This window comes from Bradyrhizobium sp. CCGUVB23 (assembly GCF_024199885.1).
GTDB lineage: Bacteria > Pseudomonadota > Alphaproteobacteria > Rhizobiales > Xanthobacteraceae > Bradyrhizobium.
Window position 1 is genome coordinate 1,421,573 of the sequence record NZ_JANADQ010000001.1, and the last position, 57,179, is coordinate 1,478,751.

Sequence of the window (57,179 nt, forward strand, 5' to 3'; positions counted from 1 at the left end):
CAGGTCAAGTAATTCGTGGAGATGAACAACACGTCGAAGGCGCCTGAGACGCGCGATCTGCTGCTCGAACCGAGCCGGGTGCACCGCAAGCCCCCAGGGATCCACCGGAATATCCGCGACGCGGTGATACATCAGGATGATCGGATCGGCGCCAAAGATCCGCCGTCCAATCGATCGCTTGAGGCTTCGCAGCGGCTGGAGCGTCATTCGAGCGGCCTTCTTGCCGCGGCGGCAACAATCACGGGAAACGACTTATCGAGCACGTCAAGCTTGGCCTGTCGTACTTCAGAGACCGCCAATCCTTGCAGGAAGCATGTCGCCGAAAACACGTTCCCGAACGTCTCGAGCTCAACATCCTTTTCCTCAAAGAGAGAGCCCAGCAGTCGTCCTAGTGCGATCTCCGTCAACGACCAGAACCACGTATGCCTCCATGCTCCACGATCAACGGGGGTAATTCCCGGCACCGTCACAAGAAGCGTTCCGCCCGGCCTGAGAGCCCCGGCAAGCTCCGCCAACGCCACCCGCATGTCGAAGATCAGATGGAGAGTTTGCGTGAGGATAACACAATCAAAAGCCCGTTCAGGCAGTGTCCCTGGGACCGAGATATCCCCGAAGATCGTGGCCGCGGGGTTTGCCACGTCGACATGGAGAACATCGCTCTTGTCGACCTGCTTGCCGCCGAACCTGAGCGTATACGTATTGTCGCCGATTTCGAGAACTCTGCCGCGGATCCTGGCGGCATTGCGAGCCAGAAAACTCTCGACGTAATAGCGATCGATCGGCACCCCCCTGTCAAAGCCGAAATCAGCGCTGATCGGCTCGGTTCGTCCGAAGTCTCCGAAATCGATGGTGCCTGACGGCGGCGCCCAGAGACGACGCGACAGACGCTGGCCGATTGGCGCGGGCGCCTTCGCGATGAGACGCAGCAATCGTCGGCGGCCGAATCTTGCGACGCGACGAAGCGGAGACAAGCCGGTCATAGGTGATCATCCAATACCGGCTGCCCGGACCCGAGGCTCGGCCAGGTCAGGCACGCGAGTAAGCACCTTTTATCGCGCCTGATCACTGCCGTACCCTCCTCCCGTACCCCTCACAACGGTCTTGGCGGTTCCCTGTCCGGCTAACCAGTCCAGAAATTCCTTCGACGCCGCCAGGAAACCATTGTCCAGCAACTCATCGGTCGTCGACAGCATCCTCGCCGACTCGAGCTTCAGGCAGAGACCCGGCAGCTTTTGGAGCCCTGCCCAATAGCCCGAATACTCGTCACTCGTCAGATAGCCATAGCGCCCGCTTTTGACGGCTTCGGCGACCTTTGCGTAGAAGGAGTCCACGAACGGAAAGTGGAGAAGAACACAGGAAAAGTCCGCCAATCTGGCGTTCAACGCGTGGTGCCACGCGATGAACGGCTTGATCCTCCCATCCATTCGAAAGAGGGAGACCTTGCTGAGACCATTATTGGTTCCGAAGACCTTCTTCCTGATGCCGCCATGATGAGTCATGATCGCGGAGTTGCTGACCTTACCGAAGGCATATGGCGACTTATCGATGGCCGATATATCGTAGAATGGGTATTGCGCGCGCAGACCGACGCCCGGCCTGATCCTCGCTTCTGAAATCGGCCCGTCGCTGAACATGTCCAGCATCTGGGTGATCACAGCGTTGAAGCCTCTTCGATCGAGATAGCCGATCAAAGCCTGCAACGATACGTCAGCCGCGCCCGGAAAATCGAACTGTTCGTCGACGTCCACGCACAGACACCACCGATCGCGGCAGTACTTGTTCGCCAGATAGCGCTTCATGGTGTTTTCATAGGCGTGATAGGGCGCAGAACTCGCCAGCAGCGTGACGTCGGCTTGTCTGGAAAGTACTTCGATGGACCGATCGGTCGACCCGTTGTCGAGGATCACGAAATGCTTGATGCCCATCAAGCGATGATGAGCCAGAAAGGATTCGAGCCAAGGCTCGCCGTTCCGCATGACGCTGATGACAATGACATCATCAGACTCGGAATGCAGCTCAACAGGCCCGCTGAGATGCTTGACGCGGAACGGCAACAGAAATCCCCTCAGTCCGAACTGGACTGCGTTGATCTTGTTCACGCGTCCGGGAAGGGAGCGAAATCTATCCAGATACACCGCAGGACTGTTCCTTTATCTCTTTCGCGAAGTGCTCCTCCGCTCCGCAGACGCAGAGCATCCCGGATTGCGGCAAGCCCCAATCATCAAAGCGATGAACTTCGACCAGCCGAAGGGCGATCTCGCCACCTTAAAGCTGTCTGCACGATGAAATCGATCCTTGAGTTCGTCGGGCGCCAACCCAAGTCGCGCGCAGCCTTTTCGAACGACGCAACGAGCTTTGGCGGGTCGCCTTCACGGCGCGGTCCATACAGCACGGCCGGGGCTGTCCCTGCCATGCGTCCAACAGCCTCCAAGAGTTCGAGCACGCTCGTACCCACGCCGGTACCGAGATTGAAGACGTGGACTCCGCCCTGCCGGATCAGCATTTCGCCGGCCAGTAAATGTGCCTGCGCAAGATCTTTGACGTGGATGTAATCCCTGATCGCGCTGCCGTCGGGTGTTGGAAAGTCCGTTCCGAAGACCATGAACGGACGATCCGGACTACGAGCGGCCTCGATCATCAGTGGAATGGCATGCGTCTCGGGCTCATGACGTTCGCCGATCTCCCCGTCAGGATCACAGCCTGCCGCATTGAAGTACCTTAGGGAGACCGAAGCCATGCCGTAGGCCCTGCCATAGTGTTCGAGCATGCGCTCGATAATCATCTTCGTCCAGCCATACGGATTGATCGGTAGTTGCGGATGCCCCTCGTCGATCGGCACGTGTTGAGGCACGCCATAGCTTGCGCATGTACTGGAGAACAGAATGCGATCGCATCCTGCCGCGCGTATCGATTCGAGCAACGCGAGTGTACCGGCGGTGTTGTTCGCATAGTACAACGCGGGATCCGTCACCGATTCACCCACATAGGCCAGAGCCGCAAAGTGGGCAACGAGATCCGGCTTGTACATCTCCAGCGCACCGCGTACTCGCGCCCCATCCCGGATGTCGCATTCGATCAGCGGCCCCCATCGCACAGCGTCTCGCCACCCCCGCGACAGATTGTCGATGACGACGACGTTCCAGCCGGCCCTGGCGAACTCCTTACAGCAATGGGACCCGACGTAACCGGCGCCGCCCGTTACCAGAACGGTTCTTCTCATGCTGCACCATCGCGCTGTGTACGCAGCAGGTTATCGAAATAGGCAATCGTCTTGCCAAGGCCGTCGCGCAGCTGAACCGATGGCGACCAGCCGAGCGTATCGCGCGCCAAGCTGATGTCGGGCTGTCGCTGTCTTGGATCGTCGGTTGGAAGTGGCTTGAGCTCGATCGAGGACTTCGACCCAGTCAGCTCGATGATGGTCTCGGCAAGTTCCATCATGGTGAACTCGATAGGATTTCCGAGATTGATTGGCCCAGTAATCACATCGTCCGTGTCCATCAGTCGCACGAGGCCATCAACCAGATCGTCGACATAGCAGAACGAGCGGGTCTGCTCGCCATCGCCATAGATCGAAATTGGCTGGCCCGTAAGAGCCTGTACGATGAAATTCGAAACGACCCGGCCGTCATGGGGCTGCATCCGCGGACCGTAAGTGTTGAAGATACGCGCGACCTTGATGGAAAGATTGTGTTGCCGCCTATAATCGAAAAACAGCGTCTCGGCACAACGCTTACCCTCGTCGTAGCAGGAGCGCGGACCAATGGGATTCACTCTCCCCCAATAGCTCTCGTCCTGCGGATGCACCTCAGGATCTCCGTAGACTTCCGAGGTTGAGGCCTGCAGGATTTTCGCCTTTACTCTCTTGGCCAATCCCAGCATGTTGATCGATCCGTGCACGCTGGTCTTCGTGGTCTGCACCGGATCGTATTGATAGTGGATGGGACTAGCCGGACAGGCCAGATTGTATATCTCATCAACCTCGACATACAGCGGGAAGGTGATGTCGTGCCGCATCAGTTCAAAGCGCGGATGCTTCAGCAGCCCACTCACATTACTCTTGGAGCCCGTGTAGAAGTTGTCAACGCAGAGAACTTCGTGGTCTGCGCTAACCAATCTCTCGCACAAGTGGGAACCCAAAAATCCGGCGCCGCCCGTGACTAAAATTCTCTTTGTCTGAAGCGACAATGCCTTAACCCTCTGAAACTACGCGCAATTTACCTTGTAAACTTCCAAGTCTCGCAATCCAACGAGCTTACGGATAAAATTCTAGGCGATTTAGCCGACCAGTACAGTTTAATCGAGATTTAGCATTAAGAGTAGTTTGTGCGTTCTCCTCATCGCTCTGCCAATCACTTGGTTTCGGTAGTTGTGCCGGCGTTCAACGCCGCAAACACTATTCGTGAGACTGTTAGCAGCGCGTTGAATCAGACTTACCGCAATCTCGAAGTCATTATCGTCGATGATGGCTCCACCGACCAGACCAAGGGAGTTGCCGCGCATCTCGTCCAGGGCGATCCGAGGGTTCGCTACGTTTACAAGGACAATGGTGGAGTGGCGTCGGCTCGCAATCGCGGAATTGCCGAAGCACAGGGTGAGTTCGTCGCCACTCTGGATGCAGATGATCTCTGGTATCCGACGAAGCTCGAACGGCAACTTGAGCGCTTCGCACAGAGCGGCCCGGAAACTGCGCTGGTGTATACGTGGTGTTGCTGGATTGATGACCACGGCAACGTCACCGGCTCGGCCCCACCGACGCGGCTGGAAGGAAGCATCTTTGCGCAGATGTGCCTGGGTAACGTCGTTATCAGCGGCAGCAATGCGCTCGTCAGACGAGAAGCACTGACTGCCGCAGCAGGTTTCGACGAGTCGCTTCGTTCTCGCGGCGGACAAGGCTGCGAAGACTGGAAACTCTATCTCCAGATTGCAGAGCGATACGCCATAGCAATGGTACCCGAACATCTCGTTGGATATCGCATCTCGCCCGGCTCCATGTCCGACGACTTCAAACAAATGATGCAATCGAGGCGGCTGGTAGAAGCTGAATTCGTCGCTGCTCACCCGGCGCTGGCCCTTCAGTTTGCGCACGGCCGGACTATACTCGCACGTTCGCTCGCGCTGCGTGCGATCGATCGCGGCCAAATTCGCGACGCGATCGAATTGCTGACCAGTCAATCGCAAGGGCGGCTGACGACGGGCATTGCCACCCTGGCGTGGCTACTCGGAGGCTTGACGCGGCGTTCGCTAAGATGGATGCGACGGGACGATTCGCCAGCGAACAACAGATTTCTGCCCATGCGCAGAGGCTGCCAAGTAACCGACTAACTCGTTAGCAGCACTTTGAATATGGTTTGGCCTCGGCCCGGCGTGCGCTCCCAACCGCCTGGATGCGCCGGTCGCCGCCGTTACGGCTTTTCCGGCGCAAGCTCATCGGTCGGATAAAAGCGAGCCTGACGGGCCTCCGCCAAGAACCTACCCGTCGCGGACTTAGCCACTGCTGTCCATCGATACACATCGGGCCGGCAAGGGCCGAATGTTCGAATGCTTCCAGCAGGCACAATTCCGTTCGCCGGCATGAGCACTTCCTCCCCGCCCATTTCCCTAGCTCCTTGGGTTAATGTCAGCAACAACAGCTTGGCGTCGGCAGGAACATTATGAATTCGAATTTCTGGATTCGGAAAAAGCGTGACGCAACCTGTTGTGCCTTGCCAAGAAAAATCAATAGTCATCACCGGATCGGCCGCGGCAGGCCCAAAGATCGAGATCCAGGCAACGAGCCAACCGTAGTAGAGCTTGAATGGCATGTCGCCCCTCTGACGAACGAAGTCTAACGAGGTAGATGAGCGCTTCGGCATCGCCACACACCGAAGGACTTGGTTATTCAAGATTTATCGAGAGAATTCCTCTCCAGCAAGGCTTCGGCGAAGTGAGACTTCCGTCCGCCAGATCAACCTGCAGCGCTCAACTCGGTTACAGATTGCCACCTCGCGGAACCTTCTCGTCGTCTTGCCATGAACTTTCTTTGGCCGATGGTGGCGTTATCCCAAGAGCAACACTCGCCTGCGCCGCCATTCCAAATACTCGACGACTATGCCAATCCACCATGCGAAGGCGGAGCAGGTAGTCCTCGACTCGATACATGATCGACTTCAACTTCATTGCGGGCTTTTCAACCATCCACCAAGATAGAACCGCCAAGCCAAATGCTAGCGGGTAGGCCAAGATGAAATTGATCCACCATTCATGGGTCCAGGATTGAGTTGCAACCGCCTGCTGGATCGGAAATCCATACAAGTAAAGACCGTACGAGTAGTCTCCGCTCAGAAGGAGGCCGCGCTTTTTAGGATTTTGAGTACCCAGGTAAACGGTCAAATAGGTGACAGGTATAGGCAAAAACCAATCACCACGAGGTATCAGAAACAATAGTGAAGTTGCGGCAGCCGCTAGTATCGCTGCATAACCAGACAGAAATATCCTGTCTTTGAGCCTAAACGCACATACGCCAATCATGAAACAACCCACCAAAACGTACGGCGACACAAGGGTGGGGTCTTCCACGCCATATCGGATCGCTAGCGCTGCCAACACAAGTTGAGTGAGTAATACGATCCATCCCGTGAGCGATCTTCGCCCCATAACGCCGATGAGGCTAAGTGCGGCTAAGGATATATAGCACTTGAGCTCAGCTGGAATCGTCCATAGCTGTCCGTTTACGATTCGTGGGGCTGGATTATTAAGAAAGACGCCTGGAAGGTGGTAGTGAATATGCCCGACGATATTCCAGAAGTAGCTTCGAAATTCTGGATCGGAAAAATAGTCAACCAATGCAAAATCTGTGAAAGCTAGACCCAACACGAGCGCGGATAGAGTTACTTCAAATATCAAGGCCGGAAGAAGCCGCAAACCACGCAATCCGAGAAAACTGAATAGGGTCCTATTTCGCTCAAGGCTACCCGCCACCAAGAAGCCCGATAGGGAGAAAAACATGGGAACGATCAGACCGAATACAGCTCGCGCTGGCGAGTGAAAGAGGGCCTCAGCAGCGGCCTGCCCATAGGAAGTGTTTACAGTGTGTTGAGCGATAACGCCCGTCGCAAGCAACAAGCGCAGATAGTCAAATCCCGTTGGCCGATTTGACGCTTGCTTCATTTTTGCTTCAATTGAAATCATCAACGCATCTCTAAATTTGAAGTACCGGAATTTCCGGCGGTTCTTAATGAGGTGTAGTCAATAAGCGTTACCCAAGAAGCGAGTCTTGCGATCGCGCCGCCTCTTGAAGAGACCCATAGCGTTCGCTTTCAGATGGCGAAAGAAGCGTACCTCGGCGTTTCAGAGACCAGGAAGCGCCCGTGATCATCTATTTTGGGATGAGCTTGCGAACCATGCGCTTCCAAAGCGGCTTGGGCGGACGCCAAGCACCGACGCAATGGTGTATCGCATGAGTTTCTTCCCTGGAGAAAGGACCGGTTCGATGGGTGAGAACAACGGGTGGATAGAGATGAAAATCGTCCCTCAAATGCTGTTCTTCCACCCGATATTGAAAGCCGAAGCCATCGGCCGCGACCTGGGCCAAAATTCTGCTGACGATCGTGCGATCCTGCGTACCGTCTGACTTGATAAAGGAACGAGTATCGTAGCGTTCGACGCAAGCCTTGACCCAAGGGTGGTTTGGCTCAGCGCCCAGGATAGCGCCTTCAACCGCTATTTCGCTAATCTCGGGCCAGTGCTCGATCGACGAGAACGCGCGATGTCTGAGGAAGCCATCGAAGGGCTTGAAGACCTCGACGTCAGAGTCAAGATAGACTCCTCCTTCTAGCGCTAGCGCCTTAAGTCGGATGTAGTCCGATGCGAAGGCCCAAGCTCGAGCGGAAAGGGCCTCGCGCACAAATCTCGCATCGAAGGACGCTACTTTTTCCATGTTCCACCGGACGATCTCATAGTCCGGCATGTGGCGTCGCCAGCTCTCAATACAGCGTCTGTTGAGTTCTGGGAACTCATCATCGCTCAGCCAGATATAATGTATACGACGGGGAATGCGTTCGGAAGATGGCATCGATAATCAGACCTACGTTTGCGTATCCGCAACCGCCAAGAGGCGTTCGTCGCGTGGTGTCATGTTCTTTGATAGTCGTCTTCAATCCGGATGATATCGTCTTCTCCGAGATAGCTGCCAGTCTGCACCTCGATCAGTTCCAGCATGATTTTACCGGGGTTCTCCATCCGGTGCACCGCGCCCATCGGGATGTAGATCGACTCGTTCTCGTGCACCGTCTTGACGGTCTCGTTCACGGTGACCCGGGCCGCGCCGCGGACCACGATCCAGTGCTCGGCGCGATGGTGATGCTTCTGGAGCGACAACCGCCCGCCCGGCTTCACCACGATGCGCTTGACCTGGTGGCGTTCGCCGTTGTCGACCGACTGATAGCTGCCCCACGGGCGATTCACCTTGAGGTGCTCCTCGGTGACCTTCGGGGCCACCGCCTTCAGCCTCGTCACGAGGCGCTTGAGGCCATTGGCATCCTTCTGGCGCGAGACCAGCACGGCGTCGGCGGTCGCCACCACGACGAGATCGTCGACGCCTTCGAGCGCAACCAGCGCAGAATCGGTCGTGACGTTGCAATTGCGCGAGTCCTCGAACACGGCAGTGCCGTGCGCGGCATTGCCCTGCGCGTCCTTCTCCGAGAGCTCCCACACCGCAAGCCAGGAGCCGACATCGGACCAGCCGCACGACACGGGAACGACCGCGGCGCGCGCGGTCTTTTCCATCACCGCATAGTCGATCGAGATCGCCTTGGCTGAAGCGAACGCCTTCGGCTCGAGCGTGACGAAGCCCAGATCGCGGCCGGCGTTACTGACGGCCTCGGAAACCGCCTGCACGCTCGTCGCATCGACCTTGCGATATTCGTCGAGCAGCACGGTAGCCGGGAACATGAAGTTGCCGCTGTTCCAGAGATAGCCCGAATTGACGTAGTCGGCCGCCTTCACTGCGTCCGGCTTCTCGACGAATTTCGTGACCGCGCGCACCTCGCCCGCAACCACGTCGCCGGGGTTGATGTAGCCATATTCGGTCGCCGGCCGTTCCGGCTTGACGCCGAAGGTGACGATGCACCCTTCGCCCGCGGCAACCAGGCCCTGCCGGCACGCCGCGACGAAGGCCGCATTGTCGCGCACCACGTGATCGGCGGCGAGCGCCAGCACGATCGCCTTGTTGTCGCGGCTCTGCGCGAACGCGGCGCCGGCCGCAATCGCCGGGCCAGAGTCACGCCGCATCGGCTCCAAGAGCACATCGGCCTCGACGCCGATCTCGGCAAGCTGCTCCAGCACCATGAAGCGATAGGCCGCATTGGTGATGACGATCGGACGATCGAACAGCGCGCCGTCGGAGACGCGCAAGAGCGTGTCCTGGAACGTCGAGCGCGTACCGAACAGCGGCAAAAACTGTTTGGGGCGCACCTCGCGCGAAGCCGGCCACAGCCGCGTGCCGGCGCCGCCGCACATGATCAGCGGAATAATGCGTTTACCCGAACAAGCGGGATCGCACGAAGACAAATCAGCCACAAACCATTCTCCGTAACTCGACTGCACGGCCTAGATGACCAGCAAGTACTATTCCAACTACTCGAATAGCGTAAAACGCTCACAACGTTAACGGTTAAGGCACTGAAAGATGGACAACCCGCACAGATTGAGGCATGGGTTCGCCTCAATGACATGTGTTCGCCTCAATGACAGACGAATTTTGGGCGATCGACAGGTGCCAATTTGAAGATTCTAGTCCACGATTATGCTGGCCATCCCTTCCAGGTCGATCTGAGCCGCGAGCTCGCTTCGCGAGGGCACCAGGTTACTCACGCTTATTTTCATGGCGACCACGGCCCCAAGGGGCGCCTCCACCGCTCCTCCTCTGACCCGGTCGGCCTGTCCTTCGAGGGCGTGAGCCTGCCGCGCCCGTATGACAAAGCTTCCTTCGTAAAACGCCGGTTTGACGATGTCGCCTATGGCAAGGCCGTCGCACACCTGATTTTGTCGCTTAGGCCTGACCTTGTCATTTCTGGAAATACCCCCACCGAAGCCCAATCGACAATCGTCAAGGTATCCCGCAAGAGCGGTGCATCCTTCGTGTTCTGGGTTCAGGATTTCTACAGCATCGCCGTTTCAAAGTTGCTGCGAAAGAAGATGGGTGCCGTGGGAGCAGCGATCGGCGGCTACTACCGTTTCCTGGAACGGGGGCAGTTTGCCAGTTCTGACGCCATCGTTGTGATCACCGATTCTTTTGCTGACGTTGCAAAAAACTGGGTCAGCTGCGAGGACAAGATCTTTACGATCGAGAACTGGGGCGCGCTGAACGAGATCACGCCCCATCCGAAGCACAATGATTGGGCACAACGCCACGGTCTCGCTGATACTTTCAACTTCCTTTATTCCGGCACGCTTGCGCTGAAACACAATCCTCAATTGCTTGTCGATCTCGCCAAAGAAGTGAAAGGGCGCGCCAACGTCGTTGTTGTAAGCCAGGGTGTAGGCGTCACGGACCTTGAGCGCGCCAAGCAAGAGCATTCGATCGACAACCTCATTCTGTTGCCGCTACAGCCCTTCGCCGATCTGCCCAAGGTGCTTGCAACTTCGGATGTAACAGTGGCAACCATCGAGCCGGATGCAGGCATGTTTTCGGTTCCTTCCAAGGTGCAGTCATATTTCTGCGCCCAGCGTCCGGTATTGCTGGCGGCGCCAGCCGAAAATCTTGCCTCCCAGGTGGTCCGCAAGAACGGAGCTGGTCTTGTGGTCGATCCGACCGACAAGGCAGGTTTCTTGCGCTCCGCGCTTCAGCTCATGGAGGATGATGCCTTGCGCGCCGGGGCAGCGGAAAGTGGTAGGAAATTTGCTTTGAGCAATTACGACATTGCGCGGGTGACTGATCGTTTTGAAAAAGTATTTCAATATGCTATCCGCGCGAGAGATGCGAGAAAGGGAACTTCATGACTAAGACTGCCCTGGTTTGCGGCGCAGGTGGGTTTATTGGCGGGCACCTGGTGAAACGGCTTAAGCGCGAAGGCTTCTGGGTCCGTGGCGTCGACCTGAAATTTCCGCCATTTGCCGAGACTGAGGCCGACGATTTCGCCGTAGGCGATCTCCGCGACCAGTATTTCTGCCGCCAGATCACGGACCGCAGGTTCGACGAGGTGTATCAGCTTGCCGCCGACATGGGCGGAGCTGGCTATATTTTCACCGGCGATCATGATGCCGACGTGATGCACAATTCGGCGACCATTAATCTGAACATGCTCGATGCCTGCCAGAAGCGGAACGTGCGCGGCATGTTCTATTCGTCTTCGGCCTGCATGTATCCCGAACACAACCAGATGGATCCCAACAATCCGAACTGTGCCGAAGATTCCGCCTATCCGGCGAACCCGGACAGTGAGTATGGCTGGGAGAAGCTGTTCTCGGAGCGCCTCTACCTCGCCTACAACCGCAACTACGGCATGCGCAACCGCGTCGCGCGCTACCACAACATCTTCGGGCCCGAGGGCACCTGGGATGGCGGCAAGGAGAAGGCGCCGGCCGCGGTCTGCCGCAAGGTCGCGCAGGCAACGAATGGCGGTGAGATCGAGATCTGGGGCGATGGCACGCAGACCCGCTCTTTCCTGTACATCGAGGAGTGCCTGGAGGGCACGATCCGCCTGACCCGATCCGATTTCGAAGGCCCCGTCAACGTCGGGTCGGAAGAGATGGTCACCATCAATCACCTCGTCGACATCGTGGCCGACATCGCCGGCAAAAGGCTCCACAAGAACCATATCCCGGGCCCGCTCGGCGTGCGCGGCCGCAATTCGGACAACCGGCTGATCGGGCAGAAGCTCGGCTGGAAGCCTTCCGCAAGCCTGCGCTCAGGCCTCGAGAAGACCTACGAGTGGATCGAGCGGCAGGTCCACCGCAACACCAAGAAGGCGGCGGCCTAAGCTGATGCTGGACCGATCCGCTTGGCTTGGTCCAGCATCCTTTCATGCTGCCACAGAGGCGCCGGATCCTCAGTAGAAGGCAGCGCCCAAATAGTCGCCACCGGCAATAATGATCTGCGTCTTGTTGGACACAACGCCTCCAACCTGAAATGGGATTTTTCTTGCCGCCAAACTGGCCTGTATTGCGCTTGCCAGTAGCGTCTCGCCCTCCCGCTCAGCGTCGTCAACAACGATGATGAAGCCGGACGGATTGATCCAGTCGATGAGCTCGACGGCGGCAAGGCGGGAAAACCGGTTCTCCACGGTTGCGGCAGGAGGACCGTCGATCACGAGAAGCTCAACGCTGCTCTTCGTCAACGGCGAAAAATCATAACCGGTGGTCTGCATACCTTGGACTTGCTTCGGAACGAGGTGCGTCCTGACAACATCGTGAGAGACCAACTGAGAAACCCGATAGGCCCAACCCTGATCGTGCTCTAGCGTCCTCACGCGAGATTTCAGCACGCCCTTCCTGACCAGCAGATCAAACAGAATAGACGTCTGGCCCGCCCCAAGCTCAAGCACTTCCTTGATTGGATAATCGAGCGCCGCTCTCAAGAGAACGTACAAGAGTCCATAGTTTGCGGCAGAACCAACGGGATAGAACCTGACGCCATCCGCGCTGATGGATGAAAGATCGCGCTCAAAGATGTGCTGATAGACGGTTTCCATGCTGGACCCGCGGGCTCCCGCGTTGAGCCTGCGAATGATCTCTTTGAGACGCGCCCTCAGTGCCATTCGCCCCCCCAAAAACCTTGCACTGCGGCCCGCATATCCGCAACGATATCGCAATCAGCGACCGTAGTGGCAGCATAGACCGCTGCGTCGACCACGACAAGCAACGCAAGCGGCAGGATCTGACGAGTGATCGTTTATCTCGACGCTCTTGAGTTTGTTGCCGCGCAAATGCGTTCTACCAGCATTCTGCAGGACGAAAGAGTGAGCTGGACGGAACAGACGGCACGTTCGCGAGTTTTCATCGCGGCAGCGGGCTGACCCTAACGTCGAGAGAGCCGATGGCCGACGCGTCAAATTGCGAGACGTCGGCCCTCCGCGCTTCGGCCGGAGTCAACCAGGTTAACTGGACATGCCATCGCAAAAGACCGTTCTTGTCTATCGCAACGAACTCCTGCCCATTTCGGAAACCTTCATCAAGGAGCAGTTGCTAGCCCTCCGACAGTGGCGACCCGTGCTGGTCGGGCGCCGAATTCTCGAACAACTACCGTTAGATAATCTTGATGTCCGTATTGTCGGTCCACAGAAGTCGACCTTGCCGACCAAGTTGTCGTGGAAGTTCCGAAGAGCCCTCGGCCTCGTTCCGACCAGAGCTATCAACGAACTGAAAGCTGAGGATCCACTCCTCGTTCACGCGCATTTCGGGATGGACGCGCTCGACGCTTGGCCTATTGCACGCGCACTTAGGGTTCCAATGCTCGTGTCGCTCCATGGTTACGACATCAACACTCATCGCGAGTGGTGGGAAGCCGGTCATGGAGGAACCCGTATGCGCCTTTACCCGCGACGCGTCCTGAGCCTCGCCCAACAACCTGCGGTTAGCTTTGTTGCCGTTTCCAACGCGCTGCGGCGACGCGCGATCGAATACGGCATCCCTGCCAAGAAAATTGCCGTTAGCTACATTGGAATCAACACCCGTACGTTCCGCACGGGCACTGTCCCGATTTCGCAGCGGCCCTTAAGAGTCGTATTCGTAGGCCGTCTGGTCGAGAAGAAGGGCTGCGACATTCTCATCGAGGCAATGTCGCATGTCCAGCAGGTAGTAACGGCAGCGCAACTGACGGTGATTGGCGACGGCCCTCTGCGGCACGATCTGGAGAGCTTGGCTACTCGGAAAAATGTCCCGGCGACGTTCCGCGGGGCGCAATCGAGTGCCTACGTCAAGCGCGAGCTAGACGCATCGCGCGTGCTGTGTCTGCCGAGCATTACAGCAAGCAATGGCGATGCAGAAGGGTTCGGGCTCGTACTGCTTGAGGCCCAGGCATCGGGGGTTCCTGTCGTGACGTCGGCCCTCGGTGGAGCAACCGAAGGAATCAGTGAACGCATCACGGGATTTTCGTTCGCTGAACGAGATATCGAGGGACTGGCCCGCATCTTGATCAACGTTCTGACGAATGACGCGATGCTTCGTCAAATGGCCGATAACGGTCCGAGCTATGTCGCAACGCATTTTGATTTGGCCCGCTGCACTGACGAGCTCGAATTGTTGTATGATAAGATCTCTTCTGACGATCTCGGGGATCGAAGGAACTAATGTGACATACAGCCTCGAAACACTGCGAAGAACAATCGGCCGGTTGCCGGTTTTGGGCCCGATGGCAAGACAGCTATACCGCGCTATCGTCCCAAACAGGTTCTCATCTGCGGAATACTGGGAACAGCGCTACGCGCACGGCGGGAATTCTGGAGCGGGTTCGTACGGCCGACTTGCACAATTCAAGGCCGAGACGATCAATAAGTTTGTGAAAGGCCGCGAAATACGAACCATCATTGAGTTCGGCTCGGGTGATGGGGCTCAACTGGAGCTCGCCCGTTATCCAACTTATACGGGAGTCGATGTTTCTGCGAGCGCAATCGAACTGTGCAAGACGAAATTCAAGAACGATCCCACAAAGCAATTTTTGCTGGCCTCGAGTGGCGATGCCAGCAAGGCTCGCGCAGAATTGGCCATGTCCCTCGATGTGATCTACCATCTAATCGAGGATACGGTGTATGACGCATATATGAAAAGTCTGGTGTCAGCGGCCGAGAAGTACATCTGCATCTACAGCAGCAACTACGTCAGACTGGCTCCTGCCACGCATGTCCGCCACCGTGTCTTTACTGAATGGATCGCAGCCAACGCCCCGACATGGAAATTGATTCTGAAGGTAGACAATCCGTTCCCGAGAGACCCTGAAAATCCTGACCAAACGTCGTGGGCCGATTTCTATTTCTACGAGAGGCTGCAGAGCTAGAGAGCCGATAAGCCGCGCGCTGACTGATCAACGGCAAATGCGCCAATCAGTTCGGCCGCTGGGCAACCATGAAATAGCCTAGCGGAAATTGGCTTGAGGTTTTTTTGGCCAATTTTTCACCCAGTCGGGTGCCTGTGAACCACCAGGCGACGGCTTGCACACTTCGAGCAGCGGGGACCCCGCCAAGCGGCAGTCTCAAGATATTCTTGGAAGTAATATCGAACAGGATCTCCACCGCACCCCCAATCGGCTCCAGACAAAGAATTTGCATACCAGAATCCGCCATAAAATAGCGCAAGGCAAATTCGGTATATCGATAGAAGTCATGCGGGATCTCATGCAGTGGATAGTAGAACGGCACGTTCATGATCAGTTTGCCGCCTGGCGCCAATAGTCGAGATATCTCCCGACAGAGATTGAGTGGCGTCGGAATATGCTCAAGAACATCCGATAGAATAATGGTGTCGAACGATTGGTCAGGAAAGTCGATAGGTTTTGTGAGATCTGCTTCCTTGTCTAGGTGGGGTGTGTCGTGCAGGCTGTTGCCCCAGTCCACGCACGTCACTTCGTTGACCCGGCTCCTGTACGTTCCATAAAGTGGAACTTTGCCACAGCCTAGATCGAGCAATCGGCCAGAAGCGTGCAATGCCAAAGCCTCGAAATACCTTGTTGCGACAAGATTGGCTATGAGTCTCGAGCCAACACTAACTTCAGCAGGATTCCTAGAACTTAAGAGTTGCCCGCCTAGTAGAACGTATTTGGTCTCTTTCCAATTCTCGGCATTGCGCAATTCGTCACCTGCGTCGTTCAGAGATGCGCCCTCAGTCGATACGCTCTCCCCAGAATACTCAGGTTTTCTTGAGTACTGCGGCTCTCATATCCGCAACGATATCGCGAGCAGCTAGGATCATGGTGGCAGCATAGATCGCTGCGCCGACCACAACAAGCGATGCGAGCTGCGCGATTTGATGCCATGATCCTGGCAAAATGAAGTTCTCAATCGAGATGATCAGGGCCACCATCACAATCGCTGCCAGCAAAGGACGACACAGGCTTACCGCGACGTCAGAGAGTCGCAGATTGACCTGGATCACCGTGTAATGAAGGTAGATCAGTGACGTCAGAAGGTTGGCAAAGAAGTATGCCCTCGCAACACCTGCTCCACCCTGCGACAACCCCAATACGAAGCTTGTCACGAAGATGAGCGAACACACGAACCCAAGATTTCGCATCAGTCGCGTCTTTCCAGTTGCAATCAACACTGTACCGGTCGTCGACACGATGGACTGAAGGAGGCCCGTCGGCGCCAGCCAAGCAACGATATCCGATGCAGCCCGCCATTTCTCACCCAAGACGACGACGACGAACGACTCGCGGACGGACCAAAGCCCCAACATCAGAGGAGCAGTGACAACGAAAATAAATTGCAGCAATCTAAGATATTGCCGGCCGATCAACGCAGTATTTTGCTGGTGCCCGCTGAAGATCGGCAGGAAGGCTCGCGTGAGGACGAACGTCAGGTTTTGAAGCGGGAACAGCATGATCCGGTACGCAATGGTGTAGTACCCAAGCTGCACCGGTCCGAGATATCGACCGATCAGAATTCCATCGGCATTGCGCGAGAAATAGTTGATGACGTTAAAAGCAACGAGATTGCCGCTAAAACCAAGGACGTCGACAATCTCCACCTTGCTCCATTGCACACGTGGCCTCCACCTCGAAACCAGCCAGAACAGTACCGTGGAAAGCGTCGTTCCTATCAGCGTCTGAAACACAAGACTGATCGCGCCGACCCCTGACATGGCGGCGGCAATCGCCACAGCCGCCCCGCAAGTCGACGAAGAGACTTCGATGATCGCAACCATCTTGAAGCGGCTGCTCCGCTCGAGCAGCGCGAGATGTGGCGCGCCCGAAGCTCCTATCGGGAAAGCCAGGGACAAGATAACCAACAAAGGCTGCACAGCAGAGTCGTGAAATGCCGCCGCCACAAGAGGCGACGTCGCCGCAATAATGCCGCCTACTGCGCAGCCGAACATCATGTTGCACCAAAAGACGGTGCTCAGAAGCTTGTCGCTCAACTGCTCTCTCTGAATGATGGCAGCCGACATTCCCATGTCGCGAAAGATTGTCGCGAAGTTGGTAATGATGGTTGCCATGGCCAACAAGCCGAAGTCCGACGTTGGCAACAGCCGGGCCAGAACCGTAACGCTAATTAACTGAATCCCGGCGCGCCCGATCTGGGACACCGCTGTCCAATGGACATTGGAAAGAGCAGAACCTTGCTTTCTCGACATCGCGCCTGACTTATGGGAGAGACTGGTTACGAAGAGCGGGCCTCAGTACCACGCCCCTTCATCGACGCGAATACCCCAGCCGCGAGAATACCTGCTACGCGCGGGCCTGAAAATTGGTGCGCACCACCGCTGGGCGCCTGTGATGCGCGCCCTTCCTGTGCCGCAACATCAACGATGCGACGTCAGAGGATTGGCCGCGGGTGCAGGCGGCAGCGATCTTGCCATAGCCGCGCAGACTACAGCGTCGGTCGGCTCATGAAAACCTCCGCTCTGGGCCTTGACCGCCGCCATATGAACCACATGTGATAGACCGGATGCGACTCGGAAGCCGTCCACAAGCTCTACTTCAATCAAGCGCCCGCGGTTCTGCTGGGCTTTGCGTGAGAGCAGTTAGAGCGCGCGCTAGCTGCGCACCAGTTTCGGTATTCGCTTCAATATCCATGACATGGATTGGCGATCTCTGAGGCCCAACTTGAGGGCGAGCGCAAGAGCTGACAGAGGTTCGCCCTTCACGTGTCGTCGAAACGCCTCCCGAAAATATAGGGCGGCCGCCGCATCCGAAGCCATCAAGTTGCCCGCAACCCGAAGCCACGTCAATGTCGGCTCGATCGACTTCAGTCGCGTGACCCGCGTGGGATCTTCCTCGCTCCACCACGCAGCCAGCGGTTCGTGCCAGTAAAGAAATTCAGCTCCCCCCCTTACAAGACGAAGCCCAAAATCCTGGTCTTGGTGCTTCTTCAGTCTCTCATCAAACCGAACAGCCTTCGCGAGCTGAGTGGGCAGCAGCAGAGTCGAAGACAAGAACCCGTAGCAGTGAACCAGGAAGTACCTGCTGATATCCTCTCCCTGGTGAGGTGGACGAGCGTTCGTCGGTCGACCGTCCCAACCTCCTCCGTCAAACAACGCATTTGCGCAGGCAAAGTAGCTCCCGGAAGTTCGACCTCCAATCTGAGACAGCTGTATCGCCAGTTTGTTGGGAAACCATCGATCATCGGCATCAAGAAGGGCGACCAGGTCGCCGCGGGCTGCATCAATCCCCGTATTGCGGGCTACATTGCCTCCGCGATTGCGTTCGTGACGGATAACACGAACGCAAGGATCGATGTCCGTGAGCCAAGTCACGTCCGGCAAATCGCTCGAGCCATCATCTACGATGATAATTTCGAGAGGCTTCGGGTTCTGAGCGAGCGCACTTCGAATAGCCCCTTCTAGCCTATCGGCGCGGTTATAGGTCGGTATCACGACCGAAACCGTCATTGAATCGTGCAGGTTCACAGAGATACACCTCGCGGCAGAATGTGAATGTCGGCGCGACGGGCGCCAGGTCGCAAGATTGAAGCGCAGAGGGGGGAACTAGGCTCCAATCAAGGCTTTAGCTTACGAGAAATCGATTGTCGTTTCACTATCAGTTTGAGATAAAGTTTACAAACGAGGGCATCGAGCATGTACCAGCGCTTAGTAAAGTTTCTCTCGGCCGCAGCAGTGATCTTGGCGATTGCACCGATCGCGCCCGCGAAATCCGCGGGATGGGAGCTGGTTTTCTCGGATGAATTTAATGGCAATCAGCTCGATCGTAACAAATGGGCCACACGTTTCATCTACAACAACGAAACACTGGACCACTTCAATGACGAGATCCAGCGCTACCGCGATACACAGATTACGGTCTCCGATGGCATTCTGGATCTGACCGCCGAAAAGAAGCCGGGAGCAAGCCTGTTCGACTCGGGGCTGATCCGCAGCCATCGGACTTTCTATTATGGTTACTATGAAGCACGTGTGTTTCTTCCGTCTGGTAAAGGCATCTGGCCCGCATTCTGGCTCGAAGCCGACTACGATCAGGACGGAAGAACGTGGCATCCTCCGGAAATCGACATTTTTGAGTACGTCATAAACGGAGTCGAAGATAAGCCGAACATGCTGCACTCCAATGTTGCAGGGCGTGGCGATTACGTGTTCACCGACCCTTCGTTTCAGACCAAATTTGCTGAAATGATGGGCAAGGAGAACCTCAACGAAGGTTGGCATGTCGTCGGCATGGCCTGGCAACCGGATCGGGTCACCTTGTTCTGGGATGGCCGTCGGATCTACACGAAAACGTATCAGTGGCTTCGGAGAGATGGCCAGCTCGGCCCCCCTGCGCACATCGATTTCAATTTCGCTGTCGGCGGCGGATGGGCTGGCCGCCACGGGATCGACGAGAGCGCATTTCCTCAGAAACTCAGGGTGGACTATGTTCGCGTGTGTCAATTCACTTCGTCCGACAAGGGCAAGCGTCAGTGCGGGCCGGGCGAAATGACGCCGGATCCGCAGGAGTTCGGCTATGCCGAAGCGCCAAATGACATGCCCAAGCCGGAGTTTCTGAAAATGGATCATGTCGGCGATGTCCGGGCGATCTCCGGCACCGCGGCATTGCCGATAACCGGTAATCGCTTGGACCTGACCGTGCCGATAAGGTTTCCGGAGCAATATCCGTCGGAACGAACGCTGCGCGTGTCCCTCATGGATGAAGCGACCGGAGCGACGGCGACTTTTGCGAGCCAGAAACTTGAGCTTGCATCGATTGCCAAACGCCCCGATGGCACGGCTGCCATCGACGTATCGCTGCCCGCCCTGCAACGGCCCGGCCGCTTCCGCCTGGACGCAGCTCTCATTGCGGAGTCAGTTGACGCAAAAGGCGCCAAGCAAACGCTGCCAGCACCAGCCTCCTGCTCGACCGACTTGCGGCAACCCGTCAAGGCTCGGAGCTGCCAGCTCTTGCGTCTGGACGTCCAGCGTTGAAATTTCAGTCTCGCGATCGCCGCGGCCCAGGCCGTCGGATGCAAGAAGCGGGCACGGCTTGTTCGACTGAGGCTTGGAGCTTGAACTCTTGAAGAGGATACTGTGGATCGCCGGCCGCTTGCCAACCCCACTTTTCAGCGGCGACGCACTCTATTCTGCGGGGCTCATCAAATCGCTGGCTCTGACGAATGAGGCTGAAGTTACGGTTGTTGGATCAAGGAGAAGCGAGCACGCCGTCGAAAAGCCTTTTCTTGGTCTGCCACAGATCACTTGTGTAGACGCGCGCCCGTCACAGGTTTCCGCAGCATTCAGTCTGGCCTCGTCGCTGCCTAAAGATGCATACTTTCTGGCAACTCCCGATCTCAGAGCGAGGTTGCTCGAGTTGCTTGACCAGTCCTGGGACTGGATTGTGATCGACCATGCCTACTCTTCAGGCTTCCTTGACATCATCTTGAGCCGTCGGCAGGCCGCATCAATCTGCTATGTCGCACATAACGCCGAAGGCCTCATTCGACGCGAGATTGCCCGGAATTTTGACAATCCGGCACGTCGCCTGCTCATGGGATACGACGCGAGAAAATATCGAAACCAGGAAGACAAGATTCTGCAATTCGCCGACGCGGTGATTTGCATCACCGACGAGGACGCATCCTACTTCGGCCGCTCGGTCAAAAGGACATACGTGCTCCCACCGGTCTTCCTCGGCAAGGCTACTCCCGCGCGCGCCATGACATCGGATACGCCGAGAGCCCTGCTCCTTCTCGGATCCTTCGAATGGGTCGCGAAGCAAAGAAACCTGGATATCCTGATCGACAGCCTCCTGTCGCAATTCAAGCTCAACGGAATATCGCTTAATGTGGTCGGCGGCGTCCCCAAGCCGCTTCGCGACCGGTATGAGTCATTGAAATCGCACCTGGTGTTTCATGGACGCCTGCCGGATATCTCCGAGATCGCCTGCAGGTGCCGAGCCGGACTCGTGCCTGAGCTTTTCGGCGGGGGCTTCAAATTGAAGATGCTGGACTATGCGTTTGCAAGATTGCCAATCTTCGGCCTGAAAAACGCCATCGCCGGCACCACCGAAGAGGAGCAGTCTGCAATGTTCCTGGCAGAAAGCGTGACGGGGCTGGGAGCGAAGATAGTCGAAAACATTGATAATCTGGATATGCTGAATCAGAGTCAGGCTAGGCTTTTCACAATGTTTTCCGACAGATTTGGCCTGGAAAGCTCGGCCGCGCGCATGCACCGAGCGCTCCTCTGAATGTGCTGTCTTGACGGCGACACCCAAATCTGAGCTTGACGGACGGTAGTTGCCATCAGGCGCATCGCATGGCACGTCGTCGTTAACAGGCATCCCCGCAGGAAACCAGGATATGAGCACCTTTGGATCCTTTTGGCTTGGCCCGCTCTCTCCGTACGAAAAGGCCTCGCTCCTTTCATTTGCCGAGTTTGGCCACAGCGTTGTGCTCTTTTCGTACAAGCCATTCGACGGTCTACCGTCCGGAATAGTCCAGGGCGATGCCAACGAGATCGTGGATGAATCCTACATCGATCGATTCATTACTGATGGCCGACGCAACGTCGCACAATTCTCGGACTATTTCCGATACAAAATGTTCCTGAAAAAGCAGATGTGCTGGATCGACTCAGACGTCATGATGTTGAAATCATTTGAGGTCGAAAGCAGTGAAAACTTCCTCATCGCGGAGAACGGAACGAACATCTGCAACGCAATCCTCAACCTCAATCCCTCATCAAGAGAATTGGGACGAATAGTCGCTGCCAGCGAAAGCGTTCTGGACCAGGACGTCCCCTTCGGCACCCTCCAGGCCTTCAATTCCAGGACGTTCAAAAAACAGAGTTCATCGTTCAAGCCTGCAAGCCTGTTCATGCCGCTTCACTACGATGAGTTCTACAAGTTCCTCCTGCCGGAGTATCGAGATGAATGCCAAGAGCTTTGCCGGGACGCATTCTCGATACATCTCTACAACAACATCTGGGACAAGATGGGTTACTACAAGGAGCTTCTTCCGCCGGAAGGCTCCTATCTGCACGACCTGCTGAGCTCAAAGCCGATCGCGAAGCAATTCAAGGGCGTCTATCCCGAGTCAGTCGTCCGCGCACTGGTTCACGGATGGAACCAGCGGTTCTCAGGCGAGGCCCTGAGCATCGGTTCGATCTTGAAGCAACTGGTTCCCAGCACACGTCGGACACTGAAGCGTCTCCACTCGCAATACATGCCGCTTCTGCGGGAGATGAGCGGCCAAGGCTAATACGAACGTCCAAGCTATTTTCGATAAGAATGAGATCTAACCAAGAATAGAAGAATCTCGAACAGGCGACCGAACCTTCGTATATTCGTCTATGCAGCAGATTGGAGCCCGAATGAGTTCGGCAGCCGCCCACCCGATGGAAACGGAGACGATTCCGGTTGCTCAAGCCCAACCGGATCAGGAGCTCGATTCGATCGGAAAATTCGCTGTCTGGTGGGCAATTGCTTCCGTTCTGTTCTTCAATCAAATTGCCTACAACATCGGCGATTTCCCCGTCGCTTTGGATTTGATCTGCTATGCGTTCTTCACAGCTTTCCTATTGGTCTCGCGACACGCAGCTGTCAGCGTGCCAACGCTCTACCTGTTGACCTGCACAATTGCGCTATCACTTCTCAGAATACCATTTTCGAGTTCACAAAGCTCTCTGAGTTCGCTTCTCCTTTTGGTGGCCGGCTACTCGCCATTCATTTTTCGTCTCCAACGCCGGCCCGACATCGGGGCCGTTCATGACTATATTCTCAAGGCCTATGTGACAGCGGCGACTATCATAGCAGCGATAGCAGTCGTTCAAATTGTCCTCGTCAACATCACCAAACTGGACGTCCTGACGAACATCTACTTCATTCTTCCCAAAGACATCCGAGGGGCGGGCACCTACACATTCCTCCGCGAGGAGGGCGGAATCATAAAAGCGAACGGCTTTTTCCTGCGAGAGTCAGGCGAACTCTCGGCGGTAACCGCTCTGGCCCTTCTGATCGAGTACCGTCAGCTGAGAAGAGTTGGCGTCATGATCGCGCTCACCATGGGTTTGCTGACATCGCTCTCTGGATCTGGTCTGATCGTTTTGGCCGCCGGCCTGCTGCTGCCAAGATCCATCAGCCGAATTCCAGTCTTCGTGGTTTCAGCGATGGGCGCGTTCCTGCTGCTCTACACACTCTACAGCCTCGAACTCCCCGGCCTCGATCGTTGGTTTGGCCGTCTCTCGGAGTTCACCACTCCCAATACCAGCGGCTATGCCAGATTTGTCGCACCCTGGGAGATGATCAGAATAAGCTTTGATCAGGGCGCATGGACAACCTGGCTCGGCAACGGCCCAGGGAGCTTCTTTAGAGATGTTGCCATCGGCAGGTTCGCCTACGAGGTGAGCGATCCGACCTGGGCGAAGCTGACCTACGAGTACGGGCTGGCAGGCTTAATCTTGGTCACCGCCATCGTAGCCACTAGATTATACTCGAGTGCATTGCGAGCCGATATCTGTAACTTCTACCTCTTCAGCTGGTTGATCTTTCCTTATGTCCTAAAACCCAGCTCCGCCCTGATGATCTGGCTCTTGGCGCTTGTACCCTCGTTGCCACCAAACTCACGGCCCCGGAAATAGAACTTCCGACGAGACATCGCCGCATTGTTCTTGCAGGCTCGTCTGGTCCAGACCTTAGGCGCAAATATATTGTTGGGCACGATAATCAGATGATGCCAGCGAACCAGTCACGACGCTATGTCGCCCTCGACGGTCTGCGGGGGATCGCGGCTGTACTCGTCGTATTCTACCACCTCCAGGTTTCGAATCATTTCACGCACAATTTGTTCTTCCGCAATGGCTATTTGGCGGTCGACCTCTTCTTCCTCCTGTCAGGCTTCGTGATCAGCTCGAGTTATTCGCACCGTATCAAATCGATGCCCGATGCGATGCGGTTTATCGGCTTACGTTTCTTCCGCGTCTATCCAATGCACTTGGCGACGCTCTTGGTTCTACTTGGATTGGAGTTCCTAAAGCTCTATTCGCAGAGTTCAGGAATTATCACCGCCAGCGATCGACCAGCTTTTACCGGACCAAATTCTTGGGCGTCATTCATCGCAAACTTGGGGCTTGTTCAGGGACTCGGTATTTTTAACTATCTGAGCTGGAATGCACCCAGTTGGAGCATCAGCTGCGAATTCGCCGCCTATCTCGTTTTTGCGCTTACTGCTGCAGGCGGACTCTTCCGAAGCAAAATCCTCATCCTCTTGCTATCTCTCGCAGGGCTCGGCGGCTTTTGCTTCGTTGCGTTCACGCACGGCGATTTGAATTCGACGTACGACCTTGGCATCGTCCGATGCCTGGCCGGCTTCTTCATCGGCGCGTGCATATTTCAGACTACGCAAGACAGCCGGTTTCCGAAGCTTTCTCAAACTTTCATCAGCTCCGGGCAGCTAACTCTTGTACTCTTGTTTTTCTTGATTGCGGGAACGATATCAGACGCAAAGATCGTTGCCGTTGTGCCTGTATTTATTGGCTGGGTCTTGCTTTTCCAATCCGACACCGGCATTTTGGCAAGAGTTCTGACGACGCCTGCTGTGCAGTACCTCGGCAAGATCTCATATTCCGTTTACATGGTGCACTATGTGTTCTTGTACGTCGAAGCCATCGTTCTAAAGCGCATTTTTGGCATCCCGTCTTTGTTCGATTCGACGATGCATGTTCCGGTATTTCAGACGGATCGATGGACGGGTGATTTCATTTTGGCTGCATCACTGATCGGCATTGTCGTGATCAGCGGCATCACTTTTCGTCTGATCGAAACGCCCTCGCGAATATGGGGACGCGAAATGGTCTTCGGCTGGAGCAGCCGAGCCCGAACGTTGCAGCAAGAGAGCTAGCGCACAATCCTCAGCATGTTCAGGATCGTCTTCATCCACCTGGGGCGGCTGATCGGCGCGTAGCGCCAACTGGCCAGCGCCCGCGCCAGCCGGCTCGGACCGACCAGCATGCATGCGGTCCACAGGAACAATGAGATTCGCTGGGAAAAGGAAAATCCCTGCGGGAATGAAAGAGACCGAGCACAGTCCAAGAAGATGTCTCCCGCTCGGTCGTTCGGGATGGGGTGAATGTCCGGTCGTAACGCGTATGATGCCGTGCGCAGGCATAGAAACAACATGTTTCTACTCAACGCTTCAGGCGCGATCGACATGTCTGCGCTGCGAGCGATTTGGCGGAAGAAATTGAATCGCCGTATCGTGACATCCACCTCCCGCGCGAAACGGCTATCTTCCAGCTGAAGAAATGCCCCGTGATTGTCGCCATGCACACGGTAGTCGACCAGTGGCTTGGGAATCGTCACGATATCGCCATAAACGGGCGCCGCCGTTACCAGGTAGCTGTCGGGCGCCCTGTCGACGAAATCGGACTTGAACCCGAATATCTTCTCGACAACCCATCGCGGGTAGGCGTTTCCAGAACCAGGCGGCGTGGGATAAACGCCCGCCGTGGTGACCCACTCCCGAATTTGCTCCGGAGTAGGTGTGATGAAATACTGAGGCAGGATATTGCCTGTCGGCGTGCCTTCCGCGTTGATGGTTCTCATCTGGAACTGGAATTTGCTGGCCTTGTCCGTCCAGACCGCAGCTATTTCATTCATCACGTCGGGATGCAGAGCATCGTCCGAGTCGAGGAAGATGACCAGTTCGCCGGTGGACCGGTGGAAACCGTTCACGCAAGATTGCATCTGACCGGCGTTCGGCTGCCTGACGATGGTGATCTTGTCGGCAAACTTCTCGATCATCTCGAGTGAATTGTCGGTCGATCCATCATCGACAACGACAACCTCGACTCGCGGCCAACGGATTTCGAGCGCGCTCTTGATCGCCGCTCCCACAAATTTCGCATAATTGTAGTTGGGAATCACGACGGACAGGGTTAACTCAGGCGACAACTGATCCTCACGACCGTAACGTTAATCCGAACCTGTTGTCCGAAAATGACTGCTTTGAGCTCATATCCCGTATAAGCCCATCCTGCCAACTGCCGATGACAAGGCCAAGCCATGAAACTGTCGAATTATTTTCGAACATCGTGCATAGATTATCGGCTGGATTTTCGACGTCGGGTACGGCAAATTCGTTGAATTCGCTACCAAAAACGAGCTGGAATTGAGCGTGTCCGTAGAACAGTACAGAGAACTGTCTTGGCTTCCAAGACCGCCTGAAGATTTCTCGTCCCGTTGCAGGGGGCTCGCGACGACCGGCGCCGACCTTGGAAAGCAGATCCGGTTTCTCGCGACCCACGCCCTCAACGAGCAGCAGCTCTCACGGTTGGGACGGACCATCGTTTCCGCTCGCGAACAGGGGCATTCCCTGCAACCATTGGCTCCATTTCGGCTTGGCTTGATCGGAAACGGCACCCTTGACCTCATTGTCCCGGTCCTGATCGCAACGGCCGCACGTCATGGCTTTTCGCTCGAATGCATCACGGGCGCCTACGATCAGTTCCTGCAAGATGCGTTGCAACCGGACTCCACGCTCAACAGGGCACGACCAGACGCCGTTCTTGTTGCCCTCGACCATCGCGGCCTCGCACTTCAGCCCACTCCCGGCAACGAGCAGGCTGCCGTTCAGTCCGTTAACGCGGCAATCGACCTCCTGGATTCGATCCGTTCCGCCATCTCCCAGAACAGCGGCGCAGTGTGCGTCCTGCAGACCATAGCGGCTCCCCCGGAGGGATTGTTCGGATCCTTCGATCGCGCGCTGACAGGAACCGCCAGGAACATCGTCGACCGGTTCAACGGGCGCATCACCCAGAGCGTCCTTCAATCGAGCGACCTTCTTCTCGACGTTGCCGGCATCGCCGAAACGGTCGGGCTCGCCGACTGGCACTCGCCGGCTCAATGGAACCTCGCGAAGCTTCCTTTTTCGGACACGTTCGTGCCGCTATATGCCGAGTACGTCTGCCGGATCATCGGCGCCATGCGAGGAAAGAGTCGCCGGTGCCTCATTCTCGATCTTGATAACACGGTCTGGGGCGGCGTGATCGGCGACGACGGGCTCGAGGGAATCCAGATCGCCCAAGGCGACGCTACGGGCGAGGCATTCCTGTCGGTTCAGCAATCGGCGCTTGCCCTTCGGGCTCGCGGTATCGTGCTTGCGGTGAGCTCGAAAAACAATGACGAGGTGGCGCGGCGGCCCTTCAGGGAACACCCGGACATGTTGCTGAAGGAGGATCATATCGCGGTCTTTCAGGCGAATTGGGATGACAAGGCCACAAACATCCGTGCGATCGCAAAGGAGCTCGCCCTCGGCCTCGAATCGATGGTCTTTCTCGATGACAACCCCGTTGAGAGAGGTCTGGTCCGGCGGGAGATACCCGAGGTCGCTGTCCCTGAACTCGACAGTGATCCCGCGGGCTACGCGCGCACGCTTGCTGCAGCCGGCTATTTCGAGGCAATCAGCTTCTCGGAAGAAGATCGCTCCCGCGCCGGCATGTATCAAGCCAACGCGCGGCGCCTCAGTCTGCAAGGCCAAACCTCCGATCTTCAGTCTTATCTCCGGTCGCTCGAAATGCGGATCATCTTCGGAAGCTTCGACCGCACAACGAGGTCCCGCGTCACCCAATTGATCAACAAGAGCAACCAATTTAATTTAACCACCAACCGCTACACCGAGACCCAGGTCGAGCAAGCCGAGCTCGACCCCGGCGTGATGACGTTGCACGCGCGGCTCCTGGACAAATTTGGCGACAACGGAATTATATGCGTGGTCGTTTGTCGACCCTCCCGACCGCATTGGTGGACCATCGACACATGGCTCATGAGCTGTCGGGTGCTTGGACGGGGTGTGGAAAAGGCGGTGCTTGCGGAGATACTGCACCTTGCGCGCGCCGCCGGAATATCGCATCTCGAAGGTGTCTTCATTCCGACCGAACGAAACGAGATGGTGCGCGAGCACTATAAGAAGCTCGGCTTCACTCTGGTCAGCGAGGAGACCGACGGTAGCACCCGATGGCAATTGGGGATCGATGTTGAACTTGGCGAACTGCCGATGACGGTCGAGCGCGACTACCCACATCTGGAGCTTGCCTGATCCGGTGTGTACCGGAAGAGGCAGCGCAGCTCGGGCCCTAAGCAATGAGTCTCACATCCCCCCTGTTCTTTGCGTTTCTCGCAGCCGTCGTCGTTGCCTACAACATCAGTGCGTCCGTTCCCTACCGGCGAGCCGTGCTCGGACTGGCCAATGCCTTCTTCATCGGCAGCTATCTGACCGACATCATCCAAGCGCTACCCCTGCTCGGGTTTCTTCTCCTGGGCTATGTCTGCGTAAGGGTTCTCGAAGTCTGGAAATCAGCGGTCGCCTTGGGGCTGGGCGTCTTGAGCGTGCTGGGTTGTTACGTCTTTCTGAAGCGTTTCTCTTTCTTCGAAGACCTGGGCCATCTTCCGTTTCCTTACCTGACGATCGGCCTGTCTTACATCCTGTTCCGGATACTGCACATGATGGTGGATGTGCGCTCGGGCGACCTCAGCGAAAGAATCGGCCCGCTCGCCTTCTTCCGATACACCTGCAACTTTCTCTGCTTCGTCTCAGGCCCGATCCAGCGCTATCAGGACTTTCGGGCCACTGATGGCGTAGCGGCATTCGACCTGGATTCAGCCAAGGTTTACGACGCGTTCGCGCGGATCATTACGGGCTATGTGAAGTTTGTCATCGTCGCGGCTACGGCCGAATACAGCTTTTCGTTCCTGAAGCCCCAACTCCTCCAGGCCGCCGATCTGCCCGTGCTGAAGCTTTACGGCCTCTATGCCGCAGCCGCCTCGCTCTACACCGTCTATCTCTTTTATAATTTCTCTGGCTACATGGACATCGTCATCGGCAGCGGGATTCTGCTGGAGCAGGAGCTGCCTGAAAACTTCGACCGGCCGTTCTCTGCCCGCACCTTCCTGGAGTTCTGGCAGCGCTGGCACATGACGTTGTCGCAGTGGTTCAAGTTCTATCTCTTCAATCCGCTCGTCATGCTCCTGATGTCGTGGTTCCCAGCGCCCGCATTGACGGCCTATTTGGGCGTGCTCGCGTTCTTTGTGACGTTCCTCGTCATGGGGGTTTGGCACGGGACGACGGCAGTATTCGTGATCTACGGACTCCTGATGGGCGCAGGCGCGAGCGTGAACAAACTCTGGCAGGTTGCGTTGACCGAGCGCCTCGGCAAGAAGCGCTATCGGGCACTAACCGACCGGACTGCCTATATCTATCTTTCCCGCAGCATCACCATCGCCTATTTCGTGCTGGCGTTGACGTGTCTATGGGTACCTGAGCTGTCGGACTTCGATCGCTTGATCGGACGGCTTGGATTGACCGGGATACTGGGCGCATTCCTTGCCATCGGCGGCGCATTCGCGCTGTTCTGGTTCATTGCCGACAGCATAGTCCCGCGCCTGGCTGCGCCGACCTTCCTGTTGTCAGTTCGTGACAGCCTGATTGGCAGAAACCTTTCTCTTGCGAGCAAGATGATGGCAATCGTCGTGATCACGACACTGCTGCACAAATCACCCGATTTCGTCTACAAGGCCTTCTGACTTGAAACACATTCTACGACAGGCTGCGCTGACCTTCGTGTCATTCGCCTTTCTTTACGCCATGCTCGGCGCACTTTCTTTCCTCATGTTTCCCGACTCGGGAAGCGACGGGCAGCGCGATTTTCAGAATGCCGAGCAGACGCTCTATATGACCGTGCCCAAGTACGTGTTTCTTGGACGGAGCGTTCTCAATAGCCCGGGTGAAAAGGCGATTCTGGTGGGCGCATCAAACACCGGAGTTGGCTTCACACAAAAGACCATTCAGTCAAAATTGGCCTGTGCGAAGGTAAGCAATCTCGCCGTTGGCGGCGCCAACATCTCCGAGGCGAAACAGATCATAGACTTGGTGCATGAGGTCCAAAGCCCAGCCGATCGGCCCTCGAACACCTTCGTCATCGGCGTTTGGTTCGGAATGTTCGTCGACTCCGATGTGAAGTATTCCGACCCTGATCGCAATCTCGGAGAGACCGATATCGATCTTGAGAAGTATCGCTACGGATTTTATCGGCGGACACCCGAAGGCCCTGCCGCGCTCCTTTCTGCAAGCTGGTTGGATGCTGGCGTTTTGGCAATTCGTCCCATTCTGGTGATCGAGAAGATGGCCCGCGAAGCCAGAGCAGGCGTCAATCTGCTGCTGACCGGTCGCAAGTCCGCTCAGCGTAACGAGGCTGAACGCGAGGCCGCTGGGATGTCTGAGCAAGACAAGAAGAAAGCTCTCGACTACTGGAATGAAGCCATGGGAAAGAGGAACGAAATTTCCCTCGGCCAGGTCGAAGTGCTCAGGAACACCATTGAAACGTTGCTTCGCTCGGGAGAACGGGTCGTGCTGATTGACCTTCCCATTCCGGCCTGGCATCGGGACGCAAGCCCATTTCAGCGCGGTTATGAACAGGCGTTCACGGACGTCTCCCGCCAATTCGATGGTCAAAGGAATTTCGTCTCGATGTCGATGAGCGATCTGAGCAAAGAGCAAGATTATTCCGACGAGGTACATGCCAAGCGGCATTTGGCCGACGTTTGGTCGGATCGACTGGCAAATGTCTTGAATCCATTCGTGTGCCGGACAAGCCCCGAACAGGCTCGTGTTTCTCTACGCGGCTCCGATCAGTCCAAGGCCGAAACTCATCAGTGAGTAGCAAGAAAGCTATTCGGAGAGCAAAAACGAGGTACGATGATGGATCAAACTCAAATCTACTCCAAGCTTACAACGGTATTTCGTGAGGTCTTCGATGAGGATGATCTTGGGCTCGAGCCTGAAACGACAGCCGATGACGTAGACGGCTGGGATAGCCTCTCTCACATTCGTCTCGTTCTCGCGGTCTCGAAGGCTTTTGGAATAAAGTTCTCAGCGTCCGAAATCGGCAGCCTGAAGAACGTCGGCGAATTCGTTGAACTGATCGGCAAGAAGACGACGTGAGATATTGAAGTGTCCGATTCCGCAAGCCCCCCCGCACTCGATTTCGGCAACTTTGCCTTTCATCATCTGGGCCTTGCGGTCGCCTCCCCTGAAGAAGCATTTCGCTATCTGGCATTGCTTGGGTATACGGCTGGCAATCAGGTCTTTGACCCGCTCCAACGGGTCAATCTCGCGATGCGCCACCACCCAACGATGCCGGATGTCGAAGTGATCTGGCCCGGTGACGGCCCCTCCCCGATTGACAAGCTCATAAGCAAGACCGGGGCGATGATTTACCACTTATGCTATACGTGTCCCAATGCTGAAGACGCGCTTGGTGAGTTGGAGGCCGCAGGCATCGATATCGTAATGGTCAGCCCACCAACTCCTGCAGTGCTATTCGACGGCCAGAAAGTTTCCTTTCATCATGTCTCGGGCTTTGGATTAATCGAGATACTGCAGACCGAGGAGCCCCCTGATCGGTCTTAGCCAGCATTTGGGTATTGCAATGACACATGACTCCCTCGCGCTGAAGAGCGATCGAATCGGCCGCCCTGTTTGCAGCCTGATGGTCATTGTGCAAGTTTGGATTCTACCCGTTCATGCCCAAGTCTCCGGATATGGAAAGCCCTCGGCCCCCATGTACGGCGGCAGCAGCGGATTCACTCGGCCCGCCAATCCTTTCCTGCCGAATGGTGCGCACAAGACCCCCGACGGCAGGCTCTGCATCTCTGTGCACCCCTCAGCCCATCCGCAGACCATCAATCCGAAAATCATCGACCAGATCGTACTGGTCGAGAACATCTGCGGCCAATCGATCCGAGTCCAAGTTTGCTATACTGGAAGCTCCGATTGCATCATCGTGCCTTTGGCGGGTTATCAGCGGCTACAAAGGACACTAGGGATCGCATCAGGCTCGACCTATTTTCGTTACGAGTTTCATGAGCTACCCTAGGCGTTCTGGCTTCCTTTCGTCCGAGCGACTTCCTGCTAAGCGCCTCGCATGCGTTCGCCAACATAAATTATTGGTATTCAGATTAGTTTATTAGTGCCCCGACATGACAAGAGCCCAGCGAAAAGCCCGCAAATCTCACTATGGCTTGCGCCTCCTCGCCGGACTATTCGTTGCCTGCGCAGTAGCCTATGTCCTCTTCGGCCCGAAGCCAACCCGAAGCCAGGCACCAACGCCCAAAGCCAGTTTCGCTGAGTACACGGTCAAGCTCAGCACGCCGTTGTCGGTTTCAGCCGCCGGGATGATCATTGCAGCCTCCGACGGCCTGTTCGCGCAAGCAGGCCTGCGCGTTCGCTTGGTGGCAGGCTTAGACGACGATGACGCGATAGCCGCGGTTGTGGCCGACGAAAACACCATAGGCATCGCCTCGACCGCAGGGTTTTTGAAAGCACGCTCGGGAGGGCTCCCGATTGTGGCTTTTGCTGGATTTTATGCAGTGAACCCCGCAGAATTCTATACGCTGCCCGAGGCCAAGCTGCTGACGCCGCTAGACCTGGAGGGCAAACGAATTGGATACACGCCCAATTCCGAATTCGTGGCGATTCTCAACGATTTTGTCAGCAGCAATTCTTTGGCCCAAAGCAGGCTTTTCTTGATGGAAAGCAATACGCCGCTGCAGGATCTCCTGGATCGAAAGGTAGATGTCCTTCTTGGTCGTCGTGATGTCGATGGCCTGGAGTTGGAGCGCCTGAACATTGAATATAAGATACTTCGTCCGGATGCCTTTGGAGTTCACAACCCAGGGCCGGTCTTCTTTGCTCAGGAGCGAATCTTTGCCCAGCCGAACAGACTTGAGAAATTCCTGATGGCTACCGCCGGAGGCTGGAGTGCGGCCTACGCGGACCTCAGTCGGACAGTTCCGATTATAGCGAATTCTGTGGGCACGCCGCTGCCGACTTCGTTGGTCTCTCGCCTCATGGATTCACAACGCAGCCTCTTGCGTCCCTTCGGAGCGAGATTTGGCGAAATGGATTCGATACGAATTCGTACGCTGCAATCACAACTCTTGCAGCGGCGCGCGATCCAGCACCCAGTCGATTTAACCCGCGCGATCAACTACGATATCGTGAAAGAGACCTATCGCCATGAGGCAACCAACCTCAATCGAGTAGAGCCCTGATCGATGTCCAATCCTACCCAAGTCATTATTTTCGGCGGCGCGGGCTTCGTCGGAACTCACCTCGCAGCCGATCTCGTGGCTTCTCGGAAGTATGAGCGGGTCGTCTCGGTGGACATTGGCCCGCCGAGGGCAAATATCGCCGGGGTCGAATATCTATTTCACGATGTGCGTGAATCGATTGATCCGAATATCGCTAACGGAAGTCCAGCCGACATTTTCAATCTAGCGGCGGTTCATGTAACGCCTGGACATCCAGACGGCGATTACTACTACACGAACGTCTTGGGGGCTGTGAATGTTTGCCGATTTGCAAACGAAACAGGAAGCAAGAACCTAGTCTTCACGAGCTCGATCTCGATCTATGGGCCAAGCGAAGCCGCGCTCGACGAGGAGGCCAAGCCTGCCCCTGTGAGCGCTTATGGACGCTCCAAGCTCGCGGCCGAAAAGATACACCTGCTCTGGCAATCGGAGGCTCCGGAGCGGAAGCTTACCATCGTTCGTCCAGCCGTGATTTACGGCCCTTACGAACGAGGAAACTTTACGCGCCTGTCGAGAATGATGGAACGGCGAGCGTTTATCTATCCTGGTCGAACGGATACGATCAAATCATGCGGCTACGTGCGAGACCTCGTAACATCGATGATGTTCATGTCCGCCCGCAATGAAGGCACTTCCATCTACAATTTCAGCTTCGAGCACAGATATACGATCAGCGAGATCTGCTCGGCGTTCTCGCGTGTGGCGGGCTATCACCAGCCACAACTTGTCATTCCGATCTGGCTCATGAATATGGCGGCGCTTCCATTTGAGGCCCTGCAGACGGCCGGTATGAAGACCGGCATCAATCGAGATCGAGTACGAAAATTGTGGTTTTCTACGAACATCCTGCCCAAGCGTCTTGTCGCCAGCGGGTTTAGGTTCTCGTATGATCTGGAAAGCTCTCTGGCAGAGTGGAAGCGGGAATCGAGGCTGAAGGACTTCGATTGATGGAGCGTCTTGATCCCGGTCGATGCACCTTGCTCAACACTAGAGTTGAAGTTCGCCTTACAAGCGATGCAGTAAACGCTCGAAGCTCAAGACAGCCGGCCTATCCTGCGCTCCTGGCTACATCCGGCTTGTGCGTATTGATTGCGTTGGCGCCACTTCCCTTCGGCTCCATGGATATCCGTATCGTGGCCGTTTGGGTGGCTCTGCTTTCGATGGTTCTCTTCCTCGCTGCGCTACAGGCGCTTGGGCCTCGGGACATCGCATTCCTATGTGGCTTCACGGCGATTTCGCTGGCCTGGATTGTGGTCATAAGTGAGCAATTGGGCTGGACAGCTTTGCTGTCCCGACATTTGACAGCTGTAATTTGGGATGAGGCTTCAGCTATCCTGGCAGAACAGCTGGACCGCTCTGTTTCCGTAGCCCGCAACCAGCCTTTATTCTCCGCCGGACCGCAGATCGCGTTCTTCTTATCCATCCTGTGTGGCTATCTTGTCGGCCGAGACCGGCACGCTGCACAGATGCTTTTGATCTGTTTCCTAGGTTCGGGCTTAGCTTACGCGATCTATGGGCTTGTCGCGCTCGTGCTCTGGCCAAACTATTTTCTATGGCACCAGAAGTACAACTATCTAAGTTCGCTGACGGCGACATTCATAAATCCGAACGTTGCAGCATCGTACTTTGGAGCGGTGACCTCAGGATGGATACTTTATGCAACGCGATTTAGCGGACTTGGCTCTCATGAGGCTCCCGTTCTGTGGTGGGAACTGATTAGATCTCGCCTGCACGCCACGTCTCCGCGGAACATTCTCCATTTGCTGGCCTGTTTTGTGACGCTGACCACAACCATGCTCACGGGATCACGGGCCGGCTCTGTGCTGGCGTTGTTCTGCTTAACGGGAGCGATCGGAACTCACCTCCGGAGAAAGCTGCAAAGGCGGCGGCTTCTCTGGATCTTTCCGGTTGGCGCAGTTGCATTCGTGTTAGTTGCAATTTCGATTTTTGCTCCGCGCGTCAACCAGCGATTTGGCGTCCAGGGTTTCTTCGATGTGGCCCGCTGGGAAACCTACGCCTCGACCGTTGAAATGATTAAGGGCTATCCTTGGCTTGGCTCAGGTTTGGGTACGTTCCGGTGGATTTTTCCATCCTACCGAAGCGGCGATGTTCCGTCGTACGGTGTCTGGGAGCAGGCACACAACACCACTCTTGAGCTCGCCGCCGAAATGGGGCTTCCATTCACGCTCATGGTGGGCATGTGGTGGGTCGCTATGTTGGCGATACTGGGCCGAGGAATGCTGGGTCGCAACCGTGATGCAATACTGCCAACCAGCGCCTTCTGGATTGGCGTCTTGGCCATGGCCCATTCGCAGGTCGATTTTCCGCTACAGATCCCTGGCTTTGCCCTCGCCATCGGCCCCATTTTGGGCATGGGAATGGCCCAATCGTTCTCCACCAAAGGACGTTAACCCATGTTAACCTAAGCCGTCCGGCGCTACTTTGGCCGCTGTACATTGACCTAATTATCTATTAAAAACATCGTATTGGACGTTGGAAGAGGTTAGAATCTATGAGGACACTCGGACGCCTGTTATCGTCGAAGCTGATGCTGTCAGCGGCGACCTGCGCCCTCGCCATTTCCCTATCCACGGCCAGCTTCGCCGCCTGTGTGAGTGATCCTGACACCGCGCAGAAGGCGGCCGCATTCACAACGACCCCTTCCTCGTTGTTGGAGGGTCCAAACGGACCCCGCAGCCCCGAGGAAGTTGCCGCTGACGTACAAACCTTTGTTGCTTCCTACCCTCAGGCGCTCCCCGCAATCCTCACCATCTTGAAGGACCTGACTAACAAAGGACCTTCCACCTCGGCGCTTCAAAAAGCGATTGGTACTGGCTTGGGAAAAGCCGCCAATGTATGCAAAACGACCGATCTCACGTTTTCTTTGGAGATTCAGGGCGACCTTGGCGCGACCGGCTCACCTGATGCCAACGCGCAATATGCAGCCATTACTGGTAATGATCCCACCCGAAGCGTAGCTCTCTCGGGCGCCGCTACCGGGTCCTCCGGAGGCGTCGGCGGTCAGACCAGCGCGACCACCGGTACCTTCTTTGGATCTTCCTCATTCCAGAGCTTCGCCGCAAATAGCGTATCCAACAACCCGACGAGCTATTTCAGTTCAAGCGTGGGGAGTGCGAGTTCGGCAGGTGGATCATCCACGACAACGACCATCGTCTGCACCGTTTCCGGCTCGTGCTGATGCTTTAGGGCTTTTGAGGCTGAGGCGTTACTGATTTGGACATCCGGTTTGTCGGCGTGCGGATGATCGCTGTGTTTTGAATAGCCGCCGCGCAACCAGTTCAGTTAGACGGGCCGGATGCTTCAGACAAGAATTCCATCTCCATCTTCTTCCTCGCCGCAGATCCAGGGCGTTGAACAGCCGTCTCTGGAGCAGACTGTTGCCGGCGCCATTGGCCTGATCAGCAGGCAGTATCCGGTGATGATCCTCACGGTGCTGGTTTGCCTAGGCCTGGCAGGCAGCTATCTGGTATCCGCCACCAAGCGCTATACCGGCACCGCCGTGCTGATGATCGACAGTCGGAAGATGCAGGGGCTCCAGACTCAGGGGGCACCGGGGGCGGGCGACAATCCCATCGACTCCGCAATGGTCGACAGTCAGGTCGAAGTCCTGAAGTCCGAGACGATCGCCTCGGCGGTCATCAAGGACCTGCACCTTTTGGATTCCCCGGAATTTATGCGCGCTGACGACGGCTTGTTGAGCAGCGTGACTCAGCTTTTTTCCGGTTTCTTTCCGGACGAGAAGCCTTCCGATCTTGAGTTGATGCGAGGCGCCATTGCGCGCGTGCAAGCTGGTCTTACGATCAAACGTGTCGGCTTGAGTTACGTCATCGAGATAGCCTACCAATCGACGTCCCGCGAATTGGCAGCGCGGATCGCAAACGCCATAGCCGAGAATTATATTACGGATACTCTTGAATCGAAATACCAGGCCTCCCGCCGTGCCGCCGTCTGGCTGCAGGACCGATTAAAGGAGCTCCGCGCTCAAGCCTCAACAGCCGAGCGCTCCGTGGTCGACTATAAGGCAAAGAACAACATTGTAGACGCTGGCGGTCGCCTGCTGACCGAACAGCAACTCGCCGAGATAAACAGCGGCCTGACCGAGGCCCGTGCAAAGCGCGCGGAAGCCCAGGCCAAGCTGCAGCGCATCACCTCAATCCTCAATGCTGACGAGAGCGACTCTCAGGTCATTTTGACTGATCTGGCAACCGTCAACGATACTATGGCCAATCCGGTCATCACGAAGCTGCGCCAGACCTACCTTGATTACGCCGCCAAAGCGTCGGACTGGTCCAATCGCTACGGCCCTACCCATCTCGCGGTGGTGAATCTGCGCAATCAGATGCGCGAGATCCGGCGTTCTATTCTGGACGAGCTTCGCCGCACTGCTGAGGCCTACAAGAGCGACCTAGCGATCGCCAACGCTCGCGAGGAGGCGAGCCAGAAGAGCCTCAACGATACAATCGCCTTATCGAATGATACCAGCCAAGCGCAAATCGTACTCAAGGACCTAGAAAGCAACGCCCAGAGCGCGCGCGCCCTATCCGATAATTTCTTGCAACTCTATATGGTCTCGGTGCAGCAGCAATCTTTCCCGATCACGGAGGCAAGGGTGATCACCCAGGCCGCGGAGCTGTCGTCGCCAAAGACCGCGCCGAAGACGGTTTTGGTTCTCTTGGCGGGCGTGGTTGGCGGCTGCATCCTTGCGGGTCTGGTCGCGATCTTCCTTGAGATGATTGACCGCGTCTTCAGGACCGTCCATCAGGTCGAAAGGCTCCTGCAGACAAACTGTCTCGCCTCTGTCCCGATCGTTAGTTTCGGAGCAGACGAGGCCCCAAAGGGCTCACTGAGCCGCCTCAAAGGATGGTTGCCATTCCCCAGCGGATGGAGACCGAATTCGCGGCCGGACACTCGTTCGACCGTTGCCGCCGGCCAGATGAGCCGTGCCATGGAGGCGGGACCGGCTCACCTGCCCCGCTCAGGCGACCGGCAGCTGACGATCGACAACAGCATTGGGCGCTTCGCGATCAATTCGCCATTTTCGCGGTTTGCCGAAGCGTTTCGTTCGATCAAATTGGCGACCGACCTAAGTAACTACGGCTCCCCACATAAGGTCGTTGCGATCACCTCGGCTCTTCCCAACGAGGGGAAATCGACGGTGAGCGAGGCTTTGGCTCAAACCACGGCGCAGGGCGGACTGCGCACCCTTCTCGTCGATGGCGACATTCGTAATCCAAGTCTAACCCACCGTCTGGGTCGTTCGGCCGACGTTGGCCTCATCGACGTCGTGTTCGGGAAGGTTGCCCTAAAGGATGCGCTCTGGGTCGATCCGCAAACCAATCTGCACTTCCTGCCTTGCGTGGTGACCTCACGGTTCTCGAACTCAAGCGACCTCCTGGCGTCCGCACAAATGCAGAAGTTCTTTCAGGATCTGCGCGAGCAGTATGACCGCATCATCCTGGACCTCAGCCCATTGGCGCCGGTTATCGACGTACGCGCGACAGGTACGTTGGCCGACTCGTACATTTTGGTGATTGAATGGGCGAAATCGAAGGTCGACATCGTCGACCGGGTGATCAGAGAAACGCCGATGGTTCGTGAGCGCCTGATGGGCGCGGTTCTCAACAAGGTGAACCTCGCCGCCATGAGCCGTTACGATACGCATAGCGGAGGCTACTACCGCAACCGATACTATTCACGATACGGGTATGTGGATTAGCTCGGAAGCCAATGGTCAGTACCGTTGGTAAGTCAATCCTCGTATTGATCGCGCTCGTGTCAGCTGGCTGGGCCGCGTTCTTTTTTCGAAATCCTACGCAGGAAGTGCAGCTCGACAGCATTGCCAACGCGATTCTCTCGGGCACTGCGTTCAAGCGCAACCCTGTCTCCGAAGCTGCATTGTCCAGCGCCGAAAACCGGGCAATCTGTCGTCCTCGCGAGATTCGGGCCGCGACCATCATCCGCCTTCGCTTCTATGAAATGGCGGTAGATTCACTTGATACGCGCCTCGCCAATGAGCGCCTAAGCTCTCTCCGTTCCTCGGTGAGGCGTGCGTTGAGCTGCCTCCCGACCGACGGCCTCTTATGGTTCATCGAATATTGGAGCGCCATTAATCAGGGCGGCCAGATAAGCGACCATCTCGATGAATTGCGTATGTCTTACAGGCTCGCTCCCTACGAAGGTTGGATCGCACTTCGCAGCCCCTACGTCATCGCAATCTATGACGTGCTTCCGTCGGACTTGCAGGAGAGCGCCCGGAACGAATTTGTTTCCATCGTACGGACGGGCCTCATTCGAGACGCGGTGAGGATACTCAGGTCGGCAGGCTGGAGAAATCGTGACGAGTTGGTTGCAGGTCTTTCCACCGTACGACTGGATTTCCGCTCGCAATTGGAACGCGCTTTGCGATCTGAAGGCTTAACCGTCCAGATCCCTGGTGTGGAAACTCCGGAATTTCGACCTTGGCGTTGAGGCGCCGCCGTCTGCTGCCTGCATCTGGATCGAATGACATTGCGCAGCTGGAAACGACGAACGTACTCGGAACCCGCCGCTAACATCAGATTGCCCTAGAAAGCTGATCGATTCCTCCAAGTTTCCACCGCTTCGGAAAGAAGTTGGATGGCAAAATCGAGCTGCCTTCAAGAAGCTTTGCGTCGAGGCAACCTATACGGTGGGAGTTCCGATGGGTAAGCTATCTTTCGTATCGATCGTCGCGGCAGTCCTATTCAACTTCACTTCTCCTGGTTACGGCCAAATGTCCTCCGTACCGGCAACAAACGAGAGCACGGGGCGGCGAGGCGCACTGGACGGGGTTTGGCTCTGGACTTTGCCTGACACGCCGAACGGACTGAGACCCACCCAGAGCTGGCATGCGACCGGCTCGTCACCAAATGGCGATATTTACGTAGGCGGGATGGACCACCAGACGAACTCGGCCCTTTACCAGCTCAACTGGCAAACGGGAGCGCTCCGGCTCGTGGGTGATGCTCGTTCAGCATCGGAAGCAGCCAATAACTGGCAACCCGGCGAGACAGCCCAGAAATTCCACACGCGCCCGCTCTGGCACAACGGCAAAATCTACGTTGCCACCATGAACCGTTCAACTCTCGACGACGGGTACCTCAGCGAACGAGGCTTTCACTGGTACGCATTTGATCCGGCGCAGAACAGGTTTGACGATCTGAGCGCGTCCGAGCCTGCCGGCACAGCCGTCGACCACGGCAACGTTGTAACGCTTGCTTCTGATCCCCAGCGGAACGTGATCTATGCCGCAGGCGTACCCACCGGCGAGATATTCCGCTACGACGTCTCCAGTGGCCGGACATCCCGCCTGGGCAGGCCGGCCGTCTATGACCAGCATTTTGTCTATTCGGGTCGGGTCATGTGGGTAGATGGCCGGGGCCGTCTCTATTTCACGGCAAGCAACCCGGACCGCCCCTCAGTTTTCGCGCATATCTTCTATTACGATCCCGAAACCGGTTTCGGCGAGCGCAAGGATTGGCCCCTTCAGATCACGCAGGCGCTCGAGATGGGGCAATGCCTCGACAACAAGAAGCGATGCTTCTTCACGGACGACAAGGGTCACATTTACAGGTTCGACGACGATGGCCCATCCTGGTCGTATCTCGGGCAGCTCGACCTTCAACAACGCGCGTATGTTTGGTTGTTCAATGTCGCGCCTGACGGAAATACGGCTTACATCGGCACAAGTTTTCAATCGGATGGCAAGGCAGGCGCTCTGTTTGCATTTGATTTGCAGACTGCGACCACCAAAACTCTGTGTAATTTTGCCGACCTGGACCCCTCTCTTAAGAACCTGAACGCTCATACGGGATACGATGCATGGGATCCTGAAGGGCGATTCTATTTCGCAAGCTTCGATGGCGGCTCGCGTGCGCACGTGATCGTTACGCGCCTGGACATTCGTCGGCTGGAAGCGGCGGCCGGGATACCGAGCAAGCATTGAGCAAAGCCGCGGTCGGGCGAAGCAACGTTAGACTGGGTGCCTTGCCGACGAGGTCTCCGCGTTGTCACGCGGACTGCCCGCCTATATTGCTGCAGATTGATCCGCACGGCTGAGTTCGCTCGGGACCTACACGATAATACGTAACTTGGAAGTAAGCGTCGTTCCGCTCCCACCTTCTCGCGGCACATGGGATAGGCGAGTTTCACGATCTCTTTAAAGGGATCGGCCTGTGTCTATGCTTGACCATACGCTTAAGTCGGACGTGACGGCGCGCCGGCTGGAAGTGATCACGGAGACGGGACGCCGTCGTTGGTTCTCGAAGGACGACAAGGCCCGGATCGTCGAGGAGACGCTGGTACCAGGCGCGGTCGTTTCCGAGATTGCCCGACGACACGGGCTGACCCCACAACAAGTGTTCACCTGGCGCCGGCAAGCACGCCGGTTGCCGACGCCGATGGCTGACGATCCGCCGTTTGTACCGGCGGTGGTAGACGCCATGGTACCGGCCGTGGCTGTTGGCCATGAGCGCAAGACAGCGCGACGCAAGGCCAAGCCGGATGTCCGGGCTCGCCCTTGCGATGCCGGGGGCATCGAGATCGAAGCCGAAGGCGTCACTATCCGGGTCGGCCGCGGTGCGGACGTGGCGATGATTGCGGCCATCGTCCATGCGCTGAAGGCAAGCCGGTGATCGGCCCGTCCGGAACTGTCCGGGTAATGGTGGCAACCAAGCCGGTCGACTTCCGCAAGGGAATGGAGGGGCTTGCGATGCTTGTACGCGAGCACATGAAGGCCGATCCGTTCTCGGGTGCTGTTTATGTGTTCCGTGCCAAGCGGGCGGACCGGATCAAGCTGATCTTCTGGGACGGTACGGGTTTGTGCCTGTTCGCCAAGCGGCTCGAGGAAGGCGTCTTCCGCTGGCCGAAGATCGAGGATGGCGTGATGCGTTTGTCGGCGGTGGAATTGTCGGCGCTGCTCGAAGGGCTCGATTGGCGGCGTGTCCACGCGGCACGGGAGACGGTCGTCCCGACGCAAGCCGGATAGTTGTGGGCCGCGCTGCGGCGAAGTGAATCAGGGGCATCGAGCACGTCGTCAGGCGAGCGCGAATATGCTCTGATTTGCCTGTGAGCGATAACCTTCCTGATGATCCCGAGACGCTGAAGGCGATGCTGCTGGCCGAGCGGCACGAGAGCGAGCGGCTGCGCCAGATCATCAAAGAGCTGCAGCGTCATCGCTTTGGCCGGAAGGCAGAGTCGCTTCCCGAGGAGCAGATGCTGCTCGGTCTCGAGGACGTCCAACAGGTTGCGGCCTATACGGAAGCCAGCCAGGACGAGACAGCACCGGAAGGGCGAGCGGAGCGCGCACGCAAGCGCCGCAACAATCGCGGAGCACTACCGGCGCATCTGCCGCGGATCGAGGTCGTGGTCGACCTCGACGCCAAGACCTGCCCCTGCTGCAAGGGCGACCTGCACCAGATCGGCGAAGACAAGAGCGAGCGGCTGGACATGGTGCCGGCGCAGTTCCGCGTTGTCGTCACCCGACGTCCCAAATACGCCTGCCGAGCCTGCGAAGATGGCGTCATGCAGGCCGAGGCTCCGGCCCGCTTGATCGAGGGCGGACTGCCGACGGAGGCAACCGTCGCCCAGGTTCTGGTGTCCAAATATGCCGATCATCTGCCGCTCTACCGGCAGGCCCAGATCTATGCCCGCCAGGGCATCGCTCTCGATCGATCGACACTGGCGGACTGGGTGGGGCATGCCGCCTTCCATCTGCGCCCGCTGCATGAGCGCCTTCTCACGGTGCTTCGCGCGAGGTCCAAGCTGTTCGCCGACGAGACGACGGTGCCGGTGCTCGATCCAGGCCGGGGCCGCACCAAAACCGGCCAGCTCTGGGCCTATGCCGCCGACGACAGGCCCTGGGGCGGTCTCGATCCGCCAGGCATCGCCTATGTCTATGCACCCGACCGCAAAGCCGAGCGGCTGTTCAGCCATCTTGCCGGCTTCAAGGGCGTCCTGCAGGTCGATGGCTACAACGCCTACCCAAAGCTTGCCGAACGTGGCGAGGTCGAGCTCGCCTTCTGCTGGGCGCACATGCGGCGCAACTTCTACGAACTCGCGACAGCCGGCCCCGCTCCGATCGCGAGCGACGCGCTGAAGCACATCGCCGCATTCTATGGGATCGAGAAGGAGATCCGCGGCCGCAGCGCGGAGGAACGTCGCCTCGTGCGGCAGCAGAAGAGCCGACCACTGGCTGATGCCTTCGAGGTATGGCTGCGCGCCAAGCTGGCTCTCATCAGCCAGAAGATCAAGCTCGCCGACGCCATCCGCTACGCCCTCTCGCGCTGGCAAGGCTTAACTCGCTTCATCGATGACGGCCGCATCGAACTCGACAACAATACCGTCGAACGATCAATCCGTGGCATCAAGCTCAGTCGCAAAAACGCACTATTTGCTGGATCCGACGGTGGTGCCGAGCACTGGGCTGTCGTCGCGTCCCTGGTCGAGACCTGCAAGATCAACGACGTCGATCCGCTCGCCTATCTCACCGATGTCCTGACCAGGATCGTCAACGGGCATCCAAACCGCGACATCGACCAGCTACTGCCCTGGGCCTACCGCGCTCAAGCCCTCAAAGCCGTGGCCTGAGAACGACGCTTACACTTGGAACGACACGCAGTCCTGTGCATCACCCAGCGGCCGCGCGTAAGGCGTGCACTGAACTTCGCAGGTTGGAGACGGCAGCAGAACCGCATGCGCATCCGGCCAACTCGCCACGTACATGGTACGTGGCGAGAAGTTCGCTATAGCCTTGAATTGATCCTGAGGATCTGTCCGTTGTTCGCGGTCACGACCGTATCGTTGGCGGTTGCGATTATGAGACGAACGAACTGCAGGAATTTGGCCGTATCAACCGTCGCCGCATTGGCCGCGAACAAGACGTCCTTGTCCCGCATGTCAAACTTGGTCGCGAGGAAGTAGGCGGCCGGATCCCTGAAATCCGCGTTGTAGACGATCGGCACCGTGGGCCCCACATACTTGGAGCAATCGACGCCCAACCGCTCTGCAAGCTCCCGCGGCTCACGGCGGTACACGTAAACGCCGCTCGGCTCAGCTTGCAGGTCCAGCAGGCCGCCCGCCTTGGCCATCGCCTGCGCCATGTTGATTTTCCACATATCGAACGGGAACTGGCCCTGCGCGCCTGACGCTCCGAAGGCGAGGAAGATCTGTGGCTCGCGATAGACGTAGATCGTATCCCCCGGATGGGCCCAGACGTTATTGGCCGGCTGGTAGACAAGGGCTCCAAACGGAACGGTCGCGCGCTTGCCTTTGCGCTCGAGCGTCACCCAGGTTTCCCAGCCCTGCCCCTTCGGCCCGCCGGCGCGGGAGATGACGTCAAGGATGCGCTCGCCGGCCGCATTGGCCGTCAAACGGGTGGGTGCATTGACCTCGCCCAGGACGCTGATCAGCGAGGTATTCTGGGTGATCAGCGAGACCACGACCTGCGGTTCAATCGCTCGGTTGCCAATCGCCTTGACGATGTCCTGTTGAATCTCGCTGGGGGTACGGCCATCGGCTTTGATCGCACCCGCATATGGGACCGTGATGAACCCGGCCGAATCGACGTTCTGATTGGGTAACGAAACAAAGTTACCCGGACGGACGCCGGCCTCGGCCGGGATGAACAGACCGCCCGCCGCCGCTTCGAAGATCGAAACTGCTACGACGTCACCGATACCAAACTTGATGGAGGGCGGCGGCCGATTATCCGGGAACGACCCGGCGATGGCCCCAGGCCCGTATTCCCTGACGATATCGACGACTTGGGGGGTGAGCTTCACCAGCCCGTATTCCGGGCCATTCACCGTGTGCTCGCTCTTGATGACGTGATCCTCAGGACCCGACATCGGCATGATCGAGCACCCTGCCGACAGCAGAGTTACCGCCAATACCCCCCCAAGCCAAATACCCCGCGCCACACCAGTCCCCTTCAATTTTGCCCCCGCAAACTCGACCGTTTCTCCAACAGAGTCAACGAACTCAGCCCCCTCCAGCCGATGATAACCTGCCGTTGTTGCGAGACGGCTACAGCACCGATGATATGTTGAGCAGAAGCCGCCTAGTAGGCGTTGTTGCGGCGCACAAGTTCGAGGCAGGTGAGCAAAAGGATCTTGAGGTCCAGCCCCAGGCTCCAATTGTTGATGTACCAAAGGTCGCGATCGACCCGCCCCTTCATCTGCTCGACGCGCGCAGTCTCGCCCCGGTATCCCTTGACTTGTGCCCAGCCTGTAATACCGGGCTTGACATGATGCCGAAACGCATAGTCCGACAACAATTGGCCGAAGTGACTGTCATGCGCGAGCGCGTGCGGCCGGGGACCAACCAAGGACATTTCTCCCCGCAGCACGTTCACCAGCTGTGGAATCTCATCGATACTCGTGCGACGGAGGATCCGTCCGACTTTGGTGACCCGCGGGTCGAAGCGCTGAGCCTGCACGACGGTCGCACCGTCTTCCATGACGGTCATTGTTCTGAACTTGAAGATCGAAAATTGCTTCGTGTTAAAACCGTTGCGTCGCTGGCGGAACAGGACAGGCCCCGGCGAATCGAGCTTGATCGCGAGTGCGCTCAGCAGCATCAAGGGCGCAAGCATGATCAGACCGATGGAAGCTCCAATGATGTCGAGCGCACGCTTTGACACCAGCTCCGTGCGCGTCAAAGGCCCGCGCTGGATCTCGACCGAAAGCGAATTCTTCAGGTGATACGACGGATTCCCCGCGAACGAACGAATGCGACGGTCCGGCAACAATTGGACCGGGAGCGGCGAAGTCCTAAGGCCATCGCGCACGAGCTCGATCTTGCGGGTATCACTCCACGGGAACGCGAGCACGATCTCGTCGACAGCCCGGTCGCGCGCAACCGCAAGGGCTCGCTCAAGCGAGGACGATTCATCGGCCGTCATGGCGAATCCGCCATTGCTCTGGCTTGAAAAAGTAACGCGTTCCACCTCGCTGAGGCCATACTGCTCCAACAACTCTTCTGTCCCGAGCAAAGCCAGTTCCTGGCGCGTGCCCAACAAGATCGCGCGCCGCCCGTGGACCTGCCCCTCCGCGACCATTACGGACACAAGTCGCTTCGCCATGCGACGGCAGATCACGAGCAGCACAAGCGCGAGACCGCCAAAACAGATGACGGATCCGCGGGAGAACGAGGCGCCGCTTTTCATCAGAAACGCAAGCAGCGCCAGCAACAGGCCGACCAACGACCATTGCGCGAAGATCCGTCCGACATCCCTTCTCTTTTTCGCCAGCGCCTCGCGCAGATCATAAAACCCGGTCGAATGCCCGAGGAGAACATAGAGCAAGGCCGCCACCGGACCGGCGCCGAGGACCGGCTCGACGTGATTGAGATCGCCGTACGCAACGATTTGGTACAGCCCTCCCCCGAATACACTGGCGAGCATGATCACCGCGGCGTCCACAGACGCCAGCACGTGCTGGAGCGCAAAGTATGGGATCTTGATGCTGAGCCCGGACCGTCGGGCGACGGCCAGGAGGTCTGACTCCGGCTGACCTCCCGCCGCATGTTCAGCGGTGACGGCCGGAATTGGATTTTGAGGGATCAAAATCACCTCCACAATGCGCCCAAGCTTTAAAGAGAGAATCATTAAATATGCTGCATTGCAATAAAATTGTGTACTGCAATGAATAAACTTCTTATGATTGAATTCACTACTGCCAAACCATTGGGCAATTCGTCAAGGCTTGTTTGGCATTGCATTTGGGCGCAACTGCGACCTATGAAGAGCTTGAGTCTCCTTCCGCTGCTCGTGCTGTTGCTCGCAGGAGCTGCCCAGTCCGAGCCGGCAAACCGTCCGCTCCAGGGGTGCATCCCGGGCGCGAGCGCGGATCAGCAACGACTTTGCGACCGACAGGCCTCCGAACAGCTAACCAGCGCCAGCCGTATTACTGCGCTGGACGGGGGATGGCAGCTCGTCCGCACCAAAAATCCGTCCGGAGGAGCCGACGCTGTCTCGGTCATGCATGTGGCAGATTCCTCGACGTCAGACCTGAGCCTTGCTGGTCTGAACCTTCAATGTGGCCAAAAAGGCGTCGAAGTCGTTCTGGTGACTCTGGAACGCAGGTCGCGCGCAGACCGTCCAAAGGTAGCACTGAGCACGACCGGCGGCCGAAGCGAATTTGAAGCAACTGTCGTCCAGGCCGGCGAAGCCCTGTTGCTGCCACAGTCTGCATCAGACCTCGCCGGCCATGATTGGCTGAACTCGCCCCAACTATCCGTTGAGATCGAAGCTAAGCCCGCCCCAATCCGCGGCGTCATACCCATTATGGGTCTCGCCGCAGCAATGAAAGCGCTAACCACGAACTGTGCCGTCCGTTAATCCTGCATGGCAGCGCAGGGAACGATTGACGGTTCCTTAGGAATTTGGGTGAAAGGGTGGTCGCCGGAGACACATTTATGATCCCGGCGGCCATATTCTTGTTTCTTGTTGGTGCAGTCCTCGCGTGGGCCTTTCGCGTCTGGATTCTGGTGCCGTTCTGCCTACTCTCGATGATTGTTGCCGTCGCGATCGAGCTCAGTCTCGGGACGAGCATCGCGGCCGCCTTCGGCTATGGCCTTTTGGTTGGGTTCGCACCGCAGCTCGGTTACGCGTTTGGTCTTGTGGCGCAGGCCACGCTGCTCGCGCGATTTGCGCAGCCTGGATCTACGCGCAAGGCTTCCGTGGCGCTGCTCTACAAGAGGGCATCCCTCGATCAACGGCGATAGCGCTGTAACATCGTGACTAAGGGAAGCGGTGGCCTTCAAGCGGCCCAATAGCGTTTGGCGACGAGCAATTCACATGCGATACTTGCCTTCTCTGGTCGGCAACCTCTCGCACATCAAAAAGCCTCCCTTGTCCATCGCCTCTTACTTGCTGGTCGCGCTGTTGGCCACTGCTCCGGCAGCCATCATCGCCAATGACGGCTACGTGCAGTCTGCGATTCTCCCCCTGATCGCTCTCACGCTGGCATTTGCTGCCATGTCTGCGAGCTCGCCCGAGATCGCTTTGGCCAAGCAGACCCTGAAACGATTCGCCCTGGCAATTCTTGTTCCGATCATCTGGATGATCGTGCAGATCCTCCCCCCTCCCGTTTCCTCGCTTGCAAATCCCATTTGGTCGAGTGCGGCAATCGCATTGAACGCGCCCTCGCTGTCGGGGCACATCAGCATCGATCCCGGGGCCACATTGCACAGCCTGGTCTGTTATCTGGCCGTCTTCGCGGTGATCGTTTCGACCGTTCTTGTTACCAAAGACCGACGTCGGGCCGAGTTGATCCTGCTGGTCTTAACGGTGGCCGCGACACTCGTGGCGCTCACCTATTTGCTGGGACGAGCCGACCAGCTGGCAGCGACAGGCGGCGTGGTCGCGTTGACTGCCTTGCTCGCCGCCTTGGCCAACGGAGCCGTGGTCGCCATGGCCGTCGAGCGACATCTCAATCACTCCGAAGCGATCCTTTCTATTTCGGCTCAGCACCTGTTGCAGATGCTTCTGGGCGTTTGTGGCATTGCGGTTTCGGTTGCAGCGATCGTGGCTCTTGGGCAGAGACACCTTCTCAGCCTGGCGGGGCTGGGATTTGCGCTGATGCTGTTTGTCGCAGTGGTGCGCCGACTGGGCCTTCGTCCCTGGCCAGCGACGATTCTCGCGCTCATCTTGGTCGCCGCGACCGGGGCCGGGCTCGCCCGGTCTGCCGCCTCGACGGACCTGTTGAGGCTCGCCGAATCCTCAACGGATGAGTCGCTTGCAATTGCCCAGCGCGCCTTGTCGGGCTCCCCATGGGTCGGAAACGGCGTCGGCAGCTTCGCGGAGATTTCGCGCGTCTACAGGGATTTCGGGATCAGCGGGCTCGTCATGCCGCCATCGACCGCTGTTGCGGTCGCGATTGAATGGGGGCGGCCGGCGCTGCTGGTTCTTGCCGCGCTTGCGCTTCAGCTCTTCTTCTTCAATTTGCGAGGCGCCGTCGGTCGGGGACGCGATTCCTTCTTCGCTTCACTGGCTGCTGCCGGCGTGCTTTGCGCCCTGTGTGCAAGCTTTGTTGACCCGGGGCTGCTGGCACCCGTCCTCCAAATCATTCTCGCGGTCATGGTTGGACTCGGCATCTCGCAATGCGCGGGACGAACCAGCAGCGTCTAGGCCGGCACGGTCAGACCCGGCTGGTCGCAATGGTCGCCCAGAGCTTGGAATTCGGCATTTGCATCCGAACCCAGCGATAGGGAACGCGCGACCACGGCTTGATGACCTGCGTCATGTTGTCGAGCACCAGATCTCCGCTCATGGTGCGAACCACCAGGATAAGGTGATGCTCACCTGAATTGACAACCACCTCGCTCAAGAGCAAGGCCCGCGCCGGCCAGCCGCGCGCCAGCAACTCATGTCGTTTGCTCACCGCATAGTCGTTGCAATCGCCCCGGCTGGGGTTGATCAGCCATTGCTCGCCAGCGAGGCCAAGTTCATTGCGCTCCGGGCTGATCTCCCGGTTTACCATCAGATTGACTTCCTTCAGGTCAGCCGATCGTTCCTCGGTCAGCCGAACCGGCCCGCCCCGAAACAGCGGCCGCGCCCGGCACTCGCCCCGGTAGCGGAGGCAGAATTGCGTATAAGCCATCGGCGGCAACGTCGGCGTCTCCAGCTTGATATGCTGGATTGCCGACTGCAGCCCCATCGGCATTCCCCACAGGCCCGCATGCGCCGGCTGAAACCAGCTGACGACCGCAGCGATTGCCCCCGCGGCCATGATCGAGACGTTACGCATTGGTTGCTCCCCACGACTTTATCGGCTAGGAGGCTACCGGTAACAGCTTGAAATTCTGCGCTATTTCGACCGCCAAATAGAATCAAAAGTCGCACAGGCGTTTTTCGTTCCGTTTACCATGAGCTATCAATGATTCGGGGCTACGATTGCAAAGCGCCATGAAAGCCCTTCGGTAAATGCTAAGATCGTCGCGATCAAAATCCAAGCTGCGCAAGCCGAAGCTTCCGGACGGACTTCGCATCTACGCGATCAGCGACGTCCACGGATGCGCCGATCTTCTTCAGCAGATGTTTGCCGTGATCGACCGCGACCTTACCACGATCGGCTCGCGGCGGGCGATTCATGTCTTTCTCGGCGACTACATTGACCGCGGGCCGGACTCCAACCGGACGATCGAGCTCCTGATCGAACGTGGCCTGAAGCATGAATCTGTGTTCTTGAGGGGCAATCACGAGGCGTTTCTGCTCGATGTCCTGGAGGACCCCGCCCGCCTGAATGAGTGGCGGCAGTTTGGCGGGCTCCAAACGCTGACATCCTATGGACTGAGACCTTCGCTTAACCCTGATCCGGGCGAGCAGGCGGACCTGATTCAACAACTGGCACAGGCCATTCCGCCGCATCAAATGAAGTTCTTGCAAGGACTCCGGCCCCGCTTCGTGTGCGGCGACTTCTTTTTCGTTCACGCCGGCGTGCGACCGGGTGTGCCGCTGGCAAAGCAGGAAGAAAACGACCTGCTATGGATCCGCGAGGAGTTTCTCTTGAGTGATGACAATTTCGGCAAGTATATCGTTCATGGCCATACGCCGGTCCATCAGCCAGATATCCGCTCCAACCGAGCCAACATCGATACCGGCGCCTATGCGACGGGCAATTTGACACTGTTGACCATTCAGCACGATAACCTGCTTGCGCTTTGACGCGAGCAGCATGGTCAGGCTTGTTCGCCAGAGAATTGAATGACCTCGTCGGATACCATTCGCGCCGCTCTGACTGGCCTCGCCCTGTTCATCGGCGCCTACGGACTCGCATTGCCCCTCGCCGGGATGATTGCCTCTGAACGCCCCAAATTTCCCCGCGACCCGCAACAAGCGATGACGGCTTCTTCGGTGATGCCGAGTTGGGCCAGCCTCATCGCCCCCTTTGATTCCCGGGTCCTGAGCAGTCAGGCGCTCAACCTGGCCTTTCAGGCGATCCAGCATGGCCAATCCGCGACCGGCACCGGCGGTGAAAGCGACCTCGCCCGATCACAGCTCACGAACGCTCTTTCCAGGGTCCCTTACGACGCCGAACTGTGGCTTGCCCTGGCGTTGCTCGAGGCGCAACGCGATCCGAGCGGCCCGGCGACCGTCGAAGCGCTCCGGATGGCCTACTTCACAGCCCCGAACGAGGCCGAGCTGATGCCGGTGCGGCTGGACACGGCGACGCGGTTCGATGCCCTTGCAGACCCCGATCTGAGGGAATTGGTGCAAGGCGACGTGCGCCTAATGCTGACGCGTCAACCGGACCAGAAGGCCGCAGTCCTGTCGGCTTATCGCCGCGCCTCCAGCCGAGGCAAAGCGTTCTTGGAAGAGGCGATTCAGACGATCGCCCCCACATTTTTGACGACGCTACGTCGCTAGCTGGCCATTCACCCGGGTCAGCAGGCTCGGGGACCGCACGACTGCTTCCGGGAGAACGTATTGCTCGTCCCGATTGGACCGTCTAAGATTGGAACACTTTGGGGAGCACACCATGCGATCATCTCTTGCCTTTCTCGCGCTCGCATCGAGCCTGACCGTCGCGTCCGCGGCACCATCATTTGCTGCCGACTACGCCGTGCCTCCGATCACACGGCACGCCGCAACCGTGCCGTATATTGACCGCGGTCCAAATCCCTATTGCGGCCCGCGGTGCGGTTGTCCGATCGTGGCACGCGTCCGGCACCATTCGCTCGAGCAGGCTTATTCTTATACATTTGACCCACGCACGAGAGACGAGCCGCACTATTATTATGGTCCGGTTCGCACCTACGTCCGCTACGCCAATCCGGCCTATCCGGAGCAAGTGCTGACGTACTGAGAATCCCAGGAAGCGGGCGTCGCACAGCCTCTGGACGCCGCAAACCTCGCGCGTTCGATTAAGCGAGGATCAATTGCGATCACCTAGCCTCACGGTTAGAGGGGCAGTGTCGTGATCGCAATTCAATCTCTTTCCTGCGCATTCGTCGTGTGCATGGCGCTTACTTTCGCCAGTTACATCCTATTGGATCATTTTTTGCGGCAGTGGATCGACGAGTTCTAACCGCCGTAACTGCGTCCGGCGGAGTGGTTTTTTTGGAGTCATTGACCGGCTCACGTACCGCCCTCCTCGGATCCCACCGCTCAGATAGATCGCAAGGCTTCGGCTGTTGACGAACAGCTGGGCCCCTGCTCAAGCAGATTCTCCGCAACCCCGCCCTTGCCATGCGGGTGGGCCCAGGGCGAGCGGAACTTCACGCGCACTTTGGGCTTAATCCATTGCACGAAATCTGCCGAAGGCGGCGCAATGGCGCGCAACAAGAGTACGCGTTGGACCGAAGATCAAAAAGCGGAACTGCTCAAGCTCAATGCAGCGGGAGATCCGCCGCGGTTGATTGCTGCTAAGTTGCAGCGCTCCGAACGGTCCGTGTCTGTACGTCTGGCCCAGCTCAGGAAATCTCCTCGACAAAATGGACGCCATCTTTGATTTGCCTGCTGAAGTCAGGCGACATCGCCACTTCCCGCTGGGCTAAAGTCACCATCTCAACATTCAACCAAAGAAAGTATCGCGGCAATTGATCGCGAATGCACTCGCCTATCGATGGCTAGGTGCTGCTGTGCCTGAACTCCGGAAACCGGCTCAGCATCGCCGCCTTCAAGAACTTGAAATGCGCAATCGAGGAGGTGAGCTCCTTGAGCCGGCGCTGGCCGCCCTGTATTTCCTTGTCGAACAGATCCTGGCGGCGCTTGTCCAGCGCTCGCGCTCCAGATATTCGTCGTTGCCGTTACCGGCCGGGCAGGAAATCCTCGACCGGCGGTTCAGGCCTGATTGCTCCCGGTCCGCCGCCTGCAAGGCGCTCTCGATCGCTTCCATGATCGCTGATGCACATGCCGTCGGTCCACGGCGCGCTCAGCGAGCGCGCGCGATTGCGGCCTCCGAGGTACGACCGTGTCCGAAGCAACTCCCGACCACGGTTCGCGTGACGCCACAAATCATTGGAGACCCGGACGCAAGACACACAACCACTCTGCGCCGATGCGGATTCTTTGCGGATACCGAATCCGAGGCACTCTGAAGGTGTCCTTGAGTACTGAACAGCCTCGGTCGATACTGCCGTAGCTAATCATTTACCGGCCGAACGGCAGCTCGCGGCGAGGTCCGGCGAGACCATAAGCTGTTTGGCTGGCTTGAGATATCAATGCACAGCTTTCGGGTGCGGCTGCTCGAGCGCACTGTGACGGCGACTTGGTCTTGAGTTAGACGCGCACGTTAGCCTCACACAGTTTGAGGCAAAGCAAATGTTAGCAATTCAATTCGTATTGTGCGTGTTGGTCATAGCTGCGGCAATAATCTTGGCTGACTATCTGTTTCTAAGATACCTTCTGGCCCGGTGGAGTGACGAAACGTGAGTTCGTGCGACTAACGAGCTGGTCTATCCACCCCTATATTCTGGAAACCGGCTCAGCATCGCGGCTTTCAAAAACTTGAAATGCGCAATCGAGGAGCTGAGCTCCTTGAGCCGGCGCTGGCCGTTCTGGATTTCCTTGTCGAACAGATCCTGATGGTAGTTGTCCAGCGCCTCGCGCTCGAGGTACTCGTCATCGCCATTGCCGATGGTCACTGCGGCCCGCGCCAGCACGTCCTCGACGCGGCGGTTCAGGCCCTCCTGCTCGCGCTCGGCCGCCTGCAAGGCGCTCTCAATGGCGTCCATGATGGCTTCGATGCGGGTCCGGTCGGTCTCGGCGTCGCGCTCGGGTGAACGCGCGCGGAAGACCTGCTCGCCGCCCAGACGACCTCTCAGGAAACTATGGGTCCGAGCCCGCAAGAACAGCTGGAACATGCGCGCATTTTTCCGGTTTGAAGAGCCAGAGCAGAAAATGGGTCCGCCATGGTTAATAAAGGCTAAAGCTTTCGCCCTACTCTGCCCGGCTTTGCGCCATCCAGGCCTTCCAGGCGCCCTCGTGCTTGGCGTAGAGCTCCAGCCAGCGCTCTTCGCCGTCGGCCACCCACAGGCCATTTAGATCATACGGGGCCTGCCTGCCCTCCCGATGGAGGGCCGCCTGCCCGTCCAGTCGCTCGAATTCGAACGTCTCCTCATGCGTCAGGCCGATCAAAACGCGTCGCCCCACCTCATCAACGAAATATCGGCGTGGGGCGTTGTTCCTCAGGCTAATCATCGCGAATCCCCTCCTTCGCGATCCAAGGACCGGTCAACGCGCCCAGACGTCGACCATAGGCGCTGACGAAAAGGGGAGCACCCACCAGGGGCACGACCAGAGCAATCAGCCAGATCATCAGAGAAGACCCTAGTCAACGCAACACGAACGGCAATCATTTGCTTGCAAAATCCGTGCGCAGCCTAGCTACCGAGTGCCAACCGAACAATGGCCAGCGCGATTTAACCTAACCAGATATGGTTACCCCCGACGGTCACTACCTTTGCCTGCCGCTCGCCCGGAAGCGGATGGCACCGAACGGCCCAAGCTGCGCACGTCGCTAACGTGCTGTCGCGATCGGCGCACCCAGATCCCGCCCTAGTTGTAGTCTCTCAAAACGCTCGTCGCGCTCGGGCGAGCTGCGCGGCCGACCGCGAGCTGGAGGGACCATAGGCGGCGTAAAGCCGCTGGCGTTCATGGCGCTTGTGAGACCGCCGCGCGCGCGTTGCATATCCAAGAGCGAAACCAGCGAAGAAGATCGAGAGCAGCATCAGGACGGGCGCCATCGTAATCTTTCCATTTGCGGAACGTTTCGATCTCCCCGTTTGTCCTGTTCATTGGCGTCATTCTCATCGTCCAGTTGTGACGACATCATGATGAACGACGCTGAATTTCTTGCCATGCCCGAAAATTTTTGGGCAGCACTCTGCTCGCGAAGTAAACTTCGATTCTCCTCAACCAAGGAACCAGAGGACCAACTTCACCAAGAGCAGCATAATGAAATAGATCCAGCCTGCCATCGCAATCAGCGTCACGCCGAAAAATGCGCCTTCGAATGCCCGCTCTCTGATCTTTGCAAGCGGCAATGCCGTTAGACCTCTCTGCAGCATCATCTCGTATTCGGGTTGTTGCTTGTGCAAGACATAGCAGAACGAATTCGACGATCGCGTGACGCGAGTTGTCTCACACAACGAAACGTGATTTCCGGAGCTGCCAGCAATGCGCGGTACGTGCGACGTTCGATCTGATTTGTAGCGGGAACTAAATCGATGCGCATCGGTTGTCGCGATCCGACCGCACACAAGCCGACCGAAGAACTCATGCGCGAGAACTCACACGCGCATCTAGCGCGGTGCGATCGGGACGAGTTCAGGCGTGTCGCCATCCGGGCCAGACCTGCCGCGGAAGACGAAGAGCCCTTTATCTGTTGACACGACATCCCCCGGTCGAAGCGTATCGTCGTTGAGCACGCGCTGGGTCGCGATTTTTTCGGGCGGATCGGGCGGGATCGCCGCTCGCAGCGGTGCCTGCAGCTTCCAGTCCAATCGCGCCTGATCCGCCCGCTTGCGCGCCTCGGAAATGCGGCGCTTCCAATCCTCGCGGGACATTAGACTGTCCGGCCCTAGGGCACTCTCGGTATTTATCGCATCCGCCGATGTGGACGCGTCCGATGTTGATGCTCCCGCCGATGCTGGCACATCGCCTGCGAAACACTCTCCGCCGCTGGCGAGCATCACCAGCACGAGCATGATCATGCCACAATGAGTTCGTCTTTGCGTCATCGATCACGGCCCGCTGTCCGGTACATGCAATCATCTAGCCGGTTATCCATCCAACGTCACTAGGCTGAAATGACGCGCATGTGTCAAACCCGCGAAGATTAAGGCTAATGGACAGGACCGATTTGACCAGCCTGGTCAATGCACACTATCAATGGCCCGAACCAAGTAATTCCTCCCCTGCCGCGGAGACGAAATGACTAACCGACCGACTGTCCTCGTTACAGGAGGCGCCGGCTATATCGGCTCGCACGCCTGCCGCGCGCTCGTTGCAGCCGGTTATCAACCCGTCGTCTACGACAATCTCTCCACTGGCCATCGCGGCTTTGTATCTAGCCCGCTCATCACCGGTAACCTCCTGGACGACGCAACGCTTGCGAGGGCCTTCGCCGATCAGACTATTTCGGCCGTGATGCATTTTGCGGCCGCGAGCCTGGTCGGCGAGTCCGTCACTGACCCGCAGAAATACTACATCAACAACTTGCAGGCCACGCTGTCGCTGCTGAAAGCCATGCGCCATGCCGGCTGCCATCGCATCGTGTTCTCCTCGACCGGCGCGGTCTACGGCAATGCCGATAGCAAGGCGCTGCCGGAGAATTTCGCCTGCGCACCGATCAACCCCTACGGCGCATCGAAATTGATGATCGAGCGCATGCTCGCGGACTATCGCGCAGCGTATGGCTTCGGCGCGTTCTGCCTGCGCTATTTCAATGCCAGCGGGGCTGATCCTGCCGGCGGCATCGGTGAGCTGCGCGACAACGAGACGCATCTCATCCCGCGCGCCATGATGGCGCTACAGGGACATGTCGGCGACTTCGCCGTCTTCGGCGACGACTACGACACGCCGGACGGCACCGCGATCCGCGACTATATCCACGTCAGTGATCTTGCGGCCGCGCATGTCGCTGCGCTGAAACTGCTGCTCGAGGGACACAGCGGCGGCAGTTTCAATCTCGGCACTGGCGCAGGCTTCTCGGTGCGCGAGATCCTCTCGGCGATCAGGCAGGAGACCGGGCGAGAGGTCCCCCACGTCGTCAAACCACCGCGGCCGGGCGACCCGACCTATCTTGTCGCCGATCCATCCGCAGCTCGCAAAGTTCTGGGCTTTGAGCCACGCCATTCCGATTTGCCCACGATCATTCGTACCGCCTGGGCCTGGCACCAGACGGCCCATCCGTTGAAGCAGAAGTGACCTGGGGCGATTACGATCTGCGGGGCCGCAACGAGGACATCAGCGCACACGGATCAACTTCAGTTAGCGAAA

The 57,179-nt window shown here is 57.5% G+C and carries 57 protein-coding genes (1 of these 57 cut by a window edge); 35 read left to right on the plus strand and 22 right to left on the minus strand.

Features of this window, described 5'->3' with window-relative positions:
* The 5 genes from NLN62_RS06650 to NLN62_RS06670 all read right to left on the minus strand — a co-directional run.
* Positions 1 to 207 carry the start of a polysaccharide deacetylase family protein gene (locus NLN62_RS06650; RefSeq protein ID WP_254108077.1) on the minus strand. It extends 765 nt beyond the left edge of the window, so 207 of the gene's 972 nt are visible here — the first part of the coding sequence; the start codon lies at positions 205 to 207; its stop codon lies beyond the left edge, outside the window.
* Complete coding sequence (locus NLN62_RS06655) at positions 204 to 929, minus strand: bifunctional 2-polyprenyl-6-hydroxyphenol methylase/3-demethylubiquinol 3-O-methyltransferase UbiG (protein WP_254108079.1); 726 nt, start codon at positions 927 to 929, stop codon at positions 204 to 206. The genes NLN62_RS06650 and NLN62_RS06655 overlap by 4 nt, the downstream gene beginning before the upstream one ends.
* Before the next feature lie 120 nt (positions 930 to 1,049).
* Positions 1,050 to 2,099, minus strand: a complete 1,050-nt coding sequence (locus NLN62_RS06660) for a glycosyltransferase family 2 protein (RefSeq protein WP_254108080.1) — start codon at positions 2,097 to 2,099, stop codon at positions 1,050 to 1,052.
* A 122-nt stretch (positions 2,100 to 2,221) separates the two neighbouring features.
* Positions 2,222 to 3,220, minus strand: a complete 999-nt coding sequence (gene galE / locus NLN62_RS06665) for a UDP-glucose 4-epimerase GalE (protein WP_254108081.1) — start codon at positions 3,218 to 3,220, stop codon at positions 2,222 to 2,224.
* Positions 3,217 to 4,185 carry a UDP-glucuronic acid decarboxylase family protein gene (locus NLN62_RS06670; RefSeq protein WP_254108082.1) on the minus strand — a complete coding sequence of 323 codons (969 nt, stop codon included), beginning with the start codon at positions 4,183 to 4,185 and terminating at the stop codon, positions 3,217 to 3,219. Before NLN62_RS06670 ends, galE (NLN62_RS06665) begins: the two co-directional genes overlap by 4 nt.
* A 138-nt stretch (positions 4,186 to 4,323) precedes the next feature.
* Here NLN62_RS06670 and NLN62_RS06675 point away from each other — a divergent pair, with 138 nt between their 5' ends.
* Positions 4,324 to 5,322: a glycosyltransferase family 2 protein gene (locus NLN62_RS06675; protein ID WP_254108083.1), complete on the plus strand. Its 999-nt coding sequence runs from the start codon at positions 4,324 to 4,326 to the stop codon at positions 5,320 to 5,322.
* A gap of 80 nt (positions 5,323 to 5,402) precedes the next feature.
* Here the strand turns inward: NLN62_RS06675 and NLN62_RS06680 are convergent, their stop codons facing one another.
* The 4 genes from NLN62_RS06680 to NLN62_RS06695 all read right to left on the minus strand — a co-directional run bounded on the left by NLN62_RS06680 (position 5,403) and on the right by NLN62_RS06695 (position 9,546).
* Positions 5,403 to 5,801: a hypothetical protein gene (locus NLN62_RS06680; protein ID WP_254108084.1), complete on the minus strand. Its 399-nt coding sequence runs from the start codon at positions 5,799 to 5,801 to the stop codon at positions 5,403 to 5,405.
* Positions 5,802 to 5,967: 166 nt separating this feature from the next.
* On the minus strand, positions 5,968 to 7,167 hold the full coding sequence (locus NLN62_RS06685; RefSeq protein WP_254108085.1) for an acyltransferase: 1,200 nt from the start codon (positions 7,165 to 7,167) through the stop codon (positions 5,968 to 5,970).
* Between the two features lie 187 nt (positions 7,168 to 7,354).
* Positions 7,355 to 8,050 (minus strand): glycosyltransferase family 32 protein, encoded by a 696-nt coding sequence (locus tag NLN62_RS06690; RefSeq protein WP_254108087.1) that lies wholly within the window; start codon positions 8,048 to 8,050, stop codon positions 7,355 to 7,357.
* Between the two features lie 59 nt (positions 8,051 to 8,109).
* Positions 8,110 to 9,546, minus strand: a complete 1,437-nt coding sequence (locus NLN62_RS06695; protein WP_256576081.1) for a mannose-1-phosphate guanylyltransferase/mannose-6-phosphate isomerase — start codon at positions 9,544 to 9,546, stop codon at positions 8,110 to 8,112.
* A gap of 213 nt (positions 9,547 to 9,759) precedes the next feature.
* Here NLN62_RS06695 and NLN62_RS06700 point away from each other — a divergent pair, with 213 nt between their 5' ends.
* Both NLN62_RS06700 and NLN62_RS06705 read left to right on the plus strand, forming a co-directional pair.
* Positions 9,760 to 10,977 carry a glycosyltransferase family 4 protein gene (locus tag NLN62_RS06700; protein WP_254108089.1) on the plus strand — a complete coding sequence of 406 codons (1,218 nt, stop codon included), beginning with the start codon at positions 9,760 to 9,762 and terminating at the stop codon, positions 10,975 to 10,977.
* Positions 10,974 to 11,957 carry an NAD-dependent epimerase/dehydratase family protein gene (locus NLN62_RS06705; protein ID WP_254108092.1) on the plus strand — a complete coding sequence of 328 codons (984 nt, stop codon included), beginning with the start codon at positions 10,974 to 10,976 and terminating at the stop codon, positions 11,955 to 11,957. The genes NLN62_RS06700 and NLN62_RS06705 overlap by 4 nt, the downstream gene beginning before the upstream one ends.
* 69 nt (positions 11,958 to 12,026) lie before the next feature.
* Here the strand turns inward: NLN62_RS06705 and NLN62_RS06710 are convergent, their stop codons facing one another.
* The gene (locus tag NLN62_RS06710) at positions 12,027 to 12,668 is read right to left on the minus strand and encodes a hypothetical protein (RefSeq protein WP_254108094.1); all 642 of its coding nucleotides are present in this window, start codon (positions 12,666 to 12,668) and stop codon (positions 12,027 to 12,029) included.
* Between the two features lie 192 nt (positions 12,669 to 12,860).
* Between NLN62_RS06710 and NLN62_RS52910 the strand changes: the two genes are divergently transcribed.
* From NLN62_RS52910 to NLN62_RS06720, 3 genes are all read left to right on the plus strand, one after another.
* A complete protein-coding gene (locus tag NLN62_RS52910; RefSeq protein ID WP_256575891.1) occupies positions 12,861 to 12,992 on the plus strand; it encodes a hypothetical protein in 132 nt (43 codons plus the stop codon).
* 91 nt (positions 12,993 to 13,083) lie between these two features.
* The gene (locus NLN62_RS06715; RefSeq protein WP_254108095.1) at positions 13,084 to 14,265 is read left to right on the plus strand and encodes a glycosyltransferase; all 1,182 of its coding nucleotides are present in this window, start codon (positions 13,084 to 13,086) and stop codon (positions 14,263 to 14,265) included.
* A gap of 1 nt (position 14,266) precedes the next feature.
* The gene (locus tag NLN62_RS06720) at positions 14,267 to 14,968 is read left to right on the plus strand and encodes a class I SAM-dependent methyltransferase (RefSeq protein ID WP_254108096.1); all 702 of its coding nucleotides are present in this window, start codon (positions 14,267 to 14,269) and stop codon (positions 14,966 to 14,968) included.
* A 46-nt stretch (positions 14,969 to 15,014) separates the two neighbouring features.
* Here the strand turns inward: NLN62_RS06720 and NLN62_RS06725 are convergent, their stop codons facing one another.
* The 3 genes from NLN62_RS06725 to NLN62_RS06735 all read right to left on the minus strand — a co-directional run bounded on the left by NLN62_RS06725 (position 15,015) and on the right by NLN62_RS06735 (position 18,537).
* The gene (locus NLN62_RS06725) at positions 15,015 to 15,758 is read right to left on the minus strand and encodes a class I SAM-dependent methyltransferase (RefSeq protein ID WP_371932925.1); all 744 of its coding nucleotides are present in this window, start codon (positions 15,756 to 15,758) and stop codon (positions 15,015 to 15,017) included.
* 58 nt (positions 15,759 to 15,816) lie between these two features.
* Entirely contained in the window at positions 15,817 to 17,262 is a 1,446-nt protein-coding gene (locus NLN62_RS06730; protein ID WP_254108097.1) for an MOP flippase family protein, read from the minus strand.
* 402 nt (positions 17,263 to 17,664) lie between these two features.
* Positions 17,665 to 18,537 carry a glycosyltransferase family 2 protein gene (locus NLN62_RS06735; RefSeq protein ID WP_254108098.1) on the minus strand — a complete coding sequence of 291 codons (873 nt, stop codon included), beginning with the start codon at positions 18,535 to 18,537 and terminating at the stop codon, positions 17,665 to 17,667.
* Between the two features lie 168 nt (positions 18,538 to 18,705).
* Here NLN62_RS06735 and NLN62_RS06740 point away from each other — a divergent pair, with 168 nt between their 5' ends.
* The 5 genes from NLN62_RS06740 (at position 18,706) to NLN62_RS06760 (ending at position 24,950) form a co-directional block, all read left to right on the plus strand.
* Positions 18,706 to 20,043, plus strand: a complete 1,338-nt coding sequence (locus tag NLN62_RS06740) for a family 16 glycosylhydrolase (protein WP_254108099.1) — start codon at positions 18,706 to 18,708, stop codon at positions 20,041 to 20,043.
* An 88-nt stretch (positions 20,044 to 20,131) separates the two neighbouring features.
* The gene (locus NLN62_RS06745; protein WP_254108100.1) at positions 20,132 to 21,301 is read left to right on the plus strand and encodes a glycosyltransferase; all 1,170 of its coding nucleotides are present in this window, start codon (positions 20,132 to 20,134) and stop codon (positions 21,299 to 21,301) included.
* A gap of 112 nt (positions 21,302 to 21,413) precedes the next feature.
* Positions 21,414 to 22,313 carry a hypothetical protein gene (locus NLN62_RS06750; RefSeq protein WP_254108101.1) on the plus strand — a complete coding sequence of 300 codons (900 nt, stop codon included), beginning with the start codon at positions 21,414 to 21,416 and terminating at the stop codon, positions 22,311 to 22,313.
* A gap of 112 nt (positions 22,314 to 22,425) precedes the next feature.
* On the plus strand, positions 22,426 to 23,691 hold the full coding sequence (locus NLN62_RS06755; protein ID WP_254108102.1) for a hypothetical protein: 1,266 nt from the start codon (positions 22,426 to 22,428) through the stop codon (positions 23,689 to 23,691).
* An 89-nt stretch (positions 23,692 to 23,780) separates the two neighbouring features.
* Positions 23,781 to 24,950: an acyltransferase gene (locus NLN62_RS06760; RefSeq protein ID WP_254108103.1), complete on the plus strand. Its 1,170-nt coding sequence runs from the start codon at positions 23,781 to 23,783 to the stop codon at positions 24,948 to 24,950.
* Here the strand turns inward: NLN62_RS06760 and NLN62_RS06765 are convergent.
* Positions 24,947 to 26,002: a glycosyltransferase family 2 protein gene (locus NLN62_RS06765; RefSeq protein WP_254108105.1), complete on the minus strand. Its 1,056-nt coding sequence runs from the start codon at positions 26,000 to 26,002 to the stop codon at positions 24,947 to 24,949. The two genes, NLN62_RS06760 and NLN62_RS06765, sit on opposite strands and share 4 nt — an antisense overlap.
* A gap of 223 nt (positions 26,003 to 26,225) precedes the next feature.
* Between NLN62_RS06765 and NLN62_RS06770 the strand changes: the two genes are divergently transcribed.
* The 16 genes from NLN62_RS06770 (at position 26,226) to NLN62_RS06845 (ending at position 43,822) form a co-directional block, all read left to right on the plus strand.
* Positions 26,226 to 28,145 (plus strand): HAD family hydrolase, encoded by a 1,920-nt coding sequence (locus tag NLN62_RS06770; protein WP_254113358.1) that lies wholly within the window; start codon positions 26,226 to 26,228, stop codon positions 28,143 to 28,145.
* Between the two features lie 44 nt (positions 28,146 to 28,189).
* Positions 28,190 to 29,629, plus strand: coding sequence for an MBOAT family O-acyltransferase (locus tag NLN62_RS06775; protein ID WP_254108107.1), 1,440 nt, complete (start codon positions 28,190 to 28,192; stop codon positions 29,627 to 29,629).
* A gap of 1 nt (position 29,630) precedes the next feature.
* On the plus strand, positions 29,631 to 30,761 hold the full coding sequence (locus NLN62_RS06780) for a hypothetical protein (RefSeq protein WP_254108108.1): 1,131 nt from the start codon (positions 29,631 to 29,633) through the stop codon (positions 30,759 to 30,761).
* Positions 30,762 to 30,800: 39 nt separating this feature from the next.
* On the plus strand, positions 30,801 to 31,046 hold the full coding sequence (locus tag NLN62_RS06785) for an acyl carrier protein (protein WP_254108109.1): 246 nt from the start codon (positions 30,801 to 30,803) through the stop codon (positions 31,044 to 31,046).
* Positions 31,047 to 31,055: 9 nt separating this feature from the next.
* Entirely contained in the window at positions 31,056 to 31,514 is a 459-nt protein-coding gene (locus NLN62_RS06790; protein WP_254108111.1) for a VOC family protein, read from the plus strand.
* Between the two features lie 19 nt (positions 31,515 to 31,533).
* Positions 31,534 to 31,980, plus strand: coding sequence for a hypothetical protein (locus tag NLN62_RS06795; protein WP_254108112.1), 447 nt, complete (start codon positions 31,534 to 31,536; stop codon positions 31,978 to 31,980).
* Positions 31,981 to 32,083: 103 nt separating this feature from the next.
* Positions 32,084 to 33,157, plus strand: a complete 1,074-nt coding sequence (locus NLN62_RS06800) for an ABC transporter substrate-binding protein (RefSeq protein ID WP_254108113.1) — start codon at positions 32,084 to 32,086, stop codon at positions 33,155 to 33,157.
* Between the two features lie 3 nt (positions 33,158 to 33,160).
* The gene (locus NLN62_RS06805; RefSeq protein WP_254108114.1) at positions 33,161 to 34,144 is read left to right on the plus strand and encodes an NAD(P)-dependent oxidoreductase; all 984 of its coding nucleotides are present in this window, start codon (positions 33,161 to 33,163) and stop codon (positions 34,142 to 34,144) included.
* Entirely contained in the window at positions 34,144 to 35,607 is a 1,464-nt protein-coding gene (locus NLN62_RS06810) for an O-antigen ligase (protein WP_254108115.1), read from the plus strand. The genes NLN62_RS06805 and NLN62_RS06810 overlap by 1 nt, the downstream gene beginning before the upstream one ends.
* 101 nt (positions 35,608 to 35,708) lie before the next feature.
* Positions 35,709 to 36,395, plus strand: coding sequence for a hypothetical protein (locus NLN62_RS06815; protein WP_254108116.1), 687 nt, complete (start codon positions 35,709 to 35,711; stop codon positions 36,393 to 36,395).
* Positions 36,396 to 36,512: 117 nt separating this feature from the next.
* The gene (locus NLN62_RS06820) at positions 36,513 to 38,933 is read left to right on the plus strand and encodes a polysaccharide biosynthesis tyrosine autokinase (protein ID WP_254108117.1); all 2,421 of its coding nucleotides are present in this window, start codon (positions 36,513 to 36,515) and stop codon (positions 38,931 to 38,933) included.
* Positions 38,934 to 38,944: 11 nt separating this feature from the next.
* Positions 38,945 to 39,685, plus strand: coding sequence for a hypothetical protein (locus NLN62_RS06825; protein WP_254108118.1), 741 nt, complete (start codon positions 38,945 to 38,947; stop codon positions 39,683 to 39,685).
* 211 nt (positions 39,686 to 39,896) lie between these two features.
* On the plus strand, positions 39,897 to 41,180 hold the full coding sequence (locus NLN62_RS06830; protein WP_254108119.1) for a hypothetical protein: 1,284 nt from the start codon (positions 39,897 to 39,899) through the stop codon (positions 41,178 to 41,180).
* 235 nt (positions 41,181 to 41,415) lie between these two features.
* Positions 41,416 to 41,868 (plus strand): transposase, encoded by a 453-nt coding sequence (locus NLN62_RS06835; protein WP_254113323.1) that lies wholly within the window; start codon positions 41,416 to 41,418, stop codon positions 41,866 to 41,868.
* Positions 41,865 to 42,221: an IS66 family insertion sequence element accessory protein TnpB gene (gene tnpB / locus NLN62_RS06840; protein ID WP_254107233.1), complete on the plus strand. Its 357-nt coding sequence runs from the start codon at positions 41,865 to 41,867 to the stop codon at positions 42,219 to 42,221. The genes NLN62_RS06835 and tnpB overlap by 4 nt, the downstream gene beginning before the upstream one ends.
* Before the next feature lie 122 nt (positions 42,222 to 42,343).
* The gene (locus NLN62_RS06845) at positions 42,344 to 43,822 is read left to right on the plus strand and encodes an IS66 family transposase (RefSeq protein ID WP_254113322.1); all 1,479 of its coding nucleotides are present in this window, start codon (positions 42,344 to 42,346) and stop codon (positions 43,820 to 43,822) included.
* A gap of 155 nt (positions 43,823 to 43,977) precedes the next feature.
* Here the strand turns inward: NLN62_RS06845 and NLN62_RS06850 are convergent, their stop codons facing one another.
* The gene (locus NLN62_RS06850) at positions 43,978 to 45,087 is read right to left on the minus strand and encodes a polysaccharide biosynthesis/export family protein (protein ID WP_371932926.1); all 1,110 of its coding nucleotides are present in this window, start codon (positions 45,085 to 45,087) and stop codon (positions 43,978 to 43,980) included.
* 206 nt (positions 45,088 to 45,293) lie between these two features.
* Complete coding sequence (locus NLN62_RS06855) at positions 45,294 to 46,841, minus strand: undecaprenyl-phosphate glucose phosphotransferase (RefSeq protein WP_256575893.1); 1,548 nt, start codon at positions 46,839 to 46,841, stop codon at positions 45,294 to 45,296.
* A gap of 36 nt (positions 46,842 to 46,877) precedes the next feature.
* Between NLN62_RS06855 and NLN62_RS06860 the strand changes: the two genes are divergently transcribed.
* The 3 genes from NLN62_RS06860 to NLN62_RS06870 all read left to right on the plus strand — a co-directional run bounded on the left by NLN62_RS06860 (position 46,878) and on the right by NLN62_RS06870 (position 49,364).
* Positions 46,878 to 47,573: a hypothetical protein gene (locus NLN62_RS06860; RefSeq protein WP_254108121.1), complete on the plus strand. Its 696-nt coding sequence runs from the start codon at positions 46,878 to 46,880 to the stop codon at positions 47,571 to 47,573.
* A 77-nt stretch (positions 47,574 to 47,650) separates the two neighbouring features.
* On the plus strand, positions 47,651 to 47,959 hold the full coding sequence (locus tag NLN62_RS06865; protein WP_254108122.1) for a hypothetical protein: 309 nt from the start codon (positions 47,651 to 47,653) through the stop codon (positions 47,957 to 47,959).
* Positions 47,960 to 48,086: 127 nt separating this feature from the next.
* A complete protein-coding gene (locus NLN62_RS06870) occupies positions 48,087 to 49,364 on the plus strand; it encodes a hypothetical protein (RefSeq protein ID WP_254108123.1) in 1,278 nt (425 codons plus the stop codon).
* 10 nt (positions 49,365 to 49,374) lie between these two features.
* Here NLN62_RS06870 and NLN62_RS06875 read toward each other — a convergent pair whose 3' ends face one another.
* Positions 49,375 to 49,983, minus strand: coding sequence for a transglutaminase-like cysteine peptidase (locus NLN62_RS06875; RefSeq protein WP_254108124.1), 609 nt, complete (start codon positions 49,981 to 49,983; stop codon positions 49,375 to 49,377).
* Positions 49,984 to 50,159: 176 nt separating this feature from the next.
* Between NLN62_RS06875 and NLN62_RS06880 the strand changes: the two genes are divergently transcribed.
* The 4 genes from NLN62_RS06880 (at position 50,160) to NLN62_RS06895 (ending at position 52,686) form a co-directional block, all read left to right on the plus strand.
* On the plus strand, positions 50,160 to 50,900 hold the full coding sequence (locus tag NLN62_RS06880; RefSeq protein WP_254108125.1) for a metallophosphoesterase family protein: 741 nt from the start codon (positions 50,160 to 50,162) through the stop codon (positions 50,898 to 50,900).
* A 39-nt stretch (positions 50,901 to 50,939) separates the two neighbouring features.
* Positions 50,940 to 51,602, plus strand: a complete 663-nt coding sequence (locus NLN62_RS06885) for a hypothetical protein (protein WP_254108126.1) — start codon at positions 50,940 to 50,942, stop codon at positions 51,600 to 51,602.
* Between the two features lie 112 nt (positions 51,603 to 51,714).
* Entirely contained in the window at positions 51,715 to 52,041 is a 327-nt protein-coding gene (locus NLN62_RS06890; RefSeq protein WP_254108127.1) for a hypothetical protein, read from the plus strand.
* A 465-nt stretch (positions 52,042 to 52,506) separates the two neighbouring features.
* Complete coding sequence (locus NLN62_RS06895) at positions 52,507 to 52,686, plus strand: hypothetical protein (protein WP_254108128.1); 180 nt, start codon at positions 52,507 to 52,509, stop codon at positions 52,684 to 52,686.
* A gap of 946 nt (positions 52,687 to 53,632) precedes the next feature.
* Here the strand turns inward: NLN62_RS06895 and NLN62_RS06900 are convergent.
* The 5 genes from NLN62_RS06900 to NLN62_RS06915 form a co-directional block, all read right to left on the minus strand.
* Positions 53,633 to 54,040, minus strand: a complete 408-nt coding sequence (locus NLN62_RS06900; RefSeq protein WP_254108129.1) for a hypothetical protein — start codon at positions 54,038 to 54,040, stop codon at positions 53,633 to 53,635.
* A 76-nt stretch (positions 54,041 to 54,116) separates the two neighbouring features.
* Positions 54,117 to 54,377 (minus strand): hypothetical protein, encoded by a 261-nt coding sequence (locus NLN62_RS06905; protein ID WP_254108130.1) that lies wholly within the window; start codon positions 54,375 to 54,377, stop codon positions 54,117 to 54,119.
* A complete protein-coding gene (locus tag NLN62_RS52915) occupies positions 54,370 to 54,495 on the minus strand; it encodes a hypothetical protein (RefSeq protein ID WP_256575894.1) in 126 nt (41 codons plus the stop codon). The genes NLN62_RS06905 and NLN62_RS52915 overlap by 8 nt, the downstream gene beginning before the upstream one ends.
* Before the next feature lie 595 nt (positions 54,496 to 55,090).
* Positions 55,091 to 55,249 carry a hypothetical protein gene (locus NLN62_RS06910; protein WP_254108131.1) on the minus strand — a complete coding sequence of 53 codons (159 nt, stop codon included), beginning with the start codon at positions 55,247 to 55,249 and terminating at the stop codon, positions 55,091 to 55,093.
* Between the two features lie 231 nt (positions 55,250 to 55,480).
* A complete protein-coding gene (locus NLN62_RS06915; RefSeq protein WP_254108132.1) occupies positions 55,481 to 55,891 on the minus strand; it encodes a hypothetical protein in 411 nt (136 codons plus the stop codon).
* 220 nt (positions 55,892 to 56,111) lie between these two features.
* Here NLN62_RS06915 and galE (NLN62_RS06920) point away from each other — a divergent pair, with 220 nt between their 5' ends.
* Positions 56,112 to 57,107, plus strand: coding sequence for a UDP-glucose 4-epimerase GalE (gene galE, locus NLN62_RS06920; protein WP_254108133.1), 996 nt, complete (start codon positions 56,112 to 56,114; stop codon positions 57,105 to 57,107).
* The last annotated feature ends 72 nt before the right edge of the window (positions 57,108 to 57,179 follow it).

Excerpts from the sequence above, each read along its gene's own strand:
- NLN62_RS06750 (WP_254108101.1), top strand. The coding sequence starts at position 21,414 with ATGAGCACCTTTGGATCCTTTTGGCTTGGCCCGCTCTCTCCGTACGAA.
- NLN62_RS06685 (WP_254108085.1), bottom strand. The coding sequence starts at position 7,167 with ATGATTTCAATTGAAGCAAAAATGAAGCAAGCGTCAAATCGGCCAACG.
- NLN62_RS06850 (WP_371932926.1), bottom strand. The coding sequence starts at position 45,087 with ATGCCGATGTCGGGTCCTGAGGATCACGTCATCAAGAGCGAGCACACG.
- NLN62_RS06905 (WP_254108130.1), bottom strand. The coding sequence starts at position 54,377 with ATGATTAGCCTGAGGAACAACGCCCCACGCCGATATTTCGTTGATGAG.
- NLN62_RS06680 (WP_254108084.1), bottom strand. The coding sequence starts at position 5,801 with ATGCCATTCAAGCTCTACTACGGTTGGCTCGTTGCCTGGATCTCGATC.
- NLN62_RS06815 (WP_254108116.1), top strand. The coding sequence starts at position 35,709 with ATGAGGACACTCGGACGCCTGTTATCGTCGAAGCTGATGCTGTCAGCG.
- galE (WP_254108133.1), top strand. The coding sequence starts at position 56,112 with ATGACTAACCGACCGACTGTCCTCGTTACAGGAGGCGCCGGCTATATC.
- NLN62_RS06865 (WP_254108122.1), top strand. The coding sequence starts at position 47,651 with ATGATCCCGGCGGCCATATTCTTGTTTCTTGTTGGTGCAGTCCTCGCG.
- NLN62_RS06785 (WP_254108109.1), top strand. The coding sequence starts at position 30,801 with ATGATGGATCAAACTCAAATCTACTCCAAGCTTACAACGGTATTTCGT.
- NLN62_RS06740 (WP_254108099.1), top strand. The coding sequence starts at position 18,706 with ATGTACCAGCGCTTAGTAAAGTTTCTCTCGGCCGCAGCAGTGATCTTG.
- NLN62_RS06855 (WP_256575893.1), bottom strand. The coding sequence starts at position 46,841 with ATGATTCTCTCTTTAAAGCTTGGGCGCATTGTGGAGGTGATTTTGATC.
- NLN62_RS06860 (WP_254108121.1), top strand. The coding sequence starts at position 46,878 with ATGAATAAACTTCTTATGATTGAATTCACTACTGCCAAACCATTGGGC.
- NLN62_RS06760 (WP_254108103.1), top strand. The coding sequence starts at position 23,781 with ATGATGCCAGCGAACCAGTCACGACGCTATGTCGCCCTCGACGGTCTG.
- NLN62_RS06825 (WP_254108118.1), top strand. The coding sequence starts at position 38,945 with ATGGTCAGTACCGTTGGTAAGTCAATCCTCGTATTGATCGCGCTCGTG.
- NLN62_RS06715 (WP_254108095.1), top strand. The coding sequence starts at position 13,084 with ATGCCATCGCAAAAGACCGTTCTTGTCTATCGCAACGAACTCCTGCCC.
- NLN62_RS06910 (WP_254108131.1), bottom strand. The coding sequence starts at position 55,249 with ATGATGCTGCAGAGAGGTCTAACGGCATTGCCGCTTGCAAAGATCAGA.
- NLN62_RS06915 (WP_254108132.1), bottom strand. The coding sequence starts at position 55,891 with ATGATCATGCTCGTGCTGGTGATGCTCGCCAGCGGCGGAGAGTGTTTC.
- NLN62_RS06890 (WP_254108127.1), top strand. The coding sequence starts at position 51,715 with ATGCGATCATCTCTTGCCTTTCTCGCGCTCGCATCGAGCCTGACCGTC.
- NLN62_RS06900 (WP_254108129.1), bottom strand. The coding sequence starts at position 54,040 with ATGTTCCAGCTGTTCTTGCGGGCTCGGACCCATAGTTTCCTGAGAGGT.
- NLN62_RS06895 (WP_254108128.1), top strand. The coding sequence starts at position 52,507 with ATGGCGCGCAACAAGAGTACGCGTTGGACCGAAGATCAAAAAGCGGAA.
- NLN62_RS06820 (WP_254108117.1), top strand. The coding sequence starts at position 36,513 with ATGCTTCAGACAAGAATTCCATCTCCATCTTCTTCCTCGCCGCAGATC.
- NLN62_RS06830 (WP_254108119.1), top strand. The coding sequence starts at position 39,897 with ATGGGTAAGCTATCTTTCGTATCGATCGTCGCGGCAGTCCTATTCAAC.
- NLN62_RS06800 (WP_254108113.1), top strand. The coding sequence starts at position 32,084 with ATGACAAGAGCCCAGCGAAAAGCCCGCAAATCTCACTATGGCTTGCGC.
- NLN62_RS06810 (WP_254108115.1), top strand. The coding sequence starts at position 34,144 with ATGGAGCGTCTTGATCCCGGTCGATGCACCTTGCTCAACACTAGAGTT.
- NLN62_RS06885 (WP_254108126.1), top strand. The coding sequence starts at position 50,940 with ATGACCTCGTCGGATACCATTCGCGCCGCTCTGACTGGCCTCGCCCTG.
- NLN62_RS06730 (WP_254108097.1), bottom strand. The coding sequence starts at position 17,262 with ATGTCGAGAAAGCAAGGTTCTGCTCTTTCCAATGTCCATTGGACAGCG.
- NLN62_RS06690 (WP_254108087.1), bottom strand. The coding sequence starts at position 8,050 with ATGCCATCTTCCGAACGCATTCCCCGTCGTATACATTATATCTGGCTG.
- NLN62_RS52915 (WP_256575894.1), bottom strand. The coding sequence starts at position 54,495 with ATGATCTGGCTGATTGCTCTGGTCGTGCCCCTGGTGGGTGCTCCCCTT.
- NLN62_RS06710 (WP_254108094.1), bottom strand. The coding sequence starts at position 12,668 with ATGGAAACCGTCTATCAGCACATCTTTGAGCGCGATCTTTCATCCATC.
- NLN62_RS06845 (WP_254113322.1), top strand. The coding sequence starts at position 42,344 with ATGCTGCTGGCCGAGCGGCACGAGAGCGAGCGGCTGCGCCAGATCATC.
- NLN62_RS06795 (WP_254108112.1), top strand. The coding sequence starts at position 31,534 with ATGACACATGACTCCCTCGCGCTGAAGAGCGATCGAATCGGCCGCCCT.
- NLN62_RS06880 (WP_254108125.1), top strand. The coding sequence starts at position 50,160 with ATGCTAAGATCGTCGCGATCAAAATCCAAGCTGCGCAAGCCGAAGCTT.
- NLN62_RS06705 (WP_254108092.1), top strand. The coding sequence starts at position 10,974 with ATGACTAAGACTGCCCTGGTTTGCGGCGCAGGTGGGTTTATTGGCGGG.
- NLN62_RS06775 (WP_254108107.1), top strand. The coding sequence starts at position 28,190 with ATGAGTCTCACATCCCCCCTGTTCTTTGCGTTTCTCGCAGCCGTCGTC.
- NLN62_RS06755 (WP_254108102.1), top strand. The coding sequence starts at position 22,426 with ATGAGTTCGGCAGCCGCCCACCCGATGGAAACGGAGACGATTCCGGTT.
- NLN62_RS06835 (WP_254113323.1), top strand. The coding sequence starts at position 41,416 with ATGCTTGACCATACGCTTAAGTCGGACGTGACGGCGCGCCGGCTGGAA.
- NLN62_RS06875 (WP_254108124.1), bottom strand. The coding sequence starts at position 49,983 with ATGCGTAACGTCTCGATCATGGCCGCGGGGGCAATCGCTGCGGTCGTC.
- galE (WP_254108081.1), bottom strand. The coding sequence starts at position 3,220 with ATGAGAAGAACCGTTCTGGTAACGGGCGGCGCCGGTTACGTCGGGTCC.
- NLN62_RS06805 (WP_254108114.1), top strand. The coding sequence starts at position 33,161 with ATGTCCAATCCTACCCAAGTCATTATTTTCGGCGGCGCGGGCTTCGTC.